This is a genomic window from Mycobacterium sp. 141 (genome assembly GCF_000382405.1).
In the GTDB taxonomy this organism is placed as follows: Bacteria; Actinomycetota; Actinomycetes; order Mycobacteriales; family Mycobacteriaceae; genus Mycobacterium.
Genome location: NZ_KB908256.1, coordinates 460,566 through 517,568 on the forward strand (window position 1 = coordinate 460,566; position 57,003 = coordinate 517,568).

43 protein-coding genes and 3 rRNA genes (1 of these 46 cut by a window edge) are annotated in these 57,003 nt (G+C 66.2%); 34 read left to right on the plus strand and 12 right to left on the minus strand.

Translation table 11 applies throughout. The features are described from left to right. Together H276_RS0104915 and H276_RS0104920 are read right to left on the minus strand one after the other, a co-directional pair. Positions 1–382 carry the 5' portion of a hypothetical protein gene (locus tag H276_RS0104915; RefSeq protein WP_051111375.1) on the minus strand. 158 nt of this gene lie to the left of the window's left edge, so 382 of the gene's 540 nt are visible here — the first part of the coding sequence; it begins with the start codon at positions 380–382; the stop codon falls past the left edge of the window. Positions 383–393: 11 nt separating this feature from the next. After that, positions 394–900, minus strand: coding sequence for a DUF402 domain-containing protein (locus H276_RS0104920; RefSeq protein ID WP_196807842.1), 507 nt, complete (start codon positions 898–900; stop codon positions 394–396). Positions 901–967: 67 nt separating this feature from the next. Here H276_RS0104920 and uvrB point away from each other — a divergent pair, with 67 nt between their 5' ends. The 4 genes from uvrB (at position 968) to H276_RS0104940 (ending at position 8,300) form a co-directional block, all read left to right on the plus strand. Beyond that, positions 968–3,127, plus strand: coding sequence for an excinuclease ABC subunit UvrB (uvrB, locus tag H276_RS0104925; RefSeq protein ID WP_026356600.1), 2,160 nt, complete (start codon positions 968–970; stop codon positions 3,125–3,127). 67 nt (positions 3,128–3,194) lie between these two features. Continuing rightward, positions 3,195–4,622: an MFS transporter gene (locus H276_RS0104930; RefSeq protein WP_019970199.1), complete on the plus strand. Its 1,428-nt coding sequence runs from the start codon at positions 3,195–3,197 to the stop codon at positions 4,620–4,622. A 250-nt stretch (positions 4,623–4,872) separates the two neighbouring features. After that, entirely contained in the window at positions 4,873–7,446 is a 2,574-nt protein-coding gene (locus H276_RS0104935) for an excinuclease ABC subunit A (protein WP_369758403.1), read from the plus strand. A gap of 410 nt (positions 7,447–7,856) precedes the next feature. Beyond that, on the plus strand, positions 7,857–8,300 hold the full coding sequence (locus H276_RS0104940) for a universal stress protein (protein ID WP_019970201.1): 444 nt from the start codon (positions 7,857–7,859) through the stop codon (positions 8,298–8,300). Between the two features lie 4 nt (positions 8,301–8,304). Here the strand turns inward: H276_RS0104940 and H276_RS0104945 are convergent, their stop codons facing one another. Then, positions 8,305–8,988: an MBL fold metallo-hydrolase gene (locus H276_RS0104945; protein WP_019970202.1), complete on the minus strand. Its 684-nt coding sequence runs from the start codon at positions 8,986–8,988 to the stop codon at positions 8,305–8,307. Between the two features lie 73 nt (positions 8,989–9,061). On the opposite strand from H276_RS0104945, the gene uvrA reads away from it, so the two are divergent. Further along, positions 9,062–11,962 (plus strand): excinuclease ABC subunit UvrA, encoded by a 2,901-nt coding sequence (gene uvrA / locus H276_RS0104950; RefSeq protein WP_019970203.1) that lies wholly within the window; start codon positions 9,062–9,064, stop codon positions 11,960–11,962. Here uvrA and H276_RS0104955 read toward each other — a convergent pair. Both H276_RS0104955 and H276_RS0104960 read right to left on the minus strand, forming a co-directional pair. Beyond that, entirely contained in the window at positions 11,952–13,112 is a 1,161-nt protein-coding gene (locus H276_RS0104955) for a winged helix DNA-binding domain-containing protein (RefSeq protein WP_019970204.1), read from the minus strand. The genes uvrA and H276_RS0104955 overlap by 11 nt on opposite strands. A 3-nt stretch (positions 13,113–13,115) precedes the next feature. Next, positions 13,116–13,394, minus strand: coding sequence for a hypothetical protein (locus H276_RS0104960; RefSeq protein WP_019970205.1), 279 nt, complete (start codon positions 13,392–13,394; stop codon positions 13,116–13,118). 104 nt (positions 13,395–13,498) lie between these two features. Between H276_RS0104960 and H276_RS0104965 the strand changes: the two genes are divergently transcribed. The 5 genes from H276_RS0104965 to H276_RS0104985 all read left to right on the plus strand — a co-directional run bounded on the left by H276_RS0104965 (position 13,499) and on the right by H276_RS0104985 (position 19,579). After that, a complete protein-coding gene (locus tag H276_RS0104965; RefSeq protein WP_026356602.1) occupies positions 13,499–13,975 on the plus strand; it encodes a lipoprotein LpqH in 477 nt (158 codons plus the stop codon). A 70-nt stretch (positions 13,976–14,045) separates the two neighbouring features. Continuing rightward, complete coding sequence (locus H276_RS0104970) at positions 14,046–15,779, plus strand: hypothetical protein (protein WP_019970207.1); 1,734 nt, start codon at positions 14,046–14,048, stop codon at positions 15,777–15,779. After that, a complete protein-coding gene (locus tag H276_RS0104975; protein WP_026356603.1) occupies positions 15,776–16,981 on the plus strand; it encodes a CHAT domain-containing protein in 1,206 nt (401 codons plus the stop codon). Before H276_RS0104970 ends, H276_RS0104975 begins: the two co-directional genes overlap by 4 nt. 70 nt (positions 16,982–17,051) lie before the next feature. Further along, positions 17,052–18,380 carry a hypothetical protein gene (locus H276_RS0104980; protein ID WP_026356604.1) on the plus strand — a complete coding sequence of 443 codons (1,329 nt, stop codon included), beginning with the start codon at positions 17,052–17,054 and terminating at the stop codon, positions 18,378–18,380. Then, a complete protein-coding gene (locus H276_RS0104985) occupies positions 18,377–19,579 on the plus strand; it encodes a hypothetical protein (protein WP_019970210.1) in 1,203 nt (400 codons plus the stop codon). Before H276_RS0104980 ends, H276_RS0104985 begins: the two co-directional genes overlap by 4 nt. Positions 19,580–19,589: 10 nt before the next feature. Here H276_RS0104985 and H276_RS0104990 read toward each other — a convergent pair whose 3' ends face one another. The 3 genes from H276_RS0104990 to H276_RS0105000 all read right to left on the minus strand — a co-directional run bounded on the left by H276_RS0104990 (position 19,590) and on the right by H276_RS0105000 (position 24,803). Next, a complete protein-coding gene (locus tag H276_RS0104990; protein ID WP_231376605.1) occupies positions 19,590–20,927 on the minus strand; it encodes an alpha/beta hydrolase family protein in 1,338 nt (445 codons plus the stop codon). 74 nt (positions 20,928–21,001) lie between these two features. After that, the gene (lysX, locus tag H276_RS0104995) at positions 21,002–24,346 is read right to left on the minus strand and encodes a bifunctional lysylphosphatidylglycerol synthetase/lysine--tRNA ligase LysX (RefSeq protein ID WP_019970212.1); all 3,345 of its coding nucleotides are present in this window, start codon (positions 24,344–24,346) and stop codon (positions 21,002–21,004) included. A 70-nt stretch (positions 24,347–24,416) separates the two neighbouring features. Further along, on the minus strand, positions 24,417–24,803 hold the full coding sequence (locus tag H276_RS0105000) for a DUF1844 domain-containing protein (protein ID WP_019970213.1): 387 nt from the start codon (positions 24,801–24,803) through the stop codon (positions 24,417–24,419). 255 nt (positions 24,804–25,058) lie between these two features. Here H276_RS0105000 and infC point away from each other — a divergent pair, with 255 nt between their 5' ends. From infC to argH, 16 genes are all read left to right on the plus strand, one after another. Then, entirely contained in the window at positions 25,059–25,652 is a 594-nt protein-coding gene (gene infC, locus H276_RS0105005; protein WP_231376606.1) for a translation initiation factor IF-3, read from the plus strand. A gap of 29 nt (positions 25,653–25,681) precedes the next feature. Next, positions 25,682–25,876, plus strand: coding sequence for a 50S ribosomal protein L35 (gene rpmI / locus H276_RS0105010; RefSeq protein ID WP_019970215.1), 195 nt, complete (start codon positions 25,682–25,684; stop codon positions 25,874–25,876). Positions 25,877–25,916: 40 nt separating this feature from the next. Continuing rightward, positions 25,917–26,315, plus strand: coding sequence for a 50S ribosomal protein L20 (gene rplT, locus H276_RS0105015; protein WP_019970216.1), 399 nt, complete (start codon positions 25,917–25,919; stop codon positions 26,313–26,315). Between the two features lie 23 nt (positions 26,316–26,338). After that, a complete protein-coding gene (locus tag H276_RS0105020) occupies positions 26,339–27,094 on the plus strand; it encodes an RNA methyltransferase (RefSeq protein ID WP_019970217.1) in 756 nt (251 codons plus the stop codon). Positions 27,095–27,216: 122 nt separating this feature from the next. Continuing rightward, positions 27,217–27,666 carry a hemerythrin domain-containing protein gene (locus tag H276_RS0105025; protein WP_019970218.1) on the plus strand — a complete coding sequence of 150 codons (450 nt, stop codon included), beginning with the start codon at positions 27,217–27,219 and terminating at the stop codon, positions 27,664–27,666. Between the two features lie 134 nt (positions 27,667–27,800). Next, positions 27,801–28,715, plus strand: coding sequence for an adenylate/guanylate cyclase domain-containing protein (locus H276_RS0105030; RefSeq protein ID WP_019970219.1), 915 nt, complete (start codon positions 27,801–27,803; stop codon positions 28,713–28,715). A 97-nt stretch (positions 28,716–28,812) separates the two neighbouring features. Next, complete coding sequence (pheS, locus tag H276_RS0105035; protein WP_026356606.1) at positions 28,813–29,913, plus strand: phenylalanine--tRNA ligase subunit alpha; 1,101 nt, start codon at positions 28,813–28,815, stop codon at positions 29,911–29,913. Continuing rightward, positions 29,913–32,405: a phenylalanine--tRNA ligase subunit beta gene (gene pheT, locus H276_RS0105040; RefSeq protein WP_019970221.1), complete on the plus strand. Its 2,493-nt coding sequence runs from the start codon at positions 29,913–29,915 to the stop codon at positions 32,403–32,405. Before pheS ends, pheT begins: the two co-directional genes overlap by 1 nt. A 191-nt stretch (positions 32,406–32,596) precedes the next feature. Continuing rightward, positions 32,597–33,646 (plus strand): N-acetyl-gamma-glutamyl-phosphate reductase, encoded by a 1,050-nt coding sequence (gene argC / locus H276_RS0105045; protein ID WP_196807834.1) that lies wholly within the window; start codon positions 32,597–32,599, stop codon positions 33,644–33,646. Then, on the plus strand, positions 33,643–34,887 hold the full coding sequence (argJ, locus tag H276_RS0105050; protein WP_019970223.1) for a bifunctional glutamate N-acetyltransferase/amino-acid acetyltransferase ArgJ: 1,245 nt from the start codon (positions 33,643–33,645) through the stop codon (positions 34,885–34,887). The genes argC and argJ overlap by 4 nt, the downstream gene beginning before the upstream one ends. Next, positions 34,884–35,786 (plus strand): acetylglutamate kinase, encoded by a 903-nt coding sequence (argB, locus tag H276_RS0105055; RefSeq protein WP_019970224.1) that lies wholly within the window; start codon positions 34,884–34,886, stop codon positions 35,784–35,786. Before argJ ends, argB begins: the two co-directional genes overlap by 4 nt. Further along, the gene (locus H276_RS0105060) at positions 35,783–37,048 is read left to right on the plus strand and encodes an acetylornithine transaminase (protein ID WP_019970225.1); all 1,266 of its coding nucleotides are present in this window, start codon (positions 35,783–35,785) and stop codon (positions 37,046–37,048) included. The genes argB and H276_RS0105060 overlap by 4 nt, the downstream gene beginning before the upstream one ends. Further along, entirely contained in the window at positions 37,045–37,977 is a 933-nt protein-coding gene (argF, locus tag H276_RS0105065; RefSeq protein ID WP_019970226.1) for an ornithine carbamoyltransferase, read from the plus strand. The genes H276_RS0105060 and argF overlap by 4 nt, the downstream gene beginning before the upstream one ends. A 7-nt stretch (positions 37,978–37,984) precedes the next feature. Further along, complete coding sequence (locus tag H276_RS0105070; RefSeq protein WP_019970227.1) at positions 37,985–38,461, plus strand: arginine repressor; 477 nt, start codon at positions 37,985–37,987, stop codon at positions 38,459–38,461. Positions 38,462–38,484: 23 nt separating this feature from the next. Continuing rightward, the gene (locus H276_RS0105075; protein ID WP_019970228.1) at positions 38,485–39,684 is read left to right on the plus strand and encodes an argininosuccinate synthase; all 1,200 of its coding nucleotides are present in this window, start codon (positions 38,485–38,487) and stop codon (positions 39,682–39,684) included. A gap of 75 nt (positions 39,685–39,759) precedes the next feature. After that, positions 39,760–41,169 (plus strand): argininosuccinate lyase, encoded by a 1,410-nt coding sequence (gene argH / locus H276_RS0105080; RefSeq protein ID WP_019970229.1) that lies wholly within the window; start codon positions 39,760–39,762, stop codon positions 41,167–41,169. Positions 41,170–41,282: 113 nt separating this feature from the next. Here argH and H276_RS0105085 read toward each other — a convergent pair whose 3' ends face one another. Further along, positions 41,283–43,064, minus strand: coding sequence for an ABC-F family ATP-binding cassette domain-containing protein (locus H276_RS0105085; RefSeq protein ID WP_019970230.1), 1,782 nt, complete (start codon positions 43,062–43,064; stop codon positions 41,283–41,285). A gap of 145 nt (positions 43,065–43,209) precedes the next feature. Here H276_RS0105085 and H276_RS0105090 point away from each other — a divergent pair, with 145 nt between their 5' ends. Genes H276_RS0105090 through H276_RS0105100 form a run of 3 tightly spaced genes read left to right on the plus strand, consistent with a single transcriptional unit; the run spans position 43,210 to position 47,204 of the window. Continuing rightward, positions 43,210–46,311: an acyl-CoA synthetase gene (locus H276_RS0105090; protein WP_081625403.1), complete on the plus strand. Its 3,102-nt coding sequence runs from the start codon at positions 43,210–43,212 to the stop codon at positions 46,309–46,311. Positions 46,312–46,370: 59 nt separating this feature from the next. Then, a complete protein-coding gene (locus H276_RS0105095) occupies positions 46,371–46,925 on the plus strand; it encodes a hypothetical protein (protein ID WP_019970232.1) in 555 nt (184 codons plus the stop codon). Between the two features lie 3 nt (positions 46,926–46,928). Then, positions 46,929–47,204, plus strand: a complete 276-nt coding sequence (locus H276_RS0105100; RefSeq protein ID WP_019970233.1) for a Trm112 family protein — start codon at positions 46,929–46,931, stop codon at positions 47,202–47,204. Here the strand turns inward: H276_RS0105100 and H276_RS0105105 are convergent. Genes H276_RS0105105 through H276_RS0105115 form a run of 3 tightly spaced genes read right to left on the minus strand, consistent with a single transcriptional unit; the run spans position 47,187 to position 49,305 of the window. Beyond that, a complete protein-coding gene (locus H276_RS0105105) occupies positions 47,187–47,792 on the minus strand; it encodes a TetR/AcrR family transcriptional regulator (protein ID WP_019970234.1) in 606 nt (201 codons plus the stop codon). The two genes, H276_RS0105100 and H276_RS0105105, sit on opposite strands and share 18 nt — an antisense overlap. Continuing rightward, positions 47,789–48,616: an ABC transporter permease gene (locus tag H276_RS0105110; protein ID WP_081625393.1), complete on the minus strand. Its 828-nt coding sequence runs from the start codon at positions 48,614–48,616 to the stop codon at positions 47,789–47,791. Before H276_RS0105110 ends, H276_RS0105105 begins: the two co-directional genes overlap by 4 nt. Further along, a complete protein-coding gene (locus H276_RS0105115) occupies positions 48,559–49,305 on the minus strand; it encodes an ABC transporter ATP-binding protein (protein WP_019970236.1) in 747 nt (248 codons plus the stop codon). The genes H276_RS0105110 and H276_RS0105115 overlap by 58 nt, the downstream gene beginning before the upstream one ends. A 69-nt stretch (positions 49,306–49,374) precedes the next feature. On the opposite strand from H276_RS0105115, the gene H276_RS0105120 reads away from it, so the two are divergent. The 5 genes from H276_RS0105120 to rrf all read left to right on the plus strand — a co-directional run bounded on the left by H276_RS0105120 (position 49,375) and on the right by rrf (position 56,994). After that, positions 49,375–49,986 (plus strand): DNA-3-methyladenine glycosylase, encoded by a 612-nt coding sequence (locus tag H276_RS0105120; protein ID WP_019970237.1) that lies wholly within the window; start codon positions 49,375–49,377, stop codon positions 49,984–49,986. 46 nt (positions 49,987–50,032) lie between these two features. Next, the gene (gene tyrS / locus H276_RS0105125) at positions 50,033–51,319 is read left to right on the plus strand and encodes a tyrosine--tRNA ligase (protein ID WP_026356612.1); all 1,287 of its coding nucleotides are present in this window, start codon (positions 50,033–50,035) and stop codon (positions 51,317–51,319) included. A gap of 385 nt (positions 51,320–51,704) precedes the next feature. Continuing rightward, a 16S ribosomal RNA gene (locus H276_RS0105130) occupies positions 51,705–53,222 on the plus strand. A 374-nt stretch (positions 53,223–53,596) separates the two neighbouring features. Beyond that, a 23S ribosomal RNA gene (locus tag H276_RS0105135) occupies positions 53,597–56,719 on the plus strand. Between the two features lie 161 nt (positions 56,720–56,880). Continuing rightward, a 5S ribosomal RNA gene (gene rrf, locus H276_RS0105140) occupies positions 56,881–56,994 on the plus strand. Together the 16S, 23S and 5S rRNA genes form the textbook arrangement of a ribosomal RNA operon. Positions 56,995–57,003 lie beyond the last annotated feature (9 nt).

Here is a 57,003-nt window from a genome sequence, read left to right on the forward strand (position 1 = left end):
CCTGGGCGACAGTCTGGTCGTCTACGAGGATCTCGCAGTGCAGGTTCGCTGAATACGGCCAGTCGATGGATACCGTCATGCCGGCGAGCTGCGGCTCGGACACCACCCCGGTGGCCTCGAAGATGCGGCCCGGCAGCATGGTGGGGTTGGCGCTGTTGATGTTGTTGTCGTCGATCTTGTAGGAGATCATCGCGTTGCGCGAAACCCCGTCGATCCTGGCCCGGTACGTGGCGTTGTGCAGTTGCTGGGCTGGCTGCGGTGCCGCACTGGGCTGGGACGGTGCTTCGGGGTCGGCTGCCGCCGTCCCGGGAATCAACTGCGCGCCGAAGAGCAGTCCTGCCAGTGCGGCAGCCGTCACCCCGGCGTACTTAGTTGGGCTCATGATTGCCGACCTTACAAGGTCCGCCACGTGAGGGCCATGCCGTTGCCGGCAAGCCACCGGTCGAGGTCATAGTCGTGGCGGGCCAACCCGTCGATGGTTCCCGCAGCGGTCTCGATCGCCTGCTCGGCGGTCTCCGGGCTGAGCAGGCCGTGCCGTACCGCCGTCATCAATTCGTCCACGTCGTCCAGTTCGACGCCGATTCCCGTGCGTACCACCAGGTCGAGGTAGTGATCCTCCGAATACCACGCGGTCTCGCCCGGCGTGTACAGGCCGACGTCCAGGTAGAAGTCCTGGTCGCGCTCGTGGCCCGGGTTGAAGTGGAAGATCGTCGCGCGCAGCCCCAGCGGCGGCAGCAGCCACGACTGCAGGTAGTGGAACTGGGCGCGGCCCGGGGTTGGGCGCGCCAGGTACAGGCCCCACGGCGTGACGGTGTACACGTCGACCGCCCGCACGATCCCTTTCGGGTCGGTGTTCGTGCGGGCGACCAGGTCGAATGTCTCGTGCTTGGGCGGGTGAATGGGGTCAGCCTACGCGGGTAGTGAACACCCCAGAAAGTTGTCGGAGGTCAGTTCTACCCTGGTGAACATGGCCTTCGCGACCGAACATCCTGTGCTTGCGTACTCGGAGTATCGCGCTGTCGACGAAGTGGTCCGCACCGGCGGCGAGTTCGAGGTGGTCAGTGAGTACGAGCCGGCCGGTGACCAGCCCGCCGCCATCGACGAACTGCAACGGCGGATCGAAGCGGGCGAACGCGACGTGGTGCTGCTCGGTGCCACCGGTACGGGCAAGTCGGCCACCACGGCGTGGCTCATCGAGCGGTTGCAGCGGCCCACCCTGGTGATGGCGCCCAACAAGACGCTCGCCGCGCAGCTTGCCAATGAGCTTCGGGAGATGTTGCCGCACAACGCGGTTGAATACTTCGTCTCGTACTACGACTACTACCAGCCAGAGGCGTACATCGCCCAGACTGACACCTACATCGAGAAGGACAGCTCGATCAACGACGATGTCGAGCGGCTGCGGCATTCAGCGACGTCCAGCCTGCTGTCGCGGCGCGACGTCGTCGTGGTCGCTTCAGTGTCCTGCATCTACGGCCTCGGTACCCCGCAGTCCTACCTGGACCGCTCGGTTGAGCTGAACGTCGGCGATGAGGTACCCCGCGACGGGCTGCTGCGATTGCTGGTCGACGTCCAGTACAACCGTAACGACATGGCATTCACCCGGGGGACGTTCCGGGTGCGCGGCGACACCGTCGAGATCATCCCGTCGTACGAAGAGTTGGCAGTACGTATCGAGTTCTTCGGCGACGAGATCGAGGCACTGTATTACCTGCACCCGCTGACCGGCGACATCGTCCGCCAGGTCGACTCGCTGCGGATCTTCCCGGCCACCCACTACGTGGCCGGGCCCGAGCGCATGGCTCGTGCCATCTCGACCATCGAGGAGGAGTTGGAAGAGCGGCTGTCTGATCTGGAGCGTCAGGGCAAACTGCTGGAGGCTCAGCGGCTGCGGATGCGCACCAACTATGACGTCGAGATGATGAAGCAGGTCGGCTTCTGCTCGGGCATCGAGAACTACTCGCGCCACATCGATGGACGCCCGGCAGGTTCCGCTCCGGCCTGCCTGCTCGACTACTTCCCCGAGGACTTCCTGCTCGTCATCGACGAGTCTCACGTCACCGTCCCGCAGATCGGCGGTATGTACGAGGGCGACATGTCCCGCAAGCGGAACCTGGTCGACTTCGGGTTCCGGCTCCCGTCTGCCGTCGACAACCGGCCGTTGACCTGGGAGGAGTTCGCGAGCCGGATCGGCCAGACCGTCTACCTGTCGGCCACGCCCGGGCCGTACGAGATCGGCCAGGCCGGCGGCGAGTTCGTCGAGCAGGTCATCCGCCCGACCGGGTTGGTCGATCCTCAGGTGGTCGTCAAGCCCACCAAGGGGCAGATCGACGATCTGATCGGCGAGATTCGCATCCGCACCGAACGTGACGAGCGCGTGCTGGTGACCACCCTGACCAAGAAGATGGCCGAGGACCTCACCGACTATCTGCTGGAACTCGGTATCCGGGTGCGGTATCTGCACTCCGAGGTCGACACGCTGCGCCGGGTGGAGCTGCTGCGGCAATTGCGGTTGGGTGAGTACGACGTGCTGGTCGGCATCAACCTGCTCCGTGAGGGTCTGGACCTGCCGGAGGTGTCGCTGGTGGCGATTCTCGACGCCGACAAGGAAGGATTCCTGCGGTCGACTCGCAGCCTGATCCAGACCATCGGCCGTGCGGCACGCAACGTGTCCGGTGAGGTGCACATGTACGCCGACAAGATCACGGACTCGATGCGCGAAGCCATTGACGAGACCGAGCGGCGCCGCGCCAAGCAGATCGCTTACAACGAGGCCAATGGCATCGACCCGAAGCCACTGCGGAAGAAGATCGCCGACATTCTCGACCAGGTCTACCGCGAGGCCGACGACACTGAGGCCGTGGAGGTCGGTGGCTCCGGGCGCAACGCCTCTCGCGGACGCCGCGCGCAAGGTGCACCGGGCCGGGCGGTCAGTGCGGGCATCGTCGAGGGCCGCGACACCTCCAACATGCCGCGCGCTGAATTGGCCGATCTCATCAAGGATCTGACTGAGCAGATGATGACCGCTGCGCGGGATCTGCAGTTCGAGTTGGCTGCCCGGATCCGCGACGAGGTCGCGGATCTGAAAAAGGAATTGCGGGGGATGGACGCCGCGGGTCTCAAATAGGGCCGTGTCGAACCGAGCGACCGCCCTGCTTGACCTCAATGTTGGTTGAGCTCCTAGCGTCAATGTCGTGACCGAGACCGTGGCGGCTGAATCCGAGGGGACTTGGCGGCAACTGCTGGGGCCCAAACACCTCGGTGCATCGACCGTGCTGGCCGGCGGTGTGCTGCTGTACGCGACCAACGAGTTCATCACCATCAGCCTGTTGCCCAGCGCCGTCGCCGAGATCGGTGGTCACCGGTTGTACGCATGGGTCACCGCGGTGTATCTGGTCGCTTCGGTGGTCGCAGCGACGACGGTGCACTCGGTGCTCATGCGGATGGGTTCGCGTCGGGCGTATCTGCTGAGCCTCGCGGTGTTCGGAGCGGGCAGCCTCGCCTGCGCTCTGGCCCCCAGCATGCCTCTGCTGCTCGCGAGTCGCACTGTGCAGGGCTTCGCCGGCGGCCTGTTGGCCGGGCTCGGCTACGCCGTCATCAACACCGCTCTGCCGAACACCTTGTGGACCAAGGCTTCTGCGCTGGTCTCGGCAATGTGGGGTGTCGGCACCGTGGTCGGCCCGGCGGCCGGCGGACTGTTCGCGCAGTGGGGGCTGTGGCGATGGGCGTTCGGCGTGCTCGCGGTGTTGACCATCGCGATGTCCGCGCTGGTGCCGGTCGCGTTGCCCGGCCGGGATCGTGCCGCTGAGCGAGCTCCGACGCCGGGGATCCCGGTGTGGTCGCTGGTGCTGCTCGGGGCGGCGGCGATAGCGGTGAGTGTGGCCGGTCTACCGCACGATGCACGGGCAACGATTGTGATGTTGGTGGTCGGCCTCGGTCTGGTCGGCTGCTTCCTCGTGGTCGATCGACGGGCCACGTCGGCGGTGTTGCCGCCCAGCGCTTTCGGACCCGGACCGCTCAAGTGGATCTACCTGACCCTGGGCGCGCTGATGGCCGCCACCATGGTCGACATGTATGTGCCGTTGTTCGGCCAGCGGCTGGCTCACCTCACCCCGGTGGTGGCGGGATTCTTCGGGGCGGTGCTGTCGGTCGGCTGGACGGTCGGCGAGCTCGTCAGCGCGTCTGTCCGCAATCAGCGGGTGGTGGTCCGGGCGGTGGGGTTGGCGCCGCTGGTGGTTGGGGTCGGCCTGGCGTCGGCGGCAGCGCTGGTCCGCGACGGGATGGCGTTGGTGTCGGTGGCTGGATGGGCGACGGCCTTGCTGGTCGCAGGTATAGGCATCGGCGTGGCATGGCCGCATCTGTCGGCCTGGGCGATGAGCAGTGTGAACGATCCGGCCGAGGGACCTGCCGCGGCCGCAGCGATCAACACCGTGCAGCTGATCTGCGGGGCATTCGGTGCCGGGCTCGCCGGTATCGTTGTCAACCTGTCGAAGACCGGTGACGTGTCTGCTGCTCGGTATCTCTTCGGCGGCCTCGCGGTCCTGGCCTCGGTCGGGACGATCTCGTCGGTCCGTGCCGGGCGTCGACGATGCCGGTACTATTCCGACTCCGATTCGAGCTGATGGCTGTGGCCACTCCGCTCCCGGGCAGTGTGAGTATCAGGCCGGTGGGGAAGACGAGCGTTAACGATCATCAAGATCGAAACGGTGGGTGCGCGGGACTCCGGCTGGCACTGTGGTGATCAGTGCGGGTGTGGCTGAGTGGCTAGGCACCGGCCTGCAAAGCCGTCAACGCGGGTTCGAATCCCGTCACCGGGTGTCCCTCGGTATGAGTTCGACTACCCGTCCGCGCCCCCGCTAGTGTCGCGTGGTGATGACGAGATCGTTGGAGCGGTCGTGGGATGAGCGGTCGATGGACATACCTGCCGATGTCCGGGTGCGCGGGGCCCGGGAACACAATCTCAAGAATGTCGATGTCGATGTTCCGCGGGACGCACTGGTGGTGTTCACCGGTGTCTCGGGGTCCGGTAAGTCGTCACTGGCTTTCGGCACGTTGTTCGCCGAGTCGCAGCGCCGCTACCTGGAATCGGTGGCTCCGTACGCGCGTCGTCTGATCGACCAGGTGGGTGTTCCCGACGTCGACTCCATCGAGGGGATGCCGCCCGCGGTCGCCCTGCAGCAACAGCGTGGTGCCGGCAGCGCACGGTCGTCGGTGGGCAGTGTGACGACACTGTCGAGCCTCGTGCGCATGCTCTACTCGCGTGCGGGGCACTACCCGGCCGACCAGCCCATGCTGTTCGCGGAGGATTTCTCTCCGAACACCGTGCCGGGCGCGTGCCCGGCGTGTCACGGTATCGGCCGGGTTTACGAGGTGCCCGAGGAACTCATGGTGCCCGATCCGTCGCTGACGATCCGCGACCGGGCCATCGCGTCGTGGCCCGCGGCGTGGCACGGGCAGAACCTGCGCGAGATCCTGGTGTCCCTGGGCTACGACGTCGACACGCCGTGGAGGGACCTGCCGAAGAAGGATCGGGACTGGATCCTCTACACCGACGAACGGCCGACCGCGCCGGTATACGCGGGGTTCACGCCGGCGCAGACGCGTCGGGCCGTGGCGATGGAGATGGAGCCCAGCTACCAGGGCACCTTCACCGGCGCGCGGCGCTACGTTCTGGACACCTTCGCCAACACCAAGAGCGCGCAGATGAAGAAGCGCGTATCCCAGTTCGTCCGCGGCGCGGTCTGTTCGACGTGTCACGGCAAGCTGATCAAGCCCGAGGCGCTGTCGGTCACGTTCGAGGGATTCGATATCGCCGAGTTGTCCGGCCTGACCCTGAATCGGCTCGCCGAGCTGTTGGAGCCCGTGGCCGCCGGTAAGCCGACCCATCACGCGGATTCCGATATCGCCGTCGAAAAACGTGCCGCCGCCGGACGTTTGGCGGCCGAACTGCTTGAACGGCTGCACCCGATCATGGATCTGGGTCTGGGCTACCTGTCGCTGGACCGCAGCACCCCGACGCTGTCGTCGGGTGAGCTGCAGCGGCTGCGCCTGGCAACCCAGCTGTCGTCACAGTTGTTCGGCGTGGTGTACGTGCTCGACGAGCCGTCGGCCGGGCTGCACCCGCGTGATCGGGACGCGCTGCTGGGCATTTTGCAGGGGCTGAAGCGGCGCGGTAACAGTGTCTTCCTCGTCGAGCACTCGCTCGACATCATCGGCGCCGCAGACTGGTTGGTCGACATCGGACCCGGCGCAGGCGAGCGTGGCGGCCAGATCCTGTACAGTGGCCAGCCGGAAGGTCTGCGACAGGTGGAAGAATCTTCCACGCGCCGTTACCTTTTCGGTTTGACGAAGCCGGTGTTGCGCACCCCGCGTGAGCCAGACGGTTGGCTGCGGCTGGAACATGTGAGCCGCAACAACCTTCACGACGTGTCAGTGTCGTTCCCGCTGAAATGTTTGACCGCTGTCACCGGAATCTCGGGCGCAGGAAAAACGAGCCTGGTAAGTCAGGCGCTGCCGACGTTGGTCGCCGAGTACCTGGGCGCCCCCGTGACCGGTGCGACCGACGACACGTCCGATGACGACGACCTGCTGCTGGCAGCCGATTCCGCACCGGTTGACGGCAAGATCATCGGCGACATCGGCGGGTTGCGGCGCGTGGTGTGCATCGACCAGAAGCCCATCGGCCGCACGCCCCGCTCCAACGTCGCCACCTACACCGGCATGTTCGACCACATCCGTCGTCGTTTCGCCGAGACACCGGAATCACGACGCCGCGGCTACAAGGCCGGGCGGTTCTCGTTCAATGTCGCATCGGGGCGCTGCCCGACCTGTGAGGGTGAAGGGTGGGTGATGGTCGAGTTGCTGTTCCTGCCCAGCGTTTATACCCCCTGCTCGGACTGCGACGGAACTCGTTACAAGGCAAGCACATTGGAGATCACCTGGCGCGATCGCAACATCGCCGAGGTCCTCGATATGGGTGTTGAGCAAGCGCGCGAGTTCTTCGACGGCGAAACCGAGATACTGCGCTCGCTGACGGTGCTGTGTGACGTCGGGCTGGGCTACCTGCGGCTGGGGCAGCCCGCGACCGAGCTGTCCGGCGGCGAAGCCCAGCGCGTCAAACTTGCCACCGAGTTGCAGCGGGCGCACCGCGGAGACGCGCTCTACCTGCTCGACGAACCTTCTGCGGGATTGCATCCCGCAGACACCGACCGACTGATGGTGCACTTGCAGAAGCTGGTGGACGCAGGCAACACGGTGGTGGTCGTCGAACTCGACATGCGTGTCGTCGCACAGGCCGATTACGTCATCGACCTCGGTCCAGGCGCCGGCGGAGACGGAGGTCGTGTCGTCGCGACCGGCACACCAGTGGAAGCATCGACTCACTCCGACAGCGTCAGTGCTCCCTATCTGGCTGACGCCCTGAAGCTGGCTGCGAGCCCGTCCTGACCCGGACGAACCGGAATATGTTGGGGCCCAGTGGAATTCATGATCGTGGGCTTGCCGGCGCGACGATGTACAACTCCCACTGCGGAGTTGTCCTTCGGTCGGAACAGCCGGTGGTGCTGATTGTCGCCAAATTGACTGGTGTATAACAGGTTTGGCGTCGGCGGTGAGCTGGGTTATGAAATGGGTCCGGCCGGTGTCGGCGACGTCGGAACGACGCACGTCGGGAAGGTCACGGTTGCTGCCAATTCGGCCGTCCAGGCGGTTACCATCGATCACGGTGGACGCCAGCGGTCGGAGAAACCGCGTTGTTTTGCCGGTTGTGCGTGCGGGTTTCGTGAATCGCGCTCGTGCTCAGCGGACAGCGGGTTACTGTCGCGGATGGCGTTGCAACGGACACTGGGAGGGTATGGATGAGCGCCTATCGCACCGTGGTGGTCGGTACGGACGGATCTGATTCGTCGCTGCGTGCCGTCGACCGCGCCGGTCAGATTGCCGCCGGGGCGAACGCCAAGCTGATCGTGGCGACCGCGTACTTCCCGCAGAGCGAGCACCAGCGGGCCGCCGACGTTCTCAAGGACGAGGGCTACCAGGCGGCTGGCAATGCGCCGATATACGCAATCCTGCGGGAGGCGACGGACCGTGCCAAGGCTGCCGGCGCCACCGACGTCGAGGAGCGCCCAGTCGTCGGCGCCCCGGTGGACGCGCTGGTCGAGCTGGCCGAAGACGTCAAGGCCGATCTGCTGGTGGTCGGGAATGTGGGCCTGAGCACGATCGCCGGCCGGCTGCTCGGCTCGGTGCCGGCAAACGTGGCGCGTCGGTCCAGGACCGACGTGCTGATCGTCCACACGAGCTAGCGGCTCACCAGCCGCGCTCGCGCCACTCGGACAGGTGGGGCCGCTCGGTGCCCAGCGTGGTGTCGTCGCCGTGTCCGGGATAGACGACCGTGTTGTCGCCGTAACGGTCGAACACCTTGCTTTCGAGGTCGCCCATCAGGGAATTGAAATCTTCCGGACGTGTTGTCCTTCCCGGGCCGCCCGGGAACAGGCAGTCGCCGGTGAACAGATGAGTCACGCCGTCGGATGATTTGAGAGCCAGGGCGACCGAGCCCGGTGTGTGTCCGCGCAGGTGGATCACATCGAGGGTCAGGTCACCGATCGTGAGGGTGTCGCCATCGGCCAGGATCCGGTCGGGCTTCACCGGCAGTGCTTCCGCGTCGAGTTGATGCGCCGCGGTCGGGGCGCCGGTGGCCTTTGCGATTGCCGCCAGCGCCTGCACGTGGTCGAAATGCTGATGGCTGGTGACGATAAGGTCCAGCTTGGGGGCATTGGTCTTGATGAGTTTCAGCAGGGCGTCGGCGTCGTTGGCGGCGTCGATGAGCAGCGTGTCTCCGGTCTTCGTGCTGGTCACCAGGTAGGCGTTGTTGTCCATCGGGCCCACCGATGCCTTGATGATCGTCGCCCCGCCCACGGTGCGCCGTGCTGCCGTATGGGGCTCGACGTGGCCGGTGTAGGTATCGCTGACCGCGATGCTGGAAGGAGTCACACCCTCACGGTATCGGCCTTGTCGGTGGTCGCACATAGCATGGGCGTGAAGTATGTCGTCGGAAAGGAAGCGCGTGGCTGACCGCCTGATCGTGAAGGGTGCCCGCGAGCACAATCTGCGAGGAGTCGACCTCGATCTGCCGCGTGATGCGCTGATCGTGTTCACCGGATTGTCCGGGTCGGGCAAGTCGTCGCTGGCCTTCGACACCATCTTTGCCGAGGGTCAGCGTCGCTACGTCGAATCGCTGTCGGCGTACGCCCGCCAGTTCCTCGGGCAGATGGACAAGCCTGACGTCGACTTCATCGAGGGCCTTTCGCCTGCGGTGTCCATCGACCAGAAGTCCACCAACCGCAATCCGCGCTCCACGGTCGGCACCATCACCGAGGTGTACGACTACCTGCGTCTGCTGTACGCCCGCGCCGGCACACCGCACTGCCCGGTGTGCGGTGAGCGCATCGCGCGGCAGACTTCGCAGCAGATCGTCGACCAGGTACTCGCGATGGACGAGGGCCTGCGGTTCCAGGTGCTCGCGCCCGTCGTGCGCACTCGCAAGGGCGAGTTCGTCGACCTGTTCGACAAGCTCAACACGCAGGGCTACAGCCGGGTCCGGGTCGACGGGGTGGTGCATCCGCTCACCGACCCGCCGAAGCTGAAAAAACAGGAAAAGCACGATATCGAGGTGGTGGTGGACCGGCTCACGGTCAAAGCCACCGCCAAGCAGCGGCTCACCGATTCGGTGGAGACCGCGCTGAACCTGGCCGATGGCATCGTGGTGCTGGAGTTCCCCGATGATCGAGACCGGGAGACCGATGTTCCCCGCGAACAGCGCTTCTCCGAGAAACTGGCCTGTCCCAACGGCCACCCGCTGGCCGTCGATGACCTGGAGCCGCGATCGTTCTCGTTCAACTCGCCCTACGGCGCGTGCCCGGAGTGCACCGGCCTGGGTGTCCGCAAAGAGGTCGACCCTGATCTGGTGGTGCCGGATCCGGAGCTGACGCTCGCCGAAGGTGCCGTGGCCCCATGGTCCATAGGTCAGAGCGCCGAGTACTTCACCCGCATGCTGGCGGGCCTGGGGGACCAGCTCGGCTTCGATGTCGACACCCCGTGGAAAAAGCTGCCGACAAAAGCACGCAAGGCCATTCTGGAAGGCTCCGATCACCAGGTCCACGTCCGTTACAAGAACCGGTACGGCCGTACCAGAGCGTACTACGCCGACTTCGAAGGCGTGATGGCGTTCCTGCAGCGCCGCATGGAGCACACCGACTCGGAGCAGATGAAGGAACGCTACGAGGGTTTCATGCGCGACATCCCGTGCCCGGAGTGCAACGGCACGCGGCTCAAGCCGGAGATCCTGGCGGTCACGCTGTCGGCGGGGGACTCCGGCGCGAAGTCCATCGCGCAGGTGGCCGAGCTGTCGATCGCCGACTGCGCGGATTTCCTCAACGCGTTGACGCTGGGGCAGCGCGAGCAGGCCATCGCGGGTCAGGTGCTCAAAGAGATCCAGTCGCGGCTGGGCTTCCTGCTCGACGTCGGTCTGGACTACCTGTCGCTGTCGCGCGCCGCAGCCACGCTGTCCGGCGGTGAGGCGCAACGCATCCGGCTGGCCACGCAGATCGGCTCGGGGCTGGTCGGGGTGCTCTATGTGCTCGACGAGCCGTCCATCGGGTTGCATCAGCGTGACAACCGCAGGCTCATCGACACCCTGGTGCGGCTCCGCGATCTCGGCAACACGCTCATCGTCGTCGAGCACGACCTCGACACCATCGCGCACGCCGACTGGGTCGTCGACATCGGTCCGGCTGCCGGTGAGCACGGCGGCCGCATCGTGCACAGCGGCACCTACGACGAACTGCTGCGCAACCCCGAATCCCTCACCGGCGCTTACCTTTCCGGCAAGGAGAGCATCGAGGTGCCGACGATCCGGCGGTCCACCGACAAGCGCCGCCAGATCACCGTGGTGGGGGCCCGGGAGAACAACCTCAAAGAGATCGACGTGGCGTTCCCGCTCGGTGTGCTCACCTCGGTCACGGGGGTGTCCGGCTCCGGTAAATCGACGCTCGTCAACGACATCCTGGCCTCGGTGCTGGCCAACAAGCTCAACGGTGCGCGCCAGGTTCCGGGCCGGCATACCCGGGTCAACGGTCTCGATCAGCTCGACAAGCTGGTGCGTGTCGACCAATCGCCGATCGGTCGCACGCCACGGTCCAACCCGGCCACCTACACCGGTGTGTTCGACAAGATCCGGTCGCTGTTCGCGGCGACCACCGAGGCCAAAGTCCGCGGCTACCAACCCGGCCGGTTCTCGTTCAACGTCAAGGGCGGCCGCTGCGAGGCGTGCTCGGGTGACGGCACCATCAAGATCGAGATGAACTTCCTGCCCGACGTGTATGTGCCGTGCGAGGTGTGCCACGGTGCCCGGTACAACCGGGAAACCCTCGAGGTGCACTACAAGGGCAAGACCATCTCCGAGGTGCTCGACATGTCCATCGAGGAGGCCACCGAGTTCTTCGAGCCGATCTCCTCGATCCACCGCTACCTCAAGACACTGGTCGACGTCGGTCTCGGTTATGTGCGGCTGGGCCAGCCGGCGCCGACGCTCTCGGGCGGTGAGGCGCAGCGCGTCAAACTGGCCGCCGAGCTGCAGAAGCGGTCCACCGGGCGGACGGTCTACATCCTCGACGAGCCCACCACGGGCCTGCATTTCGAGGACATCCGCAAGCTGCTCAAGGTGATCAACGGCCTTGTCGACAAAGGCAATACGGTGATCGTCATCGAGCACAACCTGGATGTCATCAAGACCTCGGACTGGATCGTCGACATGGGGCCCGAGGGTGGTGCCGGCGGCGGCACTGTCGTCGCGTCCGGAACTCCGGAAGACGTGGCCGCCAACCCGGACAGCTACACCGGCCGGTTCCTGGCCGAACTACTCGACATGCCGGCGGCGAAAACCAAGCGTCGCAAGGTCAGCGCTTAGATATCGGCGACGGAAAGCGGGGTTTGATCCGCACTCCGGCCAGCCAATCGGTGAGTTGGTCGGCACGTCGCTGTAGCTCCCGCGCGGCGTCACGTCCGACCTCTTCGAGCAGGTGCAGCTCCACCCGACCGTCGGACCCCTGACCCCAACCGCCCACGACACGGCCGTTCCACCACGCGGTGGGCCCGGCATTGCCGGTGCTGTCGAACACCTGGATGCGGTGCCCGCCTAGATACCAGTCGCGGTCGAACCAACCCATGGTCGTGACGTCGAGGCCGGGCAGCAGCGCGCCCCACGGCTCGGGCTCGGGCTCGATGTCGAGATCATCGGGCAGGACGAAACCGGGGACGCCGCTTACGTCGACCTCGACCGCACCGAGATCGCGCAATGCGTGCCGGGCCCAGGTTAAAGTGTTGCCGAACCACCACTTGATGTCGGTGACGGTGGCCGGTCCGAACGTGCGCAGCCAGGTCCGCACGAGCTCGGCCCTGGCGACCTCGGGATCGGCGCCGTCGCCAGCCGGACCGAGCCAGTCCGCCATCGCGGCCCAGCGGGGCCGCGACGTGGTCCAGGCACCGTCGTTGGGGCCTCGGACGATGTCGCCGCGGACCCCGAGCACTGTTAAAACCCTTGGTGCCAAGGGTGTTTCGCCACCCCAGGTCTTGTCCGGCGCCGGGTCGAAACTGCCGTGCAGGGCGGGGAGCGCAGCGCGCAGTTCAGCCGCGGGGGTCGGCCCATGCTCGCGCAGATGCATCACCACCGCAGCGCACGCGGTGTCCAGCCACCGCGAGCCGTCGTCGGCCACGCCGGCTTTCTGCGCGTCGGCGATCAGCCGGCGCCGCTCGTTTGCGGCCACCCGGTCACTGGCGCCGGATTGCACCAGCGGCAGGTCTTCGGTGCGGATAACCCAGAGCGTGCGGCGCATCGCGAGGTGCTTGACCACCGTGCGCTGCTCGTACAGCTGTTCGTCGAGATCGGTGACAGTGAAACCGGGCAGCCGCGCCCACAGCGACAGGTATGGGGTGGCGGGGTCGGTGGCGTGCAGGCCGACGAAAGCGCCGGTGATGTCAGCGATCGAATCGGCCGAACCGGTCAAATAGTGGCGCCGAGCCAGCCGGGCTCGCCGCTCGGCCGACGTGAAGGTGCGCACCGGTCAGGAGTCGTCGTGGTCGTGCATGGACTCACGGATCTGTTGCAGTCGCTCGGCGGCAGCCTTCTGCCGGGCGTCGTACTGTTCCTCGGCCGCGCGCCCCTCGGGAGTTTCCGCGGCCAGTTCGGAGGCCCCGATCGCGGTGCCGTAGCGCGTCTCGATCTTCTCCCGCACCGAATCGAACGTCGGCACGCCCTCTGCGGTGTACCCGGGCTCTTCGGGCGGGGAAGGCAAGGCTGGCTCGTCAGTCACGCACCCCACGTTACCTGCGGCAACCGACATTTCTTGGGATCGGTAGCGGTACCGCACGCCTTGACTTGAGGACACGACGGAGCCATCGGGGCGACGCGGGGAACGAAGGGAAGACGGCAATGACCGCAACGACAATCAACCGGGTGATCGCAGGAGCGGTGGGGCTGGCCGCCGTCGGTGCGGTGGTGGTGGGTTGCTCGAACGACAAGCCCGCCGCCTCGAACAACACGACCAGCGCGAAGGTCAGCACCGGCGGCAACACCGCGGTCAAGGTGGACGGCGCCGACCTGGCGGGACTCGACCTGAACTCGGTGACCTGCGTGAAGCAGGGCGGCCAGATCACCGTGGCCAGCGGCGCGGTCGGGGGCCAGCAGGGCCTCGGTGTGGTGATGTCCGACGAGGCCACGCCCAAGGTGCAGTCCTTGGGCCTGGTGTACGACGGCAGCGCCCTGTCGGTCAGCGACAACATGGGCGTCAAGGTCGGTTCGGCCGAGGTCAAGGTGGACGGCAGCACCTACACCATCAGCGGTGAGGCGTCGGGTGCGGACCTGAATAACCCGATGGCCGGGATGATCACCAAGCCGTTCACCATCACGGTGAGCTGCAGCTGACCCATCCCGATCGCGGCGGGCGTGCCGAGCAACACACGCGGCACGCCCGCCGAGTTTCTATGATGCGGATGTGACCATCGTCGGCGACTTGCAGCGTGCCCGTCATATGGCGCTGGCAGCCGAGGAGGGTGCCGCCAAGGAGCTGCTGCTGTCGTTGATGCCGCAGATCGAGCAGGCCGACCGGGACGATTACGCGCTCGAGGTGTTTGCCCAACTCGGCGAGATCTATCTGGTACGCACCGCGTACGACGGTGTGGTGGAAGGCATCCGGCACATCCGGGACTGCCTGGAGATCTACGCGGGAATCCGGGCCGGCGCGATGCCTGAGAGCGCCGCCAAGGTCACCATGACGGATGCGGAGGTCGACCACATGATCTGCCGCTATACCCGCCGCGTCGAATTCCTCGCCGCTGGTCTGGCCGCCGCGCGTGGTGAGCACGACGCCGCCGAGCAACATTTGGCGGCATTGATCACTGCGAGCGGGGAATTCACCGATCTGGATGCCGAGCACGCGCGGCTCGTCTGTTGTGCCCGCATCCTGCTGGCGACGGCCCTGTGCGACGACGACCTGTACGCCCGATCGGAGCCCGTGTGGGCCGAGGTTCTCGACGTGGTGGACGGTAACCTCGACGGGGACGCCGAGGAGTCCGACCACCTGTTCGTCGCGGCAGCACTCGGTTACGGGCGGTTCTGTGTGGAATCCGGGCGCCTGGCCGAGGCCGAACCGTGGCTGCGCCGTGGTGGAGCGAGGGCCGAGGCCCGAGGCTGGCGGCTGGCTACATCGCGTGCTCAACTCGAACGGGCCGCGGCGGCCTGGTCGGGCGGCGACATCGCCGAGACGCAGCGGTTGGTGCACGAGGCGTACCCGGTGATCGCCGAACACGCCCGCGCGCACGACGTGTCCCGAAGTTGGCTGTATTTCGGCCTGATCCGGCTGGCCATCGGCGCATTGCAAGAGGCCGACGAGTGCTGGGCTCATGCAGAACGACACTGGCGGGAGATCGAGAAGCCGCTGCACATACACCGGATTCTGTTGCAGCGCAGCTGGATCGCTACTTTCCGTGGGGATTTCGACGAGGCCCGTGCGCAAGTGGCCCAGGCGCGGGAGCTGTTGGATTCTGCGCCACGGCATAGTTGGCTGCAGTATGCCCGGCTCGATTCGCATCTGGGTAACGTCTGGCGTGCCGACGCACTCGCCGAGATGGGGTTCGACGGTTTTGGGCGTCCGGGCCAGAACTGGCACCAGGTCGAAGCCCGATACGCGGCCGGCCTGGGCGTGGTCGACTGTGCCCCCGGATCGCCCGAATATGCGCGCGCGATGGAAAAGCTTCGGCGCGCAGCCGATCTGAAGGTTCCCGCTGCGCTGGCCGTAGATTCCGTGCGTTACACCATCCCCGATGCCGGCGCTCGGATGCGCTGGGCAAGCTGTGTATCGGCTCCGCTGCTGGCCGGGGCGTTCGCGGTGGCATGGGAATCCGATGACGTCGAGCTGGTCTGCGAACTAGTCGAATACCACAGTGCACGAGGTACTTTCACCGCTGATCCGACCGCACAGCAGGCGGGTGACTGGACCGGCACCGCAACCGCCGCGGTGCCGGTGGAGGCCGAACTTGCCCCGGAACTGGCGATCGCGGCCGCCGCACCTGCTGCGGGCGGTGGGGGGCTGACCCGGCTGGGCCCGCTGCCGCCGCTGCGGATGGACCCGCAGACCGCTCCGATCATGAGCCGATATCGCGACCTGGCCCAGCAACGATACGGCCGCGACGTCACGGCGGCCGGCGACGCGTGGCGGACGTGGCCGTGACCGTGACCCTGGTGCTGCGCTTCGCCGACGTCGGCATAGCCACCTACGCAAGCCTGCGGGTGGTGGGGGAGCCGCAACGGTCGGTCACCTGGGTGGTCGAGGAACCACAGCTGCGCACCGCGTGCGACGCGTTGGACGCCGCGCTACCCGATCCGCGTCCCGGTGAGGCCCCTGACTCGGCCATCGAACGCGCCTTGACGACAGGGGCTTTCGCATCCCCCGGCAGCGAACACGAGCTCGCCGAGGCGCTGGGCGCGCAGTTGATCGGGGCCGCCGGCTGGCAGCTGTTCTCCGAGTGCGTTGCCTCGCCACGGCCGGTCCTGTTCGTGACACCGAGCCCGCGGTTGGGCCGGGTGCCGTGGGCGCAGCTCGTCATGCCCGGCCCTGACGGATTTCGTCTGATCGAGCTCGCCGATGTGCTCATGGCCGTGCCGCCGAACGTCGTGCACGCGCCACGTCGGCAGACCCGCTGGGAGGATCGTCGCGACCGACCGGCGGTCCTGTTGCTCGACCCCCGTATCCCCGGACAGCGGCCGGGTTCGGCGTTGGGATCGGTGCTCGGCAGGCCATCCCCGCAGACACCGTTGGCACGCCATTTCGCCGATCCGGTCGCCGCGGGTCGGGTGCTGCCCACCGTCGCCGAGCCTGCCGAGTTGTTCCGCCGCACCGACACCGACCGGCGCTGGTTGGCGCAGGCGTGCGCCCAGGACCCGGCCCGGCTGCTCTATGTCGGGCACGCCAGTGCCGCCGAAGGCGATGCCGGTTACGCCGACCGCGCCGCGCTGCATCTGGCCGAGTCGCATCCGCTGACCGCCGCCGACGTCATGTTGGCCGACCTGGTCATTCCTCCCCGAGTGGCGCTGTTGGCCTGCGCGTCCGGCGGCGACTACCGCTTCGACGAGGCCACGGGATTGGTGGCGGCGATGATCCTCGGCGGTGCCGAGCTGGTGACCGCCACGTTGTGGTCGCTGCCGACCGCTGCCGGATACCACCAGTTCTATAGGGGTGCAGCAGATTTCGCATTTGACCCGATGACCGAGACGGTTGCCGCGGTCGACCTGGCCCACCGGGAAGATGCGGCAGGCCGCGCGGTGAACCGATGGCAGCGAGCCCAGCTGCGGCGCTGGCGTGACGGCGACCGTGCTGCCAGCCCGCTGCATTGGGCGGCTCTGGCCAGCTTCACCGTCGACGGTGCCCGTTGAGCGGCTCAGCCGGCAATACGAACACCGCGACGCCTGCGGCGGCGCAGAGCAGGCATCTATCGTGGTGCGGGTGAGCATCTGGTCGGACGCGGCCGCGGCACGGACCGCGGTGGGCTCGGCGCAGCCACGTCGTGCGGTGATCGATCGGGCCTGGCGGTCCATCGGTGCGGGTGTCGAGGTGCTCAGCAGCGAGGACGGCGGTCCGCTGCGCCGGACGGTCAAGCGGATCATCGACCCTCTGGTGCTGAGGTTGCGTAGCAACACCCAGTTCTCGGCTGCTGTGCTCGACCCCGCCGTGGCCGCCGCGCTGCACGCCGCCATCACTGCCCAGGCTCCGCAATTACGTGCCGCAGCAGCCTGGTTCGTGTTGCTCAAGGGCGAGCGGCGACGGCAACGCGTCACTACGGGCAACGCGCAGGAACTTTATTTCCCGGTGTGTTTCGAGCTGGCGGTCACGCGGGGCGCCCCGGGCGTCCACGATCAGCAGACCGCCGCGGCAGTGCTACGCGACATCCATCAGGGCCGGGACCGCACCGGAATCGAGGCGCTCAACGCCCATCTGGGCGATCCGCAGGTGGTTACCCGATTGACCCGCCAACTCGAGCGCAGTTGGCGCGATGTGTACCCGACCGACGCGATGAGCGGACCCTTTTTCGCGGGGCTGGCCACCGTACTGGGACCCGCGGACAGTCATCGTGCGACGGCGGCCCGACAGCGGGTGTGGTCGGCCCTGATTGCTGACGCCACTCCCTACAACTTCGGTGCCGCGGCCCACACCCGGCCCGTCGTCCTGCCCTGGTCCGTCGTCGAGGTCGGTTTGAGTTCGGTGTCACCGCAACGTCTTCCGGTCATCGAGGGGACGGCCGACGGCGATCGTCCGTTGGACCGCAGCGTGGCCGACCGGGTCCGGGCGACCTTGCGCCGGGCCTTGGACCGCGATGAGTTGCCCGACGTGCCTCTGCTGTGCGCCGAAGAGGTCGACCGGTCCTGCGCTCCATGGGGTCTGCTCGCCGAGGACAAGCAGGCGGTGTTGGTGACCGGTATCGAGGTGGCCACCGAGTTGCGGCCGCTCGCGGCGTCGGCGCCGAGGCGCTACGAGTTGTCGGCGCGGATCCAGGCCCGGCTTGCCAAGGAGGCTTACGTTCTGCACGCGCGCCGCTACCTGGCCGGTGACGAGCCGATTCATGCTCGGCAGCAACAGGTTGTCGAGGATCTGGAGGCATTCGCTCGGCCCTACCTGAGCCGGCTGTGGGCCCGTCTGCACGGTCGCGATGTCTGGCAGGAATCCTGCGAAGACGTCGACGACGTACGTGCCCTTCTGGAAGGCGTGGCACGGTCGGTGAGCCTGGACCATCGCCAGCGCATCAAGGCGATGCTGGAAGTGCAGATGGCCGGATGAAGCTGCATCTCGAATCCGGTTTGTGGAGTACTGGTCGGCTGATTGAACCGGCCCCGCTGGTGGCGATGCTCGAGGTCAGTGGTGCGGTGCTGTCGTGGGTGGTCGACGACGGAGTCGTCGGTCGGGCTAGTGACGGAGTCGTCGGTCGGGCGAGTGACGGAGTCGTCGGGCGTGCGGGTGCTTCTGCCGACGCACCCATCATCACGTTCACCGATCATGTCAGGGCCGACTGGCTTTGGCAGGTTGTCGGTGAGCAGGGCCATGTCGCCGTCGTCGAGGCCCTGCGTGCCGCCGGTGACGAGCCGGTCGAATTACCCGCGGTCTCGGTGCTGCCGGGTTCAGCGGATATGTTGCGGCGGTTGGCCTTCGGTCACTGGCTGCGGCGGTGGTGGCCGGCCAGTGAGCGCGACGGTATTGCGGCCCTGGACTGCGCGGTGCTCGACGCCGAGTTGGCGGTTTTGACTGCGGCTGCCGAGAGCTTCTTCACCGACGACACCTTGGATTCCGATATCGAGGGTTTGCTGGCTCCGCACGTTTCTGACCTGAAATTTCTTTCTGCACAAGGAGATCCGCGAGTGGTCGCGCTGGCGGACAGGTGCCGGGAGATTTCCGAGGACATCGGTGTGGGCTGGGCGGAGGCTGAGCCGACACGACGCCGGTCGGACTATGCGCTGGCCGCCGGCGCCGCAGACGGGAGGCGCGCCGGTACGGCGATTGCTGGGGGAGTTGCGACGGTGAGCTGGTCCGCGGTCCCGCCCGGCATTTTCGACGCTGCTGAGCAGACCGTCGACTGGACCGTCGTCCCGGTCGGATCATCGGTGAACTGCCTTGTGCAGGTTGCAGTTTCGGGTCCTGGCCAACCCGCGGGTATCGCCGCGACAATGCGCTGCGGCGACTACCGCGGCACCGGTGTGCTCGACGCCGATGGTCATGCCGTGCTTGCGATGCTCGGGGCGGACGGTGGCGAGCTGCGGGAGTCGCAAGCCTGGAACCTGGACTGGTCACCGGCCGAGGTGGCGATCGGCGCAACCGGTGCCGGTGAGCCGCGACATGTTCGGGACCGAGTGCGGGCATTCGCCCGGAGCCGGCTCGCTGCGGTATCGGATGCGCGGCTCGCCGCGATGTCGGATGCGCGGCTCGCCGCGGTCCCCGCCGACGCGTATCTGGCCGAGTTGCTTGCCGCCGAATCCGACTACTGACCCGCCCGAGTCATTTGGCGGCGGTCTGGACGTAGGTGGCCGAGCGCGGCGTCGACGGCAGGCCGATCATGGGCACCTGCGGAGTGCCGATGACCCCGGCCAGCCATGGTAGTGACGCGGCGAACGCATTCGAGGCGAACGGCCAGTCGTGCGTGCCCGGCTGACTCACCACGGCGCAGGGTATGCCGTGCGCCGAGCCCAACCCGCACAACGCGTTGGCGGCCTTGGCTTGGTCGCTGAGCCTGGTCTGTTTGGTGGTCGACGGTGCGTCGTTCACATCGAACCAGCCGGAGAGCCCCCGATACTGCCCATGGCGGTCGATCACCGTCGTGGGATCGAACGCGTCCCAGGCCACCCTGCTGCCGCCGAACAGGCGGTCGATGGTCTGCGTTTTGTTGCCCGAGTTGGGGCCGATGTCACCCGCGATATCCACGAAGGCGCCGAACAGCTCTGGATGCATCACCGACATGTCGACAGCGCAGGTGCCGCCCATTGACCAGCCCACCACTCCCCAGTGCGCCGCCATCGGGCTGACGCCGTAGTGGCTGTTCATGTACGGGATCACATCTTTGGTGAGGTGATCGGCGGAATGGCCGCGCGGTCCGTTCACGCATTCGGTGTCATTGTTGAAGGCACCGCCCGGGTCGACGAACACCAGCACGGGCGCATAGCCGTGGTGTGCGCGGGCGAATTCGTCCACCGTCTTGATCACGTTGCCGGCGCGCATCCAGTCCGCGGGGGTGTTGAACTCGCCGCCGATCATCATCACGGTCGGCAGCTTCGGTGCCAGGTTGCTGATGAACCAGGCTGGCGGCAGGTAAACGTATTCGCCGCGGTGTCGGAATCCCGAGGCGGTACTGCCGGTGTCCACCGGCACAACCGTGCCGCGGATGGGAACCGTACCTTCGTGCTGCATCTGGGAGACCGTCACCTCATCGGTCTGGTCGGGCAGTGGACCGGCCGTCAATTGGTTCCAGGCGGTCTGCACCCACGGGAAGTAACCAACCCACAGGTTCAATGCCAGGGCCGCGCACAGCAAGCTCATCGGCACCGCCAACGTCGACACACCGCGGCGCCACCAGGGGCTGCCGCGCCACCCGGCCAGCAGGACCACGACGGTGGCTCCGGTGATCGCCACCCACACCCACAACGAGTTCGGTGCGTGATTGCCACGGTCGGACATCCCCTCGTCCTGGACGTACCAGTACGTGCCCAGCGCCAGCACACCACCGATCCCTGCGGCCACCGGGAGCCAGATCAAGCCCCAGCGTCGGGAGCGCCATCCGATCGTCGCGCTCAGCACAACTACAGTCACAACCTGCACCGTTGTCGGGACCCAGCCGTGCATCAAGGACAGATGGTGCGTGAAGGTCACCCGCTAATCCTGGTCAACGATCCTTGCGATTTCCTGTGCGTAATCTGCTAACGGGGTTTGGCCAGGGGGAAGGGCAGTGTCTCGCGGATACTGCGCCCCGTGATCAGCATGACCACGCGGTCGACGCCCATACCGAGGCCGCCGGTTGGGGGCATGGCGTACTCCATCGCCTGCAGGAAGTCCTCGTCGAGCTCCATTGCCTCGGGATCGCCACCGGCCGCCAGCAACGACTGTTCCTGCAACCGGCGGCGTTGTTCGACGGGGTCGGTGAGCTCGCTGTAGGCCGTGCCGAGCTCGACGCCCCAGGCCACCAGGTCCCAACGTTCGGCCACCCCGGGGATGGTCCGGTGCGGCCGGGTCAACGGCGATACCGAGGTGGGGAAGTCCTTGTAGAACGTCGGCTCTGTGGTGCGGTCCTCGACCAGGTGCTCATACATCTCCAGGACGACTGCCCCGGCGTCCCAGTGCGCCAGATAGCCGATCCCGGCTTCCTTGCACAGCCGGCGCAAGGTATCCACGTCGGTCTCGGGCGTGATGTGTTCGCCGAGGGCCTCGGAGATCGCGTCATGCACGGTCTTGACGGGCCACTGCCCGGAGATGTCCACCGGCTCCAGCACGCCGTCGGCGCGGGGGCGCAGGAACACCTGGCTGCCGTTGGCCGCCTGAGCGGCGTTCTGGATCAGCTCGCGGCAACCGTCGATCCACACGTTGTAGTCGGCGTGCGCCTGATAGGCCTCCAACAGGGTGAACTCGGGGTTGTGGCTGAAGTCGACCCCCTCGTTGCGGAACGCCCGGCCCAGCTCGAAGACGCGTTCCACCCCGCCGACGCAGAGCCGTTTGAGGTACAGCTCGGGTGCGATCCGCAGGTACAGGTCCAGGTCGTAGGCGTTGATGTGGGTGAGGAACGGTCGGGCGTTCGCACCGCCGTGGATCTGCTGCAGAATCGGCGTCTCGACCTCGAGGAAGTCTTTGGCGTACAACGTCTGCCGGATGGCTTGCAACGCGCCGCTGCGGGCCCGGATCAACTCGCGGGCGCCGGTGTTGACGGCGAGGTCCAGGTAGCGGGCCCGTACCCGGGCCTCCTGATCGGTCAGCCCCTTCCACTTGTCGGGCAGTGGGCGCAGGCATTTCCCGATCAACCGCCAGTTCTCGACCAGCAGCGATCGGGTGCCGGTACGGCTGTGACCCATGGTGCCGGTCACCTCGATCAGGTCACCGAGGTCGATCGCGGCGGTGAACTTGTCGGTGCCACCGTCGAGGCGTGAATCGTCCAGCAGCAGCTGGACTTCGCCGGACCAGTCCCGCAGCTGAGCGAACAGCACCCCGCCGTAGTCGCGGATTCGCAGCACCCGGCCGGCGACGCTGAGATGTTCGATGTCGTCGGTATCTAGCGCCGCGCTGTCGGGGACGGCCAATGCCTCGGCCACGGTGTGGCTGGGCGCCTGGCCGACGGGATAAGCGTCCACGCCACTGTCCTGCAGCGCCCGGAGTTTGGCCATGCGTACGCGGACCTGCTCGGGCAGGCGCGTCGGTTCCATACCGTCCGGAGCGTCCGTCGGCAGCCCGACGGTGTCGGGTGCGCTGCCGTCGCGGTGCAGCCGTCCGGACTCGACCAATTCCGTCGGTGCCGCCACGTGTTCGCCGGTGTGCTGCTTGTTGCGCCGAGAGAACGGCAGCACAAGGAAACCTTCGGCGATCACCGACGCCACACCGACCCGCGGGATCAGCCGGGCGTCCTCGTAGCAGGCGTAGCGCGGGACCCATTCGGGTTGGTACTTCATGTTCGACCGGTACAGGGTCTCCAGTTGCCACCACCGGGAGAAGAACACCAGCAGCCCCCGCCACAGCCTGGCCACCGGCCCGGCACCCAGCTGCGCACCCTGCTCGAAAGCGGATCGGAACATCGCGAAATTCAGCGAGATCCGGTTGACCCCAATGGTTTCCGCCTGCATGCACAGTTCGCTGACCATCAATTCGATGGTGCCGTTGGGGGACTGGGGGGAGCGGCGCATCACGTCGAGCGATACCCCGTTTGCGCCCCACGGCACCAACGACAGCATCGCCACCACGACATCTTTCTGGCCGTCGTGCTGAACCGCCTCGACCAGCAGACAGTCGCCGTCGGCGGGGTCGCCGAGCCGGCCCAGAGCCATGGAGAAGCCACGTTCGGTCTCGGTGTCCCGCCATGCGTCGGCGTTGCGGATCACCTCGGCCATCTCGGTGGCCGTGAGGTCGCGGTGGCGCCGGATCCGCACCGAGGCGCCGGCGCGGCGGGCCCGCGTGACGGCCTGACGTACGCCGCGCATGTCCGAGCCCGACAGTCGGAAGGTGTCCGGGTGCAGGATGGCCTCGTCGCCGAGTTGCAGGGCGTTAAGACCCGCGGCGCGGAACGCCTCGGCGGCAGTCAAGCTCGCGCCCATTACGCCGGGTGCCCAGCCGTACGCCTGGCACAACCGCAACCAGGCGTCGATCGCCTGCGGCCACGCCTTGGGATCGCCCAGCGGATCGCCGCTCGCCAGACACACGCCGACCTCGACGCGGTAGGTGATCGCGGCCCGTCCGCTCGGCTCGAACACCACCGACTTGTCGCGCCGGGTGGCGAAGTAGCCCAGCGAATCGTTCTTCCCGTAGAGCTCCAACAGCCCGCGGATGGCGGACTCGTCCTCACCGGTCAGTGCGTTCGTCGCGCGCTGCGACTGGAACAGCACGACAGCTGCGGCCATCAACGCGAGAGCTCCGAACAGGCCGAACACGGCGTTCAGGAAGAGGTGTGAATACCCCTCGAAGACCTCCGGTGGTGCCGTGACGAACCCGCTGACGCGGTTGATCGCATACGGCAGCCGCGAACCGGCGTCCAGCGTCCCCGGGAACAGGGTCAACAACCCCCAGGCCGCCAGGATGCCGATCGCCATACCCGCCACCAGCACCACGGCCGACTTGAACAGGGCGCCGCGGCGGACTTTCGCCCAGAACTGCCCACGGGCCAGCACCAGGAAGGCGATGGAGGCGAGGTGAAACGCCAGGCCGATGATCTCGCCGACGTCGTCGCCCATGGTGTCGCCGCCTGCGACCAGATCACCCACGTTCCAGCCGACGGCGCCGACCATGTAGAGCACCAGGATCCACCACGCGATGCGCTTACGTGTGGCCAGCGCCGCGGCCAGCAGGGCCAGCACGAACGCCCAGGCAAAGCTGGTGTCGGGAAAGTTGAACAGATAGTTGTTGACGAACTCCCGCGGCACCGTGATGACCCAGCGCACCAGGGGAGAGACGCTGGCGATCAGCGACAAGGTGGCGATGATGCCGACCGTCCAGCCGGCTGCGGCCGGGACCCAGGAGAAGCGAGCGGTTGGCCGCACCTGAGTGCGACTGGCGCGGCTGAGAACGGTCATACGCCCGGAGGATAGGCGGTCAGCTTGGCAAATCGGTGGGTCACCGAACGCGCAGCACCGGCGCCGTCATTCACCGGACCGGACCCGTGTACTTCTCACCCGGGCCTTTGCCCGGTTCGTCCGGTGCGGCGCTGGCTTCGCGAAAAGCCAATTGCAGGCTCTTGAGCCCATCGCGCACGGGCCCGGCGTGTGGCCCGAGGTACTCTGCCGATGCCGTCACCAGACCGGCCAGTGCGGTGATGAGTCGGCGCGCCTCGTCGAGATCCCGATAGGGGCTCTCGTTCGGATCGGGAGCGGACAGCCCGATCTTTTCGGCTGCGGCGCTCATCAACATCACCGCCGCACGGGTGATCACCTCCACCGCGGGGATCTCGGCCAGGTCACGAACGGCGGAGCCGTTCAGATTGCCTGGGCCCTGCTCGTGCGCTGCGTCGGGCTTTACAGACGGATCGGTCATACCTGGTAGAGTGTCATGCGCGACCGTCCCGGCGTATGCCAGGGACAGCAAGTGGAGTCCCACTCCCACCGTTGGCCACACCGGTACAACGGTCCGGTCACCAGCATCTCAGGATGCTGGTTCTGTGCTCCAGTATTTTGGGGCATCGGCGGCGACAAGCCGTGACCGGTCGGTATGGGCCCTGCTATGAGCAGGGCCTTCGCTCTTTGAGCGCTGATGGCGTGGGCTCCTGAAGTGGACAACATAGGAGGCCCCATCAGCACTGAGACCCGCGTCAACGAGCGCATCCGCGTACCCGAAGTCCGCCTGATTGGACCAGGTGGTGAGCAGGTAGGCATCGTACGCATCGAAGACGCCCTCCGCGTCGCCGCGGATGCCGATCTCGACCTTGTGGAAGTAGCCCCGAACGCCAGGCCGCCGGTCTGCAAGATCATGGACTACGGAAAGTACAAGTACGAGACGGCTCTGAAGGAGCGCGAGTCTCGCAAGAACCAGCAGCAGACCGTCGTCAAGGAACAGAAGCTGCGTCCCAAGATCGACGATCACGACTACGAGACGAAGAAGGGCCACGTGGTCCGCTTCCTCGAGGCCGGGTCGAAGGTCAAGGTGACCATCATGTTCCGCGGACGTGAGCAGTCACGGCCCGAACTCGGGTACCGCCTTCTGCAGCGGCTGGGCGCCGACGTTGCCGAGTACGGCTTCGTCGAGACGTCCGCCAAGCAGGACGGCCGCAACATGACGATGGTGCTGGCACCGCACCGCGGCGCGAAGACTCGCGCCAAGGCGGCGGAACAGGCCGAGCGGCCTAGCGGGCAGCAGGCCGCACCCGAAGAACCAGACGTTTCGTAGTACTAGATTCAACACAGAACTGAGGACTCATGCCCAAGGCTAAGACCCACAGCGGTGCTTCCAAGCGGTTCCGCCGTACCGGTACCGGAAAGATCGTGCGGCAGAAGGCCAACCGCCGCCATCTGCTTGAGCACAAGCCGAGCAAGCGTACCCGTCGGCTGGACGGTCGTACGGTCGTGGCTGGCAACGACGCCGGCCGGATCAACAAGCTGCTCAACGGCTAAGACTGCCCTCACCCGTACCGATCGAGAATAGGAACACCCCATGGCACGCGTGAAGCGCGCACTCAACGCCCAGAAGAAGCGGCGCACAGTCCTCAAAGCCTCGAAGGGCTACCGCGGCCAGCGGTCCCGCCTGTACCGCAAAGCCAAAGAGCAGCAGCTGCATTCGCTGACCTACGCCTACCGGGACCGTCGCGCCCGTAAGGGCGATTTCCGCAAGCTGTGGATCTCCCGGATCAACGCCGCGGCCCGCGCCAACGACATCACCTACAACCGCCTGATCCAGGGCCTCAAGGCCGCCGGCGTCGAGGTGGACCGCAAGAACCTCGCCGAGATCGCCGTGAGCGACCCGGCTGCGTTCAGCGCGCTGGTCGAGGTGGCCAAGGCCGCTCTGCCCAGCGATGTGAATTCGCCGTCAACGCCCGCTGACGAGGCCGCCTGACTCTCACCGAGCGTTCTGCCCGGGTGAGTGCAGCGGCAAAGCTGCACCGCCACACCGGGCGCCGCCGCGCCGCACGCTTCCTTGCCGAGGGACCCAATCTCGTCGAGGCGGCGTTGCGGCGCGGACTTGTTTCCGAGGTGTTCGTAACCGAGCCTGCGTTGGACCGCTTCGGCGCGATGCTGGCCGACGCGCCCGTTCAGCTCGTCACCGAGCGTGCGGCAAAGACCTTGTCGGACACCGTCACCCCGGTCGGGTTGGTGGCGGTGTGCCGGCTGCCGGAAGCCTCGCTCGATGACGTACTCGCCGCCTCACCCCGGCTGATCGCCGTGGCCGTGCAGCTTTCCGAGCCGGGCAACGCAGGCACCCTGATCCGGGTCGCCGACGCGATGGGTGCCGACGCCGTGGTCCTGGCAGGCAACGCCGTCGACCCCTACAACAGCAAGTGCCTGCGCGCGTCGGCAGGCAGCATCTTCTCCATTCCCGTGCTCAGCGAGTCCGATGAGACCGCAACTGTGGAGCGGTTGCGTGCGGCGGGCCTGCAGGTGCTGGCGACCACGGTCGACGGCGAAGTCAGTCTCGACGCCCCTGATTTCAAGCGCGAATTGGCTGCACCTACCGCCTGGCTGTTCGGACCCGAGGCGCACGGCCTGCCACCGGCGTTGGCTGCCATGGCCGATCACCGCGTGCGCATCCCGATGCCCGGCAACGCCGAAAGCCTCAACATCGCCTCGGCCGCCTCGATCTGCCTCTATCAGAGTGCACGGGCAGGCCGTTCCTAGCGTCGAATCGCCATTGGTCGCAGGGTTTTCGCTATTCGGCCGCGACAGGCCGTCGGGGGAGACTGATGTGCCACGATGCTCTTGGGAGGTGCGCCGTGTGCCAGTACTGCGGATGTCGGGATATGCCGCTGCTGCGGGATTACATCGCCGAACATGAGAGGGCGCTCGACCACGGCGGCGAAGCGGTGCGGGCTCTGGACCGCGGCGAACTCGATGTGGCGCGTGAGCGCCTGGCGGCGATGGCCGCCGAGTTGCGGACTCATTGGCGTGGGGAGGAGAACGGTCTGTTCGCCGTGATGCGCCGCGAGGAGTTGTACGCGCAGCACATCGAGCCGTTGGTGGCCGAACACCGGGAACTGGATGCCCTGCTCGATACCGTCGACGTGGCCGACCCCGAAGACCAGCACCGCGTCCGGGTCGTCGTGGGGGACCTTTTCGAGCACATCGCCAAGGAAGAGGATGGCCTGTTCCCGGCGTCGTTGACCACACTGGACGGCGAGGATTGGGACGCCGCCATCGCCGGGTGGCAGGATGCGCACCCCGGCCGGCCCATGATCGACGGCCGCTCCTGAGCCGCAGTGGCGACAACAATCATCCTGTCGCACGGGCGTGACCAGGGCGGTTTTGGGGCGGGAGCAGGCAGTGTGAGCAAACCCGCGCGCGGTGCGATTGCCGGTCTGTGCGAGTGCCACATACCCTTGGCGCTGTGGATGGCGAATCGTTCGATGAACGATCCGGCCGTAACGGGGAAATCGATCGGGTGCCGGATCGGTCCGGATCGGTTCTGGATCTTTCCGGCCCGCTGGGCTGGTTGCAACGGACCAACCACAGCCCTGCGCTGGTCGCATTGGTTCGACGGGTTCGCCGGGCCCTGCCCGGCGACCCCGACTTCGGCGACCCGTTGTCGGCATCGGGTGAGGGCGGGCCGCGCGCCGCGGCCCGGGTCGCCGACCGCTTCCTGGATCGCGAGGCAGCCTCCCGTGAGATGAGCCTGGGTGCGCTGCAGGTGTGGCAGGCGCTGACCGAGCGGGTGTCGGGTACCCCGGCAAACCCCGAGGTGACCCTTGTCTTCACCGATCTTGTCGGGTTCTCGTCGTGGTCGCTGCGCGCCGGTGACGACGCGACGCTGCGACTGTTACGCAGAGTGGCCCAGGTGGTGGAACCGCCACTGCTGGAGGCCGGTGGTCACATCGTCAAGCGCATGGGTGACGGGATGATGGCGGTGTTCTCCGACCCGGTCGTCGCGCTGCGCGCGGTGATTACGGCCCTCGACGCGCTGAATTCGGTTGAGGTGGATGGCTATACGCCGAGAATGCGGGTCGGCATACACACGGGCCGGCCGCAACGCATCGGTTCGGACTGGCTCGGCGTGGACGTCAACGTCACGGCGCGGGTCATGGAACGGGCCACCAAGGGCGGCCTGATGCTGTCGAACACCACGCTCGACCTGATCCCGGCGGACGAGTTCAGCGCACCGGGTTTGACCGTTAAACGGCAACGATGGCAGGTCTTTTCACCCCGGCCGGACGGGGTGCCCGACGATCTGGTGATCTATCGGGTGCGGCTACCCCGGCAGACGCCCTTCGACGAACCCGACGATCAGGGCGTGCCGGGCGGATGACATGCCCGTGATCGGTGCGGCGTCGGATCGACGTGTGACGGACCGCCCGTGGGAAACGCATTCGAGGCGCGACGAGGCCATCGCCTATGATCGCCGGATGTCCCGCACGCGAGGAGGAGAATCAGGCGCTGAGCAGGCCAGTGATCTCTCGGAAGAAGCCCTGACCAAAGCCGTGAGCGCGGCCCGGCATGCATTCGAGCTGTCCGGTGACCTCGAGGCGCTCGCGCGCGCCAAGACCGAGCATCTGGGGGATCGGGCGCCGATCGCGCTGGCCCGCCAGGCGCTGGCGACTCTGCCCAAGGAGGACCGGGCCGACGCCGGCAAACGCGTCAACGTTGCTCGGGGTGATGCCCAACGCGCCTACGACGAGCGGTTGGCCGTGTTGCGCGCCGAACGTGACGCCGCGGTTCTGGTCGCCGAACGGGTCGACGTCACGCTGCCGTCGACCCGGCAGCCTCTGGGCGCCCGGCATCCGATCACGATCCTGGCCGAGAATGTCGCCGACACGTTCGTCGCCATGGGCTGGGAACTGGCCGAAGGCCCCGAGGTCGAGACCGAGCAGTTCAACTTCGACGCGCTGAACTTCCCGCCGGACCACCCTGCACGCAGTGAGCAGGACACCTTCCAGATCGCCCCGGTGTCTTCTCCCGTCGCTTCGCTCGCCCAGGCCGGCTCCCGGCAAGTGCTGCGCACCCACACCTCACCCGTGCAGATCCGTGCGCTGCTGGAACGCGACTTACCGGTCTACATCGTCTCGATCGGGCGAACCTTCCGCACCGACGAACTCGACTCGACACACACGCCGGTGTTCCATCAGGTCGAGGGTTTGGCGGTGGACAAGGGCCTGACCATGGCCCATCTGCGCGGCACCCTGGATGCATTCGCCCGGGCCCAGTTCGGCCCGGAGGGCCGCACCCGGTTCCGCCCGCACTTCTTCCCGTTCACCGAGCCGTCGGCCGAGGTGGACATCTGGTTCCCCGACAAGAAGGGTGGACCGGGCTGGGTGGAATGGGGCGGCTGCGGCATGGTCAATCCGAATGTGTTGCGCGCCTGCGGTATCGATCCGGAGGTCTATTCCGGATTCGCCTTCGGCATGGGATTGGAGCGAACCCTGCAGTTCCGCAATGGGATTCCGGACATGCGTGACATGGTCGAGGGCGACGTACGCTTCTCGCTGCCGTTCGGGGTGGGCGCCTGATGCGCATTCCGTATAGCTGGCTGCGTGACACGGTCCGCGCCGGCGCGCCGGGTTGGGACGTGTCAGTCGATGAGCTCGAGCAGGCATTCATTCGCATCGGTCACGAGGTCGAGGAGATCATCTCGACCGGTCCCGTGAGCGGTCCGCTGACCGTCGGCCGTGTCGCTTCCATCGAGGAGTTGACCGAGTTCAAGAAGCCGATCCGAGCCTGCACGGTCGACGTGGGTGAGGCCGAACCCCGTGAGATCGTGTGTGGGGCAAGGAACTTCGCCGTCGGCGATCTGGTGGCCGTGGCACTGCCGGGCACTACGCTGCCCGGCGACTTCACGATCGCCAAGCGCAAGACCTACGGGCGCACGTCAGACGGCATGATCTGCTCGGCGTCCGAGCTCAACCTCGGCACCGATCACAACGGCATCATCGTGCTGCCGCCCGGTACCGCCGAACCGGGCGCTCCTGCGGCAGAGATCCTCGGCCTGGATGACGTGGTGTTTCACCTGGGGATCACCCCGGACCGCGGTTACTGCCTGTCGGTGCGCGGCCTGGCCCGCGAGATCGCCTGCGCCTACGACTTGGACTATGTCGACCCGGCTGATGTGACGCCGCTGCCCGCCGAGGGTGAGGCGTGGCCCCTGACCGTGCAGCCGGGCACCGGTGTGCAGCGGTTCGGCCTGCGACCGGTGACGGGTATCGACCCGAACGCGGTATCGCCGTGGTGGCTGCAGCGTCGTCTGCTGCTGAGCGGCATCCGCGCCATTTCGCCGGCGGTCGACGTGACCAACTACGTCATGCTCGAGCTCGGCCATCCGATGCACGCCCACGATCGCAGCCTGATCACCGGCGGTTTCGACGTGCGCTTCGCCCGCGACGGCGAGAAGGTCGTGACGCTCGACGACGTGGAGCGCACCCTGAACTCGGCCGACGTGCTCATCGTCGACGACGTCGCGACCGCTGCCATCGGCGGCGTCATGGGCGCGGGCACCACCGAGGTGCGCGACTCGACCACCGACGTGCTGCTCGAGGCCGCGGTGTGGGACCCGGCCGCGGTGTCTCGCACGCAGCGGCGTCTGCACCTGGCCAGCGAGGCGGGCCGGCGCTACGAACGTTCCGTCGACCCGGCAATCTCTGTTGCGGCCCTTGATCGTTGCGCGACGCTGCTGGCCGAGATCGCCGGAGGCACGGTGGAACCGACCCTGACCGATTGGCGTGAGGAAGGTCGCAGCGACTGGTCGCAGCCCGCCATCGAGATCGCCGCAGACCTGCCCGACCGCACCGCCGGTGTCGAGTACGCCGCGGGTACGACGGCTCGGCGGCTCACCCAGATCGGCGCTGAGGTGACCGGGTCCGGACCGCTCACTGTCACCCCACCGAGCTGGCGCCCGGACCTGCGCCAGCGCGCTGACCTGGTGGAAGAGGTACTGCGGCTGGAAGGGTTGGAGCAGATCCCTTCGGTGTTGCCGATGGCGCCGGCCGGACGCGGGCTCACCGCCGTTCAGAAGCGCCGTCGCGCGATCGGAAAATCGTTGGCGCTGGGCGGATTCGTCGAGATCCTGCCGACGCCGTTCCTGCCGGCGGGGATCTTCGACGCCTGGGGGCTGGCCGCCGACGATCCTCGGCGCAACACCACCAAGGTGCTCAACCCGCTGGAAGCCGACCGGCCGCAGCTGGCCACCACCTTGTTGCCCGGGTTGCTCGAGGCGTTGGGACGCAACGTATCCCGTGGTACACCCGACGTGGCGCTGTTCGCCATCGCACAAGTGGTGGAACCCACCGAGCAGACCCGTGCCGTCGAACGCATCCCGACCGACCGCAGGCCCACCGACGAGGAGATCGCTGGGCTCGACGCCTCGCTGCCGCACCAGCCTCAGCACGTCGCCGTTGTGTTGGCCGGTCTGCGCGAGCCCGCCGGACCGTGGGGTCCCGGCCGGCCGACCGAGGCCGCTGACGCCTTCGAAGCGGTGCGGGTGATCGGTCGGGCCGCCGGTGTGGAGTTCACCCTGCGTGCCGCGCAGGACCTGCCATGGCATCCCGGTCGCTGTGCCGAGGTGCTTGTCGGCGACCCCGGACAAGAAATAGTCGTCGGCCACGCCGGCCAGTTGCATCCGGCGGTCGTCGAGCGGACCGGGTTGCCCAAGGGCACCTGCGCGGTCGAGTTGGACCTCGACGCCGTGCCGATTGTCGAGACGCTGCCCGCGCCGCGGGTGTCGCCGTTCCCCGCGGTGTTCCAGGACATCAGCGTGACCGTTGACGACGAGATCGGCGCGGCCGCGGTGGTGGCCGCCGTCCGCGACGGTGCCGGTGAGCTGCTCGAAGACGTCAAGCTGTTCGACGTGTACACGGGCCCGCAGATCGGGGAGGGGCGCAAGTCGCTGACCCTGGCGCTGCGGTTCCGCGCCGCCGATCGGACACTCACCGAAGACGAGGCCAGTGCCGCGCGTGATGCTGCGGTGGCCGCCGCAGCCGAGCGGGTCGGCGCCGTCCTGCGCGGCTGACTCGGCACGGCTGATCCGGCACGGCGAGCGTGCGCGTCTGCCGGCCGACACACCGTGGAAAGTGTCGACGGTGCGCACGCTCGCGCCGGCGCGAAGGTGCGCATACGGTCGGTGGGCGCCGGTGTGTTGAGGTGCAGACCCGCACGCTCGCGGGGCTGACGCTTAATGAGTTTGCGTCTGACTGCATAACAATGCAGAATCGCTGCATGACGTCTGTAGCGGTGGCAGGCGCCAGCGGTTATGCCGGTGGCGAGATCCTCCGATTACTCCTCGGCCATCCTGCGTACGCCGACGGGCGATTGACCATCGGTGCGCTGACTGCCGCGGCAAGTGCCGGCACCACGTTGGCCGAACATCACCCGCACCTGCTGCCGTTGGCGTCGCGGGTGCTCGAAACGACCGACGCCGATGTCCTGACCGGTCACGACGTGGTGTTTCTCGGTCTGCCGCACGGGCATTCGGCTGCCCTGGCCGAACAGCTCGGTCCCGACACCCTGATCATCGACTGCGGAGCGGATTTTCGGCTCACCAACGCCGCCGACTGGGAGAAGTTCTACGGTTCGACCCACGCCGGCAGCTGGCCCTACGGTCTGCCCGAACTGCCCGGTGCGCGCGAGAAGCTGCGGGGCACCAAGCGCGTCGCGGTGCCCGGCTGCTATCCGACCGCAGCGCTGCTGGCGTTGCTGCCTGCGGTCGCAGCCGATCTGGTCGATCCGGCAGTGACGGTCGTCGCGGTCAGCGGCGCCTCGGGGGCAGGCAAGTCTGCCAAGGTCGACCTGCTCGGCTCCGAGATCATCGGATCGGCGCGGGCCTACAACATCGCCGGCAAGCACCGGCATACCCCGGAGATCGCGCAGGGGCTGCAGGCGGTCACCAACAAGGCCGTCACCGTCTCGTTCACCCCCGTGCTGATTCCGACCGCCCGGGGCATCTTGGCCACTTGCACCGCGCGGACCACGGCATCGTCCTCGGAAATCCGGGCGGCGTACGAAAAGGCTTACAGTGCAGAGCCCTTCATCCATCTGCTGCCCGAGGGGCAGCTGCCCAAGACCGGATCGGTGATCGGCAGCAACGCGGCCCAGCTCGCGGTGGCCGTGGACGCCGAGGCGCAGACCCTTGTAGCCATCGCCGCCATCGACAACCTGACCAAGGGCACCGGAGGCGCCGCGGTGCAGTCGATGAACCTGGCGCTGGGTTGGCCGGAGACCGAAGGACTATCGATCGTGGGAGTGGCACCGTGAGTTCTGCGCAGTCAGCCGACAGCAAGACGACCGAAACCAAACTGGTTCGCTCCCAGGGCGTTACCGCGGCGGCCGGTTTCCGCGCCGCCGGTATCGCCGCGGGGATCAAGGCTTCGGGTGCGCCAGACCTGGCGTTGGTGTTCAACGAGGGCCCGGACTACGCAGCCGCGGGCGTGTTCACCAGCAACCAGATCAAGGCCGCCCCGGTGCAGTGGTCGCAGCAGGTGCTGACCACGGGCCGACTGCGCGCTGTCATCCTCAACTCCGGTGGGGCCAACGCCTGCACAGGGGCGCTTGGCTTCCAGGATTCCCATGCCACGGCCGAGAGTGTGGCCGCGGCACTGAGCGACTGGGGCACCGAGACCGGTGCCATCGAGGTCGCGGTGTGTTCCACAGGCCTGATCGGGGACCGGTTGCCGATGGACAAGGTGCTGGCCGGCGTGACCGAGATCGTGCACGAACTGGCCGGGGGCCTGTCCGGCGGCGAGGAGGCCGCCCGGGCCATCATGACCACCGACACCGTGCCCAAACAGGTTGCGCTGCACCATTCGGTGGCGTCGGGGAAGAACTGGGTCCTCGGTGGGATGGCCAAGGGCGCCGGGATGATGGCGCCGTCGCTGGCCACCATGCTGGTGGTGCTCACCACCGACGCTATGGCCGAGCCAGAGGCGCTGGACGCGGCGTTGCGCCGGGCCGCCGCGCTGACCTTCGACCGGCTCGACGTAGACGGCAGCTGCTCCACCAACGACACTGTGCTGCTGCTGGCCTCCGGTGCCAGTGAGATCCGGCCCAGCCAAGCCGATCTGGACGACGCGGTGCTGCGGGTCTGTGACGACCTGTGCACACAGCTGCAGGCCGATGCCGAAGGCGTCACCAAGCGCATCGTCGTCACCGTCACCGGTGCGGTCAGCGAGCAGGAGGCCGTCGTCGCGGCGCGGGCCATCGCGCGCGACAGCTTGGTCAAGACCGCGCTGTTCGGCTCGGACCCGAACTGGGGCCGGGTGCTGGCCGCCGTCGGCATCGCCTCGGTGACCCTGGACCCGCAGCGGATCAGCGTGTCGTTCAACGGATCTCCGGTCTGTATCGACGGTACCGGTGCACCGGGCGCGCGTGACGTGGATCTGTCCGGGGAGGACATCGCTGTCGTCGTCGACCTCGCGGTTGGCACAGCATCGGCATTCATCAGGACCACCGACCTCTCCCACGCCTACGTCGAAGAGAATTCGGCCTACAGCTCATGACGGCCGATGAGCGCTTGCGCGAAGAGCATTCGATAGGGACTCCGACCAAGGCCGCAATCCTTGCCGCGGCGTTGCCGTGGCTCAAGCAGCTGCACGGCAAGATCGTCGTCGTGAAGTACGGCGGCAACGCCATGACCGACGAGACCCTCAAGGCTGCGTTCGCCGCCGACATGGTGTTTCTGCGCAACTGTGGCATCCACCCGGTGGTGGTGCACGGCGGTGGCCCGCAGATCAGCGCCATGCTCAAGAAGCTCGGCATCGCAGGTGATTTCAAGGGCGGTTTCCGGGTGACCACGCCCGAGGTGCTCGATGTGGCACGCATGGTGCTGTTCGGGCAGGTGGGCCGGGAGCTGGTCAACCTGATCAACGCGCACGGTGCGTATGCGGTCGGGGTCACCGGTGAGGACGCCCAACTGTTCACCGCGGTGCGACGCAGCGTCAACGTCGACGGCGTGGCGACCGATATCGGTCTGGTCGGCGACGTCGAACACGTCAACGCAGGTTCGCTGCTGGATCTCATTGCGGCCGGCCGGATTCCGGTGGTGTCGACCATTGCCCCCGATGCCGACGGTGTGGTGCACAACATCAACGCCGACACCGCCGCGGCCGCGCTGGCCGAGGCGCTGGGCGCGGAGAAACTCTTGATGCTCACCGATGTCGAAGGGCTGTACACCGATTGGCCCGACCGCGATTCGCTGGTCAGTGAAATCGACACCGACACACTCACCGCGCTGCTGCCGCGCCTGGAATCGGGCATGGTGCCCAAGATCGAAGCCTGCCTGCGGGCAGTGGCCGGCGGCGTACCCAGCGCCCACGTGATCGACGGTCGCGTCGAACACTGCGTGCTGGTCGAACTGTTCACCGATGAAGGGACCGGGACCAAGGTGGTCAAGCAATGACATCCAAGGGGCAGGAGCGAAGCGACCGGGGGAAGACGATGCAGGACCGCTGGGATGCGGTGATGATGAACAACTACGGAACCCCGCCGCTGACCCTGGTCAGTGGTGACGGCGCCGTGGTCACCGATGCCGATGGCAAGCAGTACCTCGACCTGCTCGGTGGGATTGCCGTCAACCTGCTCGGACACCGCCATCCGGCCGTCATCGAGGCTGTCACCACTCAGCTCGAGACGCTTGGGCACACGTCGAATCTCTACGCCACCGAACCCGGTATCGCGTTGGCCGAGGCGCTCGTGGGGCATCTCGGAACGACTGGGGCGAGCGAAGCGACGGGGGGAGTTTCACCTGGGGCGAGCGAAGCGACGGGGGGAGTTTCGGCGCGGGTGTTCTTCTGCAACTCCGGCACCGAGGCCAACGAGGTGGCGTTCAAGATCACCCGGCTCACCGGGAAGACGAACATCGTTGCCGCGCAAGGCGCGTTCCACGGCCGCACGATGGGCTCGCTGGCGCTGACGGGCCAGCCCACCAAGCAGGCGCCGTTCGAACCGTTGCCCGGCAACGTCACTCACGTGCCGTACGGCGATGTCGATGCGCTCGCCGCCGCGGTCGACGACACTACGGCTGCGGTGTTCCTCGAACCGATCATGGGGGAGGGCGGGGTCGTCGTCCCGCCGGCCGGCTACCTGGCCGCCGCGCGCGAGATCACCGCGAAACACGGTGCGCTGCTGGTGCTCGACGAGGTACAGACCGGTGTTGGCCGCACCGGCGCCTTCTTCGCCCATCAGCACGACGGCATCACCCCCGACGTGGTGACCTTGGCCAAGGGGCTCGGCGGCGGACTGCCGATCGGCGCGTGCCTGGCGGTCGGCGCTGCGGGAGATCTGCTGACACCGGGTTTGCACGGCAGCACGTTCGGCGGCAATCCGGTGTGCACCGCGGCAGCGCTGGGAGTGCTCCGTGCTCTGGCCGATGGGGACCTGATCGCCCGCGCCGGTGTGCTCGGCAAGACCATCAGCCACGGCATCGAGGAGCTGGGCCATCCGCTCGTCGACCACGTCCGCGGCAAGGGCCTGCTGCAGGGCATCGTGCTGACCGCACCCAGTGCCAAGGCTGTCGAGTCCGCCGCGCGCGACGCCGGCTTCCTGGTCAACGCGGCCGCCGCGGACGTCATCCGGCTGGCCCCGCCGCTGATCATCACCGAAGAGCAGATCAACCAGTTCCTCACCGCGCTTCCCGCGGTCCTCGACAAGGCAGCACAATGACCAGACATTTCCTGCGTGACGACGATCTGACGCCCGACGAACAGACCGAGGTGCTCGCGCTGGCCGCCGAGCTCAAGAAGGCGCCGTTCTCCCATCGCCCGCTGGAGGGTCCGCGCGGCGTCGCGGTCATCTTCGAGAAGAACTCGACCCGCACCAGGTTCTCGTTCGAGATCGGCATCGCCCAGCTCGGTGGGCACGCTGTCGTCGTCGACGGTCGCAGCACGCAGCTGGGCCGCGAGGAGACGCTGGAGGACACCGGTGCGGTGCTGTCCCGTTACGTCGACGCCATCGTGTGGCGGACCTTCGCCCAGGAACGCCTGACCGCTATGGCAAGTGGTGCCTCCGTCCCGATTGTTAATGCGCTCTCCGACGAGTTCCACCCTTGTCAGGTGCTGGCCGACCTGCAGACCTTGGCCGAACGCAAGGGGGGAATAGCCGGCCTCAAAGGGCTGAAGCTGACGTATCTGGGCGACGGCGCCAACAACATGGCGCACTCGCTCATGCTCGGTGGAGTGACCGCGGGCATCCACGTCACCATCGCCGCGCCTACCGGTTTTGAGCCCGACCCCCACTTCGTCGATGCGGCCCGCAAGCGCGCTGAGGAGACCGGCGCGTCGGTGGCCCTGACCGATGACCCGCGGGCCGCGGTCGATGGCGTCGACGTGATCGTTACCGATACCTGGACGTCGATGGGCCAGGAGAACGACGGCCTCGACCGGGTCCGGCCGTTCCGCCCGTTCCAGGTCAACGCTGACCTGCTCAAGCTGGCCGACTCCGAAGCCGTTGTGCTGCATTGCCTTCCGGCGCACCGCGGCCACGAGATCACCGACGAGGTGATCGACGGCCCACAGAGTGCGGTGTTCGACGAGGCCGAGAACCGCTTGCATGCGCAGAAAGCGCTGCTGGCGTGGCTGCTGGCGCGCGCCTGAGACTGCCATGAGTTCTCCGACCCGAGTCGGCCGCCAGGCCCGCATCATCGCTCTGCTGTCGTCGCGCGCGGTGAGCAGCCAGACGGAGTTGGCGACCCTGCTGGCCGACGAAGGCATCGAGGTCACCCAGGCCACGCTGTCGCGGGACCTGGAGGAACTCGGCGCGGTCAAACTGCGGGGCGCCGACGGCGGTGTCGGGGTCTACATCGTCCCGGAGGACGGCAGTCCGGTGCGCGGGGTGACCGGTGGCACCGAGCGGCTGACCCGATTGATGGGGGAGTTGCTGGTTTCCACCGATGCCAGCGCTAACCTTGCCGTGCTGCGCACCCCGCCCGGGGCTGCGCACTACCTGGCCAGCGCCATCGATCGCGCTGCCCTGCCCTATGTGGTCGGCACCATCGCCGGTGACGACACCATCGCGGTGGTGGCGCGCGAACCGATGACCGGCGCCGAGCTTGCCACCACCCTCGAAAATCTGAAATAGAGCCCAACACAAGGAGATTGCTCATGTCCGATCGTGTCATCCTGGCGTACTCCGGAGGTCTCGACACCTCGGTGGCGATCAGCTGGATCGGTAAGGAAACCGGCCGCGAGGTCGTCGCCGTCGCCATCGACCTCGGCCAGGGTGGCGAGGACATGGAGGTCGTGCGGCAGCGGGCGCTGGACTGCGGCGCCGTCGAGGCGATCGTGGTCGACGCGCGCGACGAGTTCGCGAACGAGTACTGCCTGCCCACCATCCAGTCCAACGCTCTCTACATGGACCGCTATCCGCTGGTCTCGGCGATCAGCCGGCCGCTGATCGTCAAGCACTTGGTGGCCGCCGCGCGTGAGCACCAGGGCGGCATCGTCGCCCACGGTTGCACCGGCAAGGGCAACGATCAGGTCCGCTTCGAGGTCGGGTTCGCCTCGATGGCGCCCGATCTTGAGGTGCTGGCACCGGTGCGTGACTACGCCTGGACCCGAGAGAAGGCCATCGCCTTCGCCGAGGAGAACGCCATCCCGATCAACGTCACCAAGCGCTCACCGTTCTCCATCGACCAGAACGTGTGGGGCCGCGCGGTCGAGACGGGCTTCCTCGAGCACCTGTGGAACGCACCCACCAAGGACGTCTACGACTACACCGAGGACCCCACGGTCCACTGGAACACCCCCGACGAGGTCATCATCGGTTTCGACAAGGGCGTGCCGGTCTCCATCGACGGTCGACCGGTCACGGTGCTGGAGGCGATCGTCGAACTCAACCGCCGCGCGGGGGCCCAGGGTGTCGGCCGCCTCGACGTGGTGGAGGACCGGCTGGTCGGCATCAAGAGCCGTGAGGTCTACGAGGCCCCGGGCGCGATGGTGCTCATCACCGCGCACACCGAGCTCGAGCACGTCACCCTCGAACGTGAACTGGGCCGGTTCAAGCGCCACACCGACCAGAAGTGGGGCGAGCTGGTGTACGACGGCCTGTGGTTCTCGCCGCTGAAGCGGGCGCTGGAATCGTTCGTCGCGCACACCCAGGAGCACGTGACCGGTGAGATCCGGCTGGTGCTGCACGGCGGTCACATCGCCGTCAACGGCCGCCGCAGCCCGGAGTCGCTCTACGACTTCAGCCTCGCCACCTACGACGAGGGCGACAGCTTCGACCAGTCCAATGCCAAGGGCTTCGTGCACGTGCACGGCCTCAGCTCGAAGATCTCGGCCAAGCGCGACCTGGGTATCTAATGCCGAGCAGACGCAAAAGTCCCCCAGCCTCGGCGTGTCGGGGACTTTTGCGTCTGCTCGCGGAAGGGTGGTGACGTGAGCACCAACGAAGGTTCACTGTGGGGCGGTCGGTTCGCCGACGGGCCGTCGGAAGCCCTTGCCGCGCTGAGCAAGTCGACACATTTCGACTGGGTGCTGGCGCCCTATGATGTGCGGGCCTCCAAGGCGCACGCCCGGGTGCTGCACCGGGCGGGGCTGCTCACCGATGAGCAACGCGACGGGCTGCTGGCCGGTCTGGACAGCCTCGGTGCCGACCTCGCCGACGGCAGCTTCGGCCCGCTGCCCAGCGACGAGGACGTGCACGGTGCCATGGAGCGCGGCCTGATCGACCGGGTCGGACCCGACTTGGGAGGCCGGTTGCGGGCCGGGCGGTCGCGTAACGATCAGGTGGCCACGCTGTTTCGGATGTGGCTGCGCGACGCCATCACCACAGTCGGCAACGGTGTGCTGGATGTGGCCGCCGCGCTGGCCACCCAGGCCGCGGCCCATCCGACGGCGATCATGCCCGGCAAGACGCATCTGCAGTCGGCGCAACCGGTGCTGCTGGCGCATCATCTGCTGGCCCACGCGCATCCGCTGCTGCGCGACGCGGACCGCCTCATCGACCTGGACAAGCGAGCGGCGGTGTCGCCGTACGGGTCCGGGGCCCTGGCCGGGTCCTCGCTCGGGTTGGACCCCGACGCCATCGCCGACGAGCTCGGGTTCACCGCGGCCGCCGACAACTCGATCGACGCCACGGCCTCGCGGGATTTCGCTGCCGAGGCGGCCTTCGTGTTCGCGATGATCGGTGTCGACCTGTCCCGATTGGCCGAGGACATCATCCTGTGGAGCACAACGGAGTTCGGTTACGTCACGCTGCACGACGCCTGGTCGACGGGCAGTTCGATCATGCCGCAGAAGAAGAATCCCGACATCGCCGAGTTGACCCGTGGCAAGTCCGGCAGGCTGATCGGCAATCTGGCCGGGCTGCTCGCGACGCTCAAGGCGCAGCCGCTGGCCTACAACCGGGACCTGCAGGAGGACAAGGAGCCGGTGTTCGACTCGGTGGCGCAGCTGGAACTGCTGCTGCCGGCCGGCGCCGGGTTGGTGAGCACACTGACCTTCGACACCGACAGGATGGCGGCGCTCGCCCCGCAGGGCTACACCCTGGCCACCGATGTCGCGGAATGGATGGTGCGCCAAGGTATTCCGTTCCGGATCGCGCATGAGGCCGCCGGTGAAGCGGTGCGCATCGCCGAGGCGCGAGGCGTCGGTCTGGAGGAGCTGGCCGACGACGAGCTGGCGGGCATCCATCCCGGGCTGACGGCTGAGGTGCGCGACGTGCTGACCATCGCAGGGTCGGTGAACTCCCGCGACGCGCGTGGCGGCACCGCCCCGATCCAGGTGGCCAAGCAGCTCGGCGTGGTGCGTGACGCCCTGGATCAGCTGCGGGTCCGACTGCGCTGAGCGTTTTTTCGCTCCTCGCGTGCGCTGGGCTTCTTTTGCTCCTCGCGTGCGCTGGGCTTCTTTTTGCTCCTCGCGTGCGCTGAGCCTCCTGTGCTCCTCGCGTGCGCTGACACTCACTCCAGCTGTTCGGACAACTCCAGCCAGCGGGCTTCCAGTTCGGCCACTTGGTCTTCGAGCTCGCGCAGCTGCCCGGTGAGCTTGCCCAACCCGACGTGATCGGAATGATCATGGACCGCAAGTTCATCGTGCTTGTCGGAGATGCGCCCGGTCAGCTTGGCCAGGGATCGGTCTATCGAGGCGACCTCCTTCTCGATGTTGCGCAGCTCCGCGCCGGACAACCCCGGAGCCGCCGGAGCCTGCGCGGCACCCATGCGTGGGGTGGACACGGCCGATGGTTGTGTGGCCAGTCGCAGGTACTCGTCGACGCCGCCGGGTAGGTGGCGCAGCCGTCCGTCGAGGATCGCGTACTGCTGATCAGTGACCCGCTCCAGCAGATAGCGGTCGTGGGACACCACGATCAGCGTGCCGGGCCAGGAGTCCAGCAGGTCCTCGGTGGCGGTGAGCATGTCGGTGTCGACATCGTTGGTCGGCTCGTCGAGCACCAGCACGTTCGGCTCGCTCAGCACCACCAGCATGAGCTGCAACCGGCGCCGCTGCCCACCCGAGAGCTCGCCGACCCGCGTCGAGAGCTGCGCCCGGTTGAAGCCCAACCGCTCCAGCAGCTGTGCCGGGGTGAGCTCCTTGCCGTCGATCACATAGCTGGTCTGCAGCCGGCCCAGCACTTCCCGGACCATATCGGCGGCCATCGCGTTCAGCTCGGTCGACTGCTGGTCGAGAATCGCCAGCCGCACCGTCTTCCCGCGCTTGACCCGGCCCGTGGTCGGGGCCACCGTGCCGGCGATCAGGCCGAGCAGCGTCGACTTGCCGGCTCCGTTGGCGCCGACGAGGCCGGTGCGCTCGCCCGGGGCGATGCGCCACTCGACATCCCGCAACACTTCCCGTCCGTCGAACGCGACGGACACATCGAGCAGATCGATGACGTCCTTGCCGAGACGCGCGGTCGCCAGTCGGGACAGCTCGACACTGTTGCGCAGTGGCGGCACGTCGGAGATCAGCGCGTTGGCCGCGTCGATGCGGAACTTGGGCTTGGAGCTTCGAGCCGGCGGCCCACGCCGCAGCCACGCCAGTTCCTTGCGCATCAGGTTCTGCCGTTTGGCCTCGGTCGCGGCGGCGATCCGGTCGCGCTCCACTCGCTGCAGCACGTACGCCGCGTAGCCGCCTTCGAACGGTTCGACGATCCCATCGTGGACCTCCCAGGTTGCGGTGGCCACCTCGTCGAGGAACCAGCGGTCGTGGGTGATCAGTAGCAGCCCGCCCGCGGTACGCGCCCATCGGCCCTGCAGATGGCCGGCCAGCCAAGTGATGCCCTCGATGTCGAGGTGGTTGGTGGGCTCGTCGAGGGCGACGACATCCCAGTCGCCGATCAGCAGGGCGGCCAACTGCACGCGGCGCCGCTGCCCGCCGGAAAGTGTGCCGATCGTCGCGTCGAATCCGATGTCGGCCACGAGCCCGCCGATGACGTCACGCACGCGGGCGTCCCCGGCCCATTCGTGTTCCGGACGGTCACCGACCAGCGACCACCCCACCGTGCGCTCGGAATCCAGCGTGTCGGTCTGGTCGAGTGCCCCCACCCGCAGGCCTCCGCGTTGGGTGACCCGGCCGCCGTGCGGGGTGATCCGGCCGGTCAGCATGCCCAAGAGGCTCGATTTGCCATCGCCGTTGCGGCCGACGATGCCGATTCGGTCGCCTTCGCTGACGCCGACGGTGACCGCGTCGAACACCACCCCGGTGGGGTACTCCAGGTGTAGGGCTTCGCCGCCGATTAGGTGTGCCATCGCCGCCGACCTTAGCGTCACCGGCAGCCCGGCCGCGAAGGTGTCTGCGTGGTTTGCCTCGGTCGTCGTCGGTCGTGCGGCGACGTGCCATGATGACCACGTCAGTCGGAGACAGCACGTCGAAGACGTAGGGGAGCGGGCGTTGATCGATTTCTCGGCGGTGACCAAACCGGTCGAGCGGTTGCTGGCGACTGCGCAGAACGGGCTCGAGGTGCTGCGCTACGGAGGCTTGGAGACCGGCGCCGTTCCGTCTCCGTTCCAGATCATCCAGAGCGTGCCGATGTTCAAGCTGCGCCGGTACTTCCCGCCCGACGCCCGGCCCGGTGCCGAGAACCCCGGCCCGCCGGTCCTGATGGTCCACCCGATGATGATGGCCGCCGACATGTGGGACGTCACTCGCAACGACGGCGCAGTAGGCATCCTGCACCGTGCCGGCGTCGACCCATGGGTGATCGACTTCGGCTCACCGGATGAGGTCGAGGGCGGGATGCAGCGCAACCTCGCCGACCATGTGGTGGCGCTGAGCGAAGCCATCGACACCGTCAAGAAGGTGACCGGCCGCGACGTGCACCTCGCCGGCTACTCGCAGGGCGGCATGTTCGCCTACCAGGCCGCCGCCTACCGGCGGTCGAAGGACCTGGCCAGCATCATCGCGTTCGGCGCGCCGGTCGACACGCTGGCCGCTCTGCCGATGAACCTGCCTGCCGGCGTCGCGGCCGGCGCCGCGGACTTCATGGCCGATCACGTGTTCAGCCGTATCGACATTCCCGGTTGGCTGGCCCGCGCCGGGTTCCAGATGCTCGATCCGATCAAGACCGCCCAGTCCCGGCTGGACTTCCTGCGCCAGTTGCACGACCGTGAGGCGCTGCTGCCCCGCGAGCAGCAGCGTAGGTTCCTCGCTTCGGAAGGCTGGATCGCCTGGTCCGGCCCGGCAATCTCGGAGCTGCTCAAGCAGTTCATCGCCCACAACCGGATGATGACCGGCGGCTTCTCCATTCATGGGGACCTGGTCACGCTCTCCGATATCGACTGCCCGGTACTCGTGGTGGTCGGCGAGGTCGACGACATCGGCCAGCCGGCGGCCGTGCGTGGTATCAAACGCGCCGCGCCACAGGCCGACGTGTACGAGTACCTGATTCGCGCCGGCCATTTCGGCCTGGTCGTCGGCTCCAAGGCCTCGAACCAAACCTGGCCCACGGTGGCCCAATGGGTGAAGTGGCTCGACAACGGCCAGGAGATGCCCGAGGGTGTCGCTCCGATGGACCTGCCGTCGGTCGACCACCCCGAGAGCGGAGTGTCGTTCACGACGCGCGTGACCCACGGAGCTACCGCCGCCACCGAGATGGCCTTCGGCGTGGCCCGTTCGGCGGCTGACGCGGTGGTGGCGGCGAACAAGTCGGCTCGGACCCTGGTCATCGAGACCGTCCGCACACTGCCGAGGCTGGCCCGCCTCGGGCAGGTCAACGACCACACCCGGATCTCGTTGGGCCGCATCATGAGCGAGCAGGCACGCGACCATCCCAACGGTGAGGCGCTGCTGTTCGACGGCCGCGTGCACACCTACGAGGCGGTGGATCGCCGGATCAACAACGTGGTACGCGGCCTTATCGACGTCGGGGTGCGCCAAGGCGCACATGTCGGGGTGCTGATGGAGACGCGGCCCAGTGCGCTGGTGGCGATCGCCGCGCTGTCGCGTCTGGGTGCCGTAGCCGTGCTGATCCCGCCCGACGTCGATCTCGCCGAGGCCGCCCGGCTGGGCGGGGTATCGGAGATCATCGCTGATCCGAGTCATCTGGAAGCGGCCCGTCGGCTCGAGACGCGGGTTCTGGTGCTCGGCGGCGGGCCGCCAGATGTGAGGGGCGGCGGGCCGCCAGATGTGAGGGGCGGCGGGCCGCCAGATGTGAGGGGCGGCGGGCCGCCAGATGTAAGGGGCGGTGGGCCGCCAGATGTAAGGGGTGGGGAAATCCGCGACCTGCACCTGCCCGAGCACGCCGATGTCGTGGACATGGAGCAGATCGACCCCGGTGTGGTCGAGCTCCCCGGTTGGTACCGCCCGAATCCAGGGCTCGCCCGCGATCTGGCATTTGTCGCGTTCGCCACCGTCGCCGACGAGCTCGTTGCCCGGCAGATCACAAATTTCCGCTGGGCGCTGTCGGCGTTCGGCACCGCGTCAGCAGCCAACCTCGGGCGTGGGGACACCGTGTACTGCCTCACGCCGCTGCATCACCAGTCCGGGCTGTTGGTCAGTCTCGGCGGGGCGGTCGTGGGTGGCTCCCGCATCGCGTTGTCACGCGGTTTGCAGCCCGACCGGTTCCTGCAGGAGATCCGTCAGTACGGCGTCACGGTGGTGTCCTACACGTGGGCGATGCTGCGCGAAGTCATCGACGATCCGTCGTTCTCCCTCGTCGGCTCTCACCCGGTACGGCTTTTCATCGGCTCGGGCATGCCGGCAGGACTGTGGAAACGGGTGGTCGAGATTTTCGAGCCCGCCCAGGTGGTGGAGTTCTTCGCGACGACTGACGGACAGGCGGTGCTGGCCAATGTGTCCGGCGCCAAGATCGGCAGCAAGGGCCGGCCGCTGCCCGGCGGCGGGCACGTCGAGCTGGCCGCGTACGACGCTGAGGACGACCTGATTCTCGAGGATGAGCAGGGCTTCGTCCGCAGGGCCGAGCCCAACGAGGTCGGCGTGCTGCTCGCCCATCCACGCGGGCCTGTCGACCCGACCGCTTCGGTGAAGAGGGGCGTGTTCGCGCCGGCCGACACCTGGGTGTCCACCGAGTTCCTGTTCCGCCGCGACGAGGACGGTGACTACTGGCAGGTGGACAACCGCGGCGCCGTCATCCACACGGAGCGCGGGCCGGTCTACGGCACCCCGATCAGCGACGTGGTCGGACGCCTCGAGGCTGTCGACCTCGCCGTCACTTATGGCGTCGACGTGGGCGGGCAGCAGGTGGCGGTAACCGCACTGGCGCTGCGTCCGGGTGGCAGCATCGCCACCGCGGATCTCACGGACGCGTTGTCGGACCTGCCGGTGGGGAGCCCGCCGGACTTCGTCCACGTGGTCGCCGATATCGCGCTCGGGGCGTCATACCGGCCGATGGCGGCTCCATTGCAGGCCGCGGGCATTCCGAAACCGACCCGGCGTAACTCTTGGTACCTCGATCCCGATACTCAGACGTACAAGCCGCTGACCGTGGCCATGCGGACCGAACTGACCTCGGGACAGGACGAGTCCGATCCGTCTTAGCAGCCGAATCGTTACCACCCTGTTAAGCTCCGGCTTGCGGCGCACCGACTGGAGGATTGATGACATCGCAGACGAGCGGAAACCGTTGGCGTCGTGCCGTCACCGGCGCCATGGCCGGTAGTGCACTGACCGCAGGATTGCTGGTCGGTGTCGGCGCACCCTCCGCCCTGGCCGATCCGGCCGTCGACGCCAACACCACCGCGACACCGGCGGCTGATACGCCACCGGCACCGGAGATGACGGCCGATGAAGCGATCGCCCTGATCGACAAGGAGTACGACACCGGTGCCGGCGGTGGCCAGATCTCGACGTTGATCCATTCGATCTTGCAGCTGCGCTCGCAGGGCTTCAGGCCGTCGAATGCCAACCGCGAAGCGATCGTCGCCGCGCTCGACAAGCGGCCGAACCAGACGCCGCTGATCGATGCGCTCAAGAACACGCTCGCCTACCAGCGCAAGCTGCAGGCCAGGGCCAACGCGGCGGTGCCCCCGAATGGCATCTCGGGCGGGATCAACCAGACCGGCCCCGGCCAGGTTCCCATTCAGGGGGCCCCGGGGGTTCCCGGTGTCTCGCTCGGCCAGGGCGGTGCCGGTATCAGCGTGCCGGTCGGCTGATCGGTGATCGACGAGAAGCTTCTGAAGATCCTGGTGTGTCCGCAGGATCGTGGGCCGCTGCTGCTGGTCACCGATGAGCGCTTGCGCGAAGAGCACGGGTTGCGTGAGCGCTTGCGCGAAGAGCACGGGTCGCGTGACTGGCTGTATAACGCTCGGCTACACCGGGCCTACCGCATCGATGAGGGCATTCCGGTGTTGCTCGTCGGCGAGGCGGTCGAGGTTAACGACGCCGACCATCAGCGGTTGCTGGAGTTGGCCGGGTCACCCGAGGGCGGGTAGTTCGCCCGTCAGATAGCGTTGCAGATTGGGACCGATGGTTTCGGCGATCTGCTCGACCGGCAGTGATTTGAAGGGCTCCAGTTCCAGGATGTAGCGCGCCATCGCCACGCCCACCAGTTGCGACGCCACGAACTGCACCCTGATTCGGCCGCTGCCCGGCGGGTCGTCCACGCGTGAGCCGACCTCGGAGACGATGACATCCTGCAGGAATGACCGGAACAGTGAGACGTCGTTACCGGCCAAGATCGACCGCAGGGTGGCGATGAATCCCTTGCCGATCTCCGAATCCCACAGCGGCAACAGGATTGACGGCAGTGTGTGGCCGATCTGCTCGACCGCAACCTCACGCAGCGGGCCGATCACGGCCATCGGGTCGATCGGGATGTGGATCGCGGCGGCAAACAGTTGCGTCTTGGTGCCGAAGTAGTGGTGTACCAGCGCGGGGTCCACCCCCGTGTCAGCTGCGATCGCGCGGATCGAGGTCTTGTCGATTCCATTGCGCGCAAACAACTCTCGCGCGCTGGCGAGGATGCGTTCACGGGTGTCGGAAGGTCCGGGCGGGCGTCCGGGCCGCTTGTGGCCGGTCATGGGGTCCGTCGTCGCAGCGTCGCTGCCGCCAGGCCGAGGGCCAACACTGCGAAACCGACCACCACGGCGATGTCCCGTACCGCGACCGCGGTCAGCTCAGGATGGGCGCCGACCTGTTGCAGCGCCTCGAGCGCGTAGCTGGCCGGCAGCACGTTGCTGATCCACTGCAGCCACTCGGGCAGTGCGCCGCGGGGCACGATGATGCCGCATAACAGTAACTGCGGAACGATGACGACGGGCATGAACTGCACGGCCTGGAACTCGGTGCGGGCGAAAGCACTGCACAGCAGGCCCAATCCAACCCCGAGTACGGCGTTGATGATGGCGATGAGGAACACCAGCAGCGGGCTGCCGGCAGTGGAGAAGCCGAGGAACCAGAACGCGACGACGCAAGCGAGGCTCGCCTGCGCGGCGGCCGCGATCGAGAACGCGGTCCCGTAGGCGGCGAGCAGGTCGAACCGGCGCAACGGCGTGGTCAGGATCCGCTCGAGCGTTCCCGACGCCCGCTCGCGCTGCATGGTGATCGAGGTGATCAGGAACATGACGACCAGCGGGAATACCCCGAGCATGATCAGGCAGGCATTGTTGAACGGAGTCGGCGCGCCCGGCAGGTGCGGTGTACTGGGGAACATGAAGTACATCAGCGCGATGACCAGGCTCGGCACCACGAGGATCATCGCCACACTGCGATGATCGGCTGCCAGCTGGCGCAGAATCCGGCCCGTTGTCGCCAGGTACGCCTGGGGGCTGAGCGAGCTGCGTGGGGTCAGGCTGCGGTGCGCCGGCGGATGACGGTCAGAAATGCTTCCTCCAGGGATGCGCATGACGTGTCCTTCCGGAGTTCGGCCGGGGTGGTGTGGGCGAGCAGGCGCCCCTCGCGCATGAGGAGCAGATCGCCGCAGTGGTCGGCTTCGTCCATGACGTGACTGGAGACCAGCAGGGTGGCCCCGCGGTGGGACAGTTCACGGAACTGCTCCCAGAGTTCGACGCGCAGCACCGGGTCCAGCCCAACGGTGGGTTCGTCCAGCACGAGCAGCTCGGGATCGGCGACCAGCGCGCATGCCAGCGATGCCCGGGTGCGCTGTCCACCGGAAAGATTCCCGCAGTACGCGGTTCGATGTTCGTGCAGGCCGACTGTTCGGACGGCCTCGTCGGCGGCCTGGGCCGTGGTGCCGTACAGCGCGGCGAAATAGCGAACATTGTCGATGACCCGAAGGTCGTCGTAGATGGTCGGATCCTGCGTGACGTAGCCGACCCGGTGTCGTAGCGCGGCGCTGCCGGCGGGGAGCCCGAGCACGGTCACCGATCCCGCGGCGATGATCTGGGTGCCGACGACACATCGCATCAAGGTGGTCTTTCCGCAGCCCGAGGGCCCGAGCAGGCCCGTGATCGTGCCGCGGGCGATCTGCACGGTGACGCCGCGCAACGCGGGCCGCTTGCCGCGAACCACTTGTAGTCCGTCGATGTCGATGACTGGAGACGATCCGAATTCATCAACCGATGAAGTCATCATGCAGTGAATATTCCTCCCGTCGCTGACCGGTGTCAACGGCGCCGCGCGGGGCAGTGCAGAATCGCTCGGGTGGGTGCCGAACTGCTGATGGGAGACCCGGTCGCGGCGGCCCGGCGGCTGCTGGGCGCCCAACTCAGCGGGCGTGGCGTCGAGGCGACGATCGTCGAGGTCGAGGCCTACGGCGGACCGGTCGACGGCCCCTGGCCGGACGCCGCCGCCCACTCGTTTCGCGGTCCCAGCGGCCGAAACCTGGTGATGTTCGGGCCGCCCGGACGCCTGTACACCTATCGGAGCCACGGCATCCACGTCTGCGCGAACGTGGTGTGCGGGTACGACGGCGTCGCGGGTGCGGTGCTGCTGCGCGCGGCGGTTGTGACCGGGGGACTGGCTCAGGCGCAAGGCCGTCGGGGTGCGGCGGTGTCACCGGCGGCACTGGCCCGAGGCCCAGGCAATCTCTGCTCGGCGCTCGGAATCGTCATGGAGGACAACGGAATCGACCTGTTCGACGAGAACAGCCCGGTCCGGCTGCGGTTCGGCGCTCCGGTTGCCGCGGTCGACGGCCCGCGGGTCGGTATCAGCGTGGCCGCCGACCGACCTTGGCGATTCTGGTCGGCGGCGCACCGCGAGGTGTCCGCCTACCGGAGAAGTCCGCGCGCTCCGGTGCCCGGCGGCAGCGACTGATCATCGGCGCCGCTGCGCCAAAAGGTGATGCGGCATGATCGTCGGTATGTCAACGGACATCCTGGAGGAGCTGGACTGGCGCGGGCTGATCGCGCAATCGACCGACCGCGACGCATTGGCCGGTGACCTGGCCAAAGGGCCGGTGACCGTGTACTCCGGTTTTGATCCGACGGCGCCGAGCCTGCACGCCGGGCATTTGGTTCCGCTGCTCACGCTGCGTCGGTTCCAGCAGGCCGGCCACCGGCCCATCGTGCTGGCCGGCGGCGCTACCGGGATGATCGGCGACCCGCGCGACACCGGGGAACGCACCCTCAACACCGCCGACACGGTGGCCGACTGGGCCGACCGGATCCGTGACCAGTTGGAACGGTTCGTCGAGTTCAACGACTCACCCACCGGCGCCATCGTGGAGAACAACCTGAACTGGACCAGGGAGTTGTCGGCCATCGAGTTCCTGCGGGACATCGGCAAGTACTTCTCTGTCAACGTCATGCTCGACCGCGATACGGTCCGCCGTCGCCTCGAAGGCGACGGCATCTCCTACACGGAGTTCAGTTACATGTTGCTTCAGGCCAACGACTTCGTGGAACTGCATCAACGACACGGCTGCGCACTGCAGATCGGTGGCTCCGACCAGTGGGGAAACATCGTGGCCGGGGCGCGCCTGGTCCGCCAGAAGGTCGGCGCCACCGTGCACGCCATGACGACGCCGCTGGTCACCGACTCCGAAGGTAAGAAGTTCGGCAAGTCCACCGGTGGCGGCAATCTCTGGCTGGATCCCGAGCTGACCAGCCCGTATGCCTGGTACCAGTACTTCGTCAATGCCGCCGACGCCGATGTGGTGCGGTACCTGCGCTGGTTTACCTTCCTGTCTGCCGAGGAACTGGCCGAGCTCGACGATGCCACGCGAACCCGTGCACACGAGCGCGCTGCACAAAAGCGGTTGGCCCGTGAACTCACCACGCTGGTGCACGGCGAGGACGCGACGAAGGCCGTCGAACTTGCCAGTCAGGCGCTGTTCGGCCGTGGCGAGCTGACGGATCTCGACGAGTCCACGTTGTCCGCGGCGCTGCGGGAGGCCAGCAGTGGACAGGTTGCCGAATTGAAGCCGGGCGGCGCCGACGCGATCACCGATTTGTTGGTGGCGACTGGATTGGCGACGAGTAAGGGAGCTGCGCGACGCAACGTGGCCGAGGGTGGCGTGTACGTCAACAACGTCCGTATTGAAAGTGACGAGTGGATACCACAGGCCGCCGACTTTTTGCATGACCGTTGGCTGGTGTTGCGACGTGGCAAGCGCAACATTGCCGGGGTCGAGCGGGTGGGGGTGTAAGTCCACCGGCTGCTGGCCTCTGACCTGGGGAAACGTCGCAGTAACCAGGCGATTTGACTCCCTGTTAGCCCTCACGTAACTTATTCCAGGTCAGAGCGACACGGACAAGCGCCGGGGAGCGAAGACAGAATCTGAGAGAGACACCCATTACGGTGGGTTTTCTCACTGCCCGCACTAAGGTCAGCGGCTTTTAGCCGCGGGTCGTCTGCGCGGACAATCTCGGGTGTGTTGTTTGAGAACTCAATAGTGTGTTTGGTGGTTTTTGTTTGTTGTTTTTTGGTCATGCTCTTTTTCCCGTTTGGGGTGTGGCTTTTGTTTTTTTGGATGCCGGTTTTGGTGTCTGTTGTTTGTGATCGGATTTTTCTGAATGGCCTTTTTTGGGTTTTGTTTGGAGAGTTTGATCCTGGCTCAGGACGAACGCTGGCGGCGTGCTTAACACATGCAAGTCGAACGGAAAGGCCCTTCGGGGTGCTCGAGTGGCGAACGGGTGAGTAACACGTGGGTGATCTGCCCTGCACTTTGGGATAAGCCTGGGAAACTGGGTCTAATACCGAATAGGACTCCGGACTGCATGGTCTGGGGTGGAAAGCTTTTGCGGTGTGGGATGGGCCCGCGGCCTATCAGCTTGTTGGTGGGGTGATGGCCTACCAAGGCGACGACGGGTAGCCGGCCTGAGAGGGTGACCGGCCACACTGGGACTGAGATACGGCCCAGACTCCTACGGGAGGCAGCAGTGGGGAATATTGCACAATGGGCGCAAGCCTGATGCAGCGACGCCGCGTGGGGGATGACGGCCTTCGGGTTGTAAACCTCTTTCAGCACAGACGAAGCGTAAGTGACGGTATGTGCAGAAGAAGCACCGGCCAACTACGTGCCAGCAGCCGCGGTAATACGTAGGGTGCGAGCGTTGTCCGGAATTACTGGGCGTAAAGAGCTCGTAGGTGGTTTGTCGCGTTGTTCGTGAAAACTCACAGCTTAACTGTGGGCGTGCGGGCGATACGGGCAGACTGGAGTACTGCAGGGGAGACTGGAATTCCTGGTGTAGCGGTGGAATGCGCAGATATCAGGAGGAACACCGGTGGCGAAGGCGGGTCTCTGGGCAGTAACTGACGCTGAGGAGCGAAAGCGTGGGGAGCGAACAGGATTAGATACCCTGGTAGTCCACGCCGTAAACGGTGGGTACTAGGTGTGGGTTTCCTTCCTTGGGATCCGTGCCGTAGCTAACGCATTAAGTACCCCGCCTGGGGAGTACGGCCGCAAGGCTAAAACTCAAAGGAATTGACGGGGGCCCGCACAAGCGGCGGAGCATGTGGATTAATTCGATGCAACGCGAAGAACCTTACCTGGGTTTGACATGCACAGGACGACTGCAGAGATGTGGTTTCCCTTGTGGCCTGTGTGCAGGTGGTGCATGGCTGTCGTCAGCTCGTGTCGTGAGATGTTGGGTTAAGTCCCGCAACGAGCGCAACCCTTGTCCTATGTTGCCAGCGGGTGATGCCGGGGACTCGTAGGAGACTGCCGGGGTCAACTCGGAGGAAGGTGGGGATGACGTCAAGTCATCATGCCCCTTATGTCCAGGGCTTCACACATGCTACAATGGCCGGTACAAAGGGCTGCGATGCCGTGAGGTGGAGCGAATCCTTTCAAAGCCGGTCTCAGTTCGGATCGGGGTCTGCAACTCGACCCCGTGAAGTCGGAGTCGCTAGTAATCGCAGATCAGCAACGCTGCGGTGAATACGTTCCCGGGCCTTGTACACACCGCCCGTCACGTCATGAAAGTCGGTAACACCCGAAGCCGGTGGCCTAACCCTTGTGGAGGGAGCCGTCGAAGGTGGGATCGGCGATTGGGACGAAGTCGTAACAAGGTAGCCGTACCGGAAGGTGCGGCTGGATCACCTCCTTTCTAAGGAGCACCACGAGAGACGCTCTCCGTTGGGGAGGGTGTGAGCCGTGAGGAACCTGTCGGGTTGTAGTGACCGGGGTTTGGTGCAACAACAAACGTTGAGCCGGCGTGGGATTCGTCGGTGAGGAAGCTGCCAGACACGCTATTGGGCTTTGAGACAACAGGCCCGTGTTTCCCTGGCCCCTGTGTGGGGTGGGAGGTCGTGTTGTTGCCCTGCTTTGGTGGTGGGGTGTGGTGTTTGATTTGTGGATAGTGGTTGCGAGCATCTAGCACGCGGATATGTGAGGCTGTCACTGCCTGTAGGGGTGGTGTGGGTCTTGTGTGTTTGTGTGTTGATGTGCAATTTCTTTTGAAACTCATTTTTGGTTTTTGTGTTGTAAGTGTTTAAGGGCGCATGGTGGATGCCTTGGCACTGGGAGCCGATGAAGGACGTGGGAGGCTGCGATATGCCTCGGGGAGCTGTCAACCGAGCGTGGATCCGAGGATGTCCGAATGGGGAAACCCGGCACGAGTGATGTCGTGTCACCCGGCACTGAATACATAGGTGTCGGGGGGGAACGCGGGGAAGTGAAACATCTCAGTACCCGTAGGAAGAGAAAACAATTGTGATTCCGTGAGTAGTGGCGAGCGAAAGCGGAGGATGGCTAAACCGTATGCATGTGATACCGGGTAGGGGTTGTGTGTGCGGGGTTGTGGGACCTATCTTCTCAGTTCTATCCGACTGGGGGGCAGTGAGAAAATGTTGTGGTTAGCGGAAGTGGCTTGGGATGGCCTGCCGTAGACGGTGAGAGCCCGGTACGTGAAAACCCGACGTCTGTCTTGATGGTGTTCCCGAGTAGCAGCGGGCTCGTGGAATCTGCTGTGAATCTGCCGGGACCACCCGGTAAGCCTGAATACTTCCCAGTGACCGATAGCGGATGAGTACCGTGAGGGAATGGTGAAAAGTACCCCGGGAGGGGAGTGAAAGAGTACCTGAAACCGTGCGCTTACAATCCGTCAGAGCCCTCACTTTGTGTGGGGTGATGGCGTGCCTTTTGAAGAATGAGCCTGCGAGTCAGGGACATGTCGCGAGGTTAACCCGGGTGGGGTAGCCGCAGCGAAAGCGAGTCTGAATAGGGCGTATCCAATCCGTAGGGGTTGGTGTAGTGGTGTGTTCTGGACCCGAAGCGGAGTGATCTACCCATGGCCAGGGTGAAGCGCGGGTAAGACCGTGTGGAGGCCCGAACCCACTTAGGTTGAAGACTGAGGGGATGAGTTGTGGGTAGGGGTGAAAGGCCAATCAAACTCCGTGATAGCTGGTTCTCCCCGAAATGCATTTAGGTGCAGCGTCACATGTTTCTTGTTGGAGGTAGAGCTACTGGATGGCCGATGGGCCCTACTAGGTTACTGACGTCAGCCAAACTCCGAATGCCGACAAGTCTAAGAGTGTGGCAGTGAGACGGCGGGGGATAAGCTCCGTGCGTCGAGAGGGAAACAGCCCAGATCGCCGGCTAAGGCCCCTAAGCGTGTGCTAAGTGGAAAAGGATGTGCAGTCGCGAAGACAACCAGGAGGTTGGCTTAGAAGCAGCCACCCTTGAAAGAGTGCGTAATAGCTCACTGGTCAAGTGATTGTGCGCCGATAATGTAGCGGGGCTCAAGCACACCGCCGAAGCCGCGGCAACGTATTTGTACGTTGGGTAGGGGAGCGTCCTGCATCCGGTGAAGCCGCCGAGTGATCGAGTGGTGGAGGGTGTGGGAGTGAGAATGCAGGCATGAGTAGCGAATAGGCAAGTGAGAACCTTGCCCGCCGAAAGACCAAGGGTTCCTGGGCCAGGCCAGTCCGCCCAGGGTGAGTCGGGACCTAAGGCGAGGCCGACAGGCGTAGTCGATGGACAACGGGTTGATATTCCCGTACCCGTGTGTGTGCGTCCCTGATGAATCAATCGTGCTAACCACCCAAATGGTGGTCCACTAATCCCTTCGGGGTGCGGGGATCGCTGGCTGCGTGGGACCCTGGTTGGTAGTAGTCAAGCGATGGGGTGACGCAGGAAGGTAGCCGTACCGGTCAGTGGTAATACCGGGGTAAGCCTGTAGGGAGGAACGTAGGTAAATCCGCGTTTCGCATATCCTGAGAGGTGATGCATAGCCGAGTGAGGCGAATTCGGTGATCCTATGCTGCCAAGAAAAGCCTCTAGCGAGGACATACACGGCCCGTACCCCAAACCAACACAGGTGGTCAGGTAGAGAATACTAAGGCGTACGAGTGAACTATGGTTAAGGAACTCGGCAAAATGCCCCCGTAACTTCGGGAGAAGGGGGACCCCCATATCGTGAGCCGGTTTGCCCGGGGTAGCGGGAGGGGGTGGCACAAACCAGTGAGAAGCGACTGTTTACTAAAAACACAGGTCCGTGCGAAGTCGCAAGACGATGTATACGGACTGACGCCTGCCCGGTGCTGGAAGGTTAAGAGGACCCGTTAACCCTTCGGGGTGAAGCGGAGAATTTAAGCCCCAGTAAACGGCGGTGGTAACTATAACCATCCTAAGGTAGCGAAATTCCTTGTCGGGTAAGTTCCGACCTGCACGAATGGCGTAACGACTTCTCAACTGTCTCAACCATAGACTCGGCGAAATTGCACTACGAGTAAAGATGCTCGTTACGCGCGGCAGGACGAAAAGACCCCGGGACCTTCACTACAACTTGGTATTGGTGCTCGATACGGTTTGTGTAGGATAGGTGGGAGACTGTGATATTCACACGCCAGTGTGGGTGGAGTCGTTGTTGAAATACCACTCTGATCGTATTGGGCCTCTAACCTCGGACCGTATATCCGGTTCAGGGACAGTGCCTGGTGGGTAGTTTAACTGGGGCGGTTGCCTCCTAAAATGTAACGGAGGCGCCCAAAGGTTCCCTCAACCTGGACGGCAATCAGGTGTTGAGTGTAAGTGCACAAGGGAGCTTGACTGCGAGACGGACATGTCGAGCAGGGACGAAAGTCGGGACTAGTGATCCGGCACCTCTGAGTGGAAGGGGTGTCGCTCAACGGATAAAAGGTACCCCGGGGATAACAGGCTGATCTTCCCCAAGAGTCCATATCGACGGGATGGTTTGGCACCTCGATGTCGGCTCGTCGCATCCTGGGGCTGGAGCAGGTCCCAAGGGTTGGGCTGTTCGCCCATTAAAGCGGCACGCGAGCTGGGTTTAGAACGTCGTGAGACAGTTCGGTCTCTATCCGCCGCGCGCGTCAGAAGCTTGAGGAAATCTGTCCCTAGTACGAGAGGACCGGGACGGACGAACCTCTGGTCTACCAGTTGTCCCACCAGGGGCACTGCTGGATAGCTACGTTCGGACAGGATAACCGCTGAAAGCATCTAAGCGGGAAACCCCCTCCAAGACCAGGCTTCTCACCCATTTCAGTGGGATAAGGCCCCCCGCAGACCACGGGATCGATAGACCAGACCTAGACACCCAGCAATGGGCGCAGGGAACTGGCACTAACCGGCCGAAAACTTACAACAACCCACAAACACCAACGTGTTCGGGTTTCGTAAGACACGCACAACCTTGCTTCGCAACCACACCACACACCCCCACGACCCCCGGGTCGCCACGGGTGCACACCACACCCCACCACCAAAACACACCCAAAGATTCACACCCAGAAACGGGTGAATAAAGTTACGGCGGTCCATAGCGGCAGGGAAACGCCCGGTCCCATCCCGAACCCGGAAGCTAAGCCTGCCAGCGCCGATGATACTACCCACACGGGTGGAAAAGTAGGACACCGCCGAACACACATTAA

Excerpts from the sequence above, each read along its gene's own strand:
- rplT (WP_019970216.1), top strand. The coding sequence starts at position 25,917 with ATGGCACGCGTGAAGCGCGCACTCAACGCCCAGAAGAAGCGGCGCACA.
- H276_RS0104985 (WP_019970210.1), top strand. The coding sequence starts at position 18,377 with ATGAAGCTGCATCTCGAATCCGGTTTGTGGAGTACTGGTCGGCTGATT.
- H276_RS0105110 (WP_081625393.1), bottom strand. The coding sequence starts at position 48,616 with ATGCGCATCCCTGGAGGAAGCATTTCTGACCGTCATCCGCCGGCGCAC.
- H276_RS0105000 (WP_019970213.1), bottom strand. The coding sequence starts at position 24,803 with ATGACCGATCCGTCTGTAAAGCCCGACGCAGCGCACGAGCAGGGCCCA.
- H276_RS0105070 (WP_019970227.1), top strand. The coding sequence starts at position 37,985 with ATGAGTTCTCCGACCCGAGTCGGCCGCCAGGCCCGCATCATCGCTCTG.
- H276_RS0104940 (WP_019970201.1), top strand. The coding sequence starts at position 7,857 with ATGAGCGCCTATCGCACCGTGGTGGTCGGTACGGACGGATCTGATTCG.
- argF (WP_019970226.1), top strand. The coding sequence starts at position 37,045 with ATGACCAGACATTTCCTGCGTGACGACGATCTGACGCCCGACGAACAG.
- H276_RS0105060 (WP_019970225.1), top strand. The coding sequence starts at position 35,783 with ATGACATCCAAGGGGCAGGAGCGAAGCGACCGGGGGAAGACGATGCAG.
- lysX (WP_019970212.1), bottom strand. The coding sequence starts at position 24,346 with ATGACCGTTCTCAGCCGCGCCAGTCGCACTCAGGTGCGGCCAACCGCT.
- H276_RS0105095 (WP_019970232.1), top strand. The coding sequence starts at position 46,371 with ATGACATCGCAGACGAGCGGAAACCGTTGGCGTCGTGCCGTCACCGGC.
- H276_RS0105085 (WP_019970230.1), bottom strand. The coding sequence starts at position 43,064 with ATGGCACACCTAATCGGCGGCGAAGCCCTACACCTGGAGTACCCCACC.
- pheT (WP_019970221.1), top strand. The coding sequence starts at position 29,913 with ATGCGCATTCCGTATAGCTGGCTGCGTGACACGGTCCGCGCCGGCGCG.
- argC (WP_196807834.1), top strand. The coding sequence starts at position 32,597 with ATGCAGAATCGCTGCATGACGTCTGTAGCGGTGGCAGGCGCCAGCGGT.
- H276_RS0105075 (WP_019970228.1), top strand. The coding sequence starts at position 38,485 with ATGTCCGATCGTGTCATCCTGGCGTACTCCGGAGGTCTCGACACCTCG.
- H276_RS0104935 (WP_369758403.1), top strand. The coding sequence starts at position 4,873 with ATGACGAGATCGTTGGAGCGGTCGTGGGATGAGCGGTCGATGGACATA.
- pheS (WP_026356606.1), top strand. The coding sequence starts at position 28,813 with ATGTCCCGCACGCGAGGAGGAGAATCAGGCGCTGAGCAGGCCAGTGAT.
- H276_RS0105105 (WP_019970234.1), bottom strand. The coding sequence starts at position 47,792 with ATGACCGGCCACAAGCGGCCCGGACGCCCGCCCGGACCTTCCGACACC.
- argB (WP_019970224.1), top strand. The coding sequence starts at position 34,884 with ATGACGGCCGATGAGCGCTTGCGCGAAGAGCATTCGATAGGGACTCCG.
- H276_RS0105025 (WP_019970218.1), top strand. The coding sequence starts at position 27,217 with ATGCCGCTGCTGCGGGATTACATCGCCGAACATGAGAGGGCGCTCGAC.
- H276_RS0104960 (WP_019970205.1), bottom strand. The coding sequence starts at position 13,394 with ATGTCGGTTGCCGCAGGTAACGTGGGGTGCGTGACTGACGAGCCAGCC.
- H276_RS0104990 (WP_231376605.1), bottom strand. The coding sequence starts at position 20,927 with ATGCACGGCTGGGTCCCGACAACGGTGCAGGTTGTGACTGTAGTTGTG.
- H276_RS0105115 (WP_019970236.1), bottom strand. The coding sequence starts at position 49,305 with ATGATGACTTCATCGGTTGATGAATTCGGATCGTCTCCAGTCATCGAC.
- tyrS (WP_026356612.1), top strand. The coding sequence starts at position 50,033 with ATGTCAACGGACATCCTGGAGGAGCTGGACTGGCGCGGGCTGATCGCG.
- uvrB (WP_026356600.1), top strand. The coding sequence starts at position 968 with ATGGCCTTCGCGACCGAACATCCTGTGCTTGCGTACTCGGAGTATCGC.
- rpmI (WP_019970215.1), top strand. The coding sequence starts at position 25,682 with ATGCCCAAGGCTAAGACCCACAGCGGTGCTTCCAAGCGGTTCCGCCGT.